Here is a 56,793-nt window from a genome sequence, read left to right on the forward strand (position 1 = left end):
CATGCGATCCTGGGACATGCACGAGGGTCTGTCGGCGTTCAATGAAAAACGAAAACCGCAGTTTCGCGGATACTAGGTCAGGAGGACAAACGATGCAGGACATTTACATCGTTGGCGTCGGGATGACGCCGTTCGGAAAGTTCCGGGACAAAACCATCAAGGACATGACCGGCGAGGCCGTCGCCGCCGCGCTTTCCGATGCCCGAGTGACGGCAGATCGCATCGACGGCGCATTCTTCTCGAACGCGGTGCAGGGCCACATGGAGGGCCAGCACATGATCCGCGGCGAAATCGCGCTGCGTGAAATGGGCATTCAGGGCATTCCGGTGGTGAATGTCGAAAACGCCTGCGCCAGCGCCTCGACCGGGTTCAAACTGGCAGTCGATTTCCTCAAGGCCGGCAATGGCGACTGCTGTCTCGCCGTGGGCGCCGAAAAGATGTATTCTGACGACCGTGCGTTGATGTTTTCGGCCTTCGACAGCGGCTGGGACGTCAGCAACAGCGAAGAGGTCGCGCAACGGCTGGCCGATCTGGGTGCAGGGGTCGAGGAACCCGAAGGATCGAAATCGCCCAAGCCCTACAGCGTGTTCATGGATGTCTACGCAGGCTTCGCCCGGCTGCACATGAAGACCTTTGGCACAACTCAGGAACAGTTCGCCGCCGTCGCCGCCAAGAACCATGCGCATTCCGTGCATAATCCACTGGCGCAATACCGAGAAGCCATGAGCGTCGATCAGGTATTGGCCGCGCCGCCGATCACCTATCCGCTGACCCTGCCGATGTGCGCCCCGATCTCGGACGGGGCCGCTGCGGCCGTTTTATGCACCGGCGAGGGGATAAAACGTCTGGGCCTAGATCCCGCGCGCGCGATCAAGGTCAAGGCCGCGATCCTGCGCTCGGGCACCGATCGTCCGCCGGAAGATTACAAGAACCACCTGACCCGGCTTGCCGCGCTTGAGGCCTATGAACAGGCCGGGATCGGCCCCGAGGATATATCGGTGGCCGAAGTGCATGACGCCACGGCCGTGGGCGAAGTGATCCAGATCGAGAACCTCGGATTTGTCGAATTCGGCGAGGGCGGTCCCGCCAGTCTGCGCGGCGAGACAAAGATCGGCGGACGCATTCCGGTGAACCCCTCGGGCGGGTTGGAATCCAAGGGCCACCCGGTCGGTGCCACAGGAATAGGGCAGGTTTTCGAACTGGTCACGCAACTGCGCGGCGAAGCTGGCGCGCGCCAGGTCGAAGGGGCAAAGAATGCCATCGCCGAAAACGGCGGGGGGTTGCACGGGGTAGAAGAAGCGGCCGCCTGCGTCATCATTCTGGGCCGTTGAAACAAGGAGACGAACCATGGAAAACGTGATCGCCGCCGCTCAGGCAATCTATACAGATGAGCAACGCATGTTGCTGGAAAACTTCCGCAAGATGGCCGAGGCAGAGTTCGCGCCGCTGGCCGAGAAATACGAGAACCTCGGCCACCCCCCCGATGCGAAAACCCTGAAGTCCCTGTTCGCCAAGGTCGAGGAATTCGGGCTGATCAGCGGCCTGATCCCCGAAGAGGAAGGCGGTGCCGGAATCGACCGCATGACCTATGGCATCCTATACGAGGAACTGGCCCGGATATGGGCCGATCTGGCAATCGCGGTGCTGATTCAGGGTCATGCCGTGTTCGCGGTCAACCTCTTGGGAAATGTGGCGCAGAAAGAGGCCTATCTGAAGCCGCTCCTGCGCAGCGAACGGATCTGTGCCACCTGTATTTCCGAACCAGAGGTCGGTTCGAACGTACGCGAGGTCAAGACACGTGCGGACCGAGAGGGCGATAAGATTTTCGTCACTGGCCAGAAGCTCTGGATTTCCAATGGGGCCCAGTCGGATTTCGCCATCGTTGTCTGCAATCTGGACGACGGTATTTCCATGGTCATCGTCGACCGCGACACCGGCAACTATGAGAGCCGCGAATTGCGCAAGATGGGACTTGTCGGTGCATCGACCTGTGAATTGTTTTTCGACCGGGCGGAAACCACCGCCGAGCATGTTCTGGGTAATGCAGGCGGCGGCCTGTTCCAGACGTTGAAACTGTTTGAGAGCGCGCGTGTGTTTGTTGGCCTGACCAGCATCGGCATTGGTCAGGCGGCATTGGAATGTGCGGTCAAATATGCCCAGGAACGCGAGCAGCATGGCAAGCCGATTGGCGGGCACCAGTTGATTCAAGGCTACCTGGCCGACATGGCCACGCACCTGGATGCCGCGCGCCTGTTGTGCCAGCGCGGGCTGCAACTTCTGGACCTGGGCGTGCGCTGTGACACCCAGACCTCGATGGCGAAATGGTATGCAACCGAAATGGCCGTCGAAATCGCCGGCAAAGCGGTGCAGATCCACGGCGGCAACGGCATCACCAAAGAGTTCGACGTTGAACGGCACTTCCGCAATGCAAAGGTCATGCCGATTCCCGATGGCACCACCGAAATCCAAAAACTGGTCATCGGGCGCAACCTGACCGGGCTTAACGCGTTCTGAAATCGTGACTCTAAGAATTGCGGCCGGGGATTCCCGGTCGCCTTATCGTAGGCCCCCGGTCCGGGGGGGGGCGGCCAACGGATCATGCCCCAACCGGCGCTGCGGGACGCGTTTGATCAATGCCTGTCCCGCGTCAGTGGCAAAAAACTCACGGTTCAGGTCGGTTTCGATATAACCGGGGCAGATGGCATTCACCCGGATGCCATGCCGCGCCCATTCAAGCGCCAGAGACCGGGTCAGTTGAATCAGCCCTTCCTTGGACGCGGCATAGGCGGACACATGGCTGGCCACCCGTGTGCCCAGAAACGAGGCGACATTGACGATACAGCCCCCGCGTCCGGCATCAATCATCGCTTTGGCGGCGATACGTGCGACATGAAATGCGCCCTTGAGATTTGTGTCTATGATCGCGTCGATTTCGGCCGGCCCGTGTTCCAATGCGGGAAGAGATGCCGTCGTTCCGGCATTGTTGATGACAGTGTCAAAGACCCGTCCCTTCAGCGCGGCTTCCACCGACTTCGGGTCCGCCACGTCCATCTCTATCACATCGGCCTGCCCCCCTTCCGCCGCTATCTTTGCGGAAAGCTCAGACAAGCGGGCGACGCGGCGGGCGGCCAATGTGACGTCGACATCCTGCCCCGCCAGCAGTTCGGCGAAATGCTCGCCCAATCCCGAAGATCTGGCGGACGACTATCAATTCATCCCGGGCCAGTACGTCACGCTGCGCCGTGCCGATGATATCGATGGTGTGCGGCGATGCTATTCGGTCAGCTCCGGCCGAGACGATGGCGAGTTGCGCGTTCTGGTCAAGCTGCTGGAAGGCGGAGCGTTTTCCTCTTTCGTTCATAGCGAACTGCCACCGGGCACCGAACTTGATGTCATGACGCCCGAAGGCACATTCGGATCAAAGATACGACAAGGCGGACCACGCACCTATCTCGCCCTGGCCCCGGGCAGTGGAACTACTCCAATCATTTCGATCATCCGCTCGGTGCTTGCCACCGAGGCCGGGGCCAACTTCATCCTTTTTTACGGCAGTCGAACGCTAAGTTCCATCATCTTCCGCGACGAATTGAACGATCTCAAGGATACCTATCCCGGACGGTTCTCTCTTTTTCATACACTGACGCGCGAAGGCACCGATTCCCCACTATTCTCGGGCCGGCTTGATGCGGAAAAGCTGCGCAAGTTCTCCGGTGCCCTGTTCGCTCCGGCAGAAATAGAAGATGCTTTTCTTTGCGGCCCCGCCGAGATGATTCAGGAACTCAAGACCGCGCTCCGCGACCTAGGCGTTGAAGAGAACCGTTTTCATGACGAGCTGTTCGCTCCCGCCGATGCTGACAATACCGCCACCGTCACGCTTGCGCCGCTTACGGCGGAAGCCGCCACTGGAAAAGGAGTTCAGGTCACGGCGATCCATGATGGCACCGCCCGCAGCTTTGTGATGACACCTGATCAGGAAAGCGTGGTCTCCGCCGCCGCAGCAGGTATCGAACTACCCTATTGCTGCAAGGGCGCAATGTGTTCCACCTGCCGCGCCAAAGTTATCGAAGGCGAGGCAGAGATGACGCTGAACTATGCTTTGGAGCCTTGGTAGTTGAAGGAGAACTTTGTCCTGACCTGCCAGGCCCGTCCGAAAACCAAAAAACTGACAGTCGATTTCGACCACGTTTGACCTGTGCCGCTTTCCGCGACACCCCACGGGCGCGCGGGGCCGGGATCCCCAAGACCTTCGCCAAGTTGAAAGTCTTGGGTCCACGAAAACCCGCGTGCCAGTGTCGGCTAAAAGGTCGGATTCAGGCAAAGCGCACAGAACCCGATCTCAGCGGTCTTTTTGGTTGACGATCAGTTCTGCATTTTCGGGTAGTTCCGAAACAATGTTCACCTCGTCAGCACGAATTCGTGCATGCAGTTTGAAGGTATCAGCGGCGGCTGCTTCTGCGGCGGAAGCGTCGGCACCGTCTTCCAGCACAAGCGAGAGGCGGATCATGTCGCGATCGTTCTCGCGCGTTACCACGGCCTGCGCGGCCTTTGCGCCCGGCGTGCCGATGACAACTTCTTCAACCACGCGCGGATAAACGAAAATCTCGCGCACTTTGACCGCTGCCCCGACCCGTCCCTGCAATGCTGAAATCCGGCTGACGGTGCCATCCGCGTTGCTTTCCAGGGCAAAGGCGCTGTCGCCGGTGCCGAACCGGATCATCGGCCAGGTGGCATCGCGCGCGGTCACGACAACCTCGCCAGGTTCGCCATGAGCGACCTGTTCGCCGCTGACCGGATCGCAGATCTGCACCACGCGGTCGGGATGAACCAGGTAGCCTTCGCCGCCATCCTCATAGGCGACAAGGCCCAGATCGGCGGTGGCATAGGCGGCCCAGGTGGACACGCCGTATTCGGCCTCGATCCGGCGGCGCTTGGCCATCCAGTCGCCCATCTCACCGCCGAGGAAGGCTGTCTTCACCTTCCATGCGTCGCGGCCATAGGTTTCGATCACCTTGTCCGCCAGCGTCAGGAAAAACGCAGTCGAAGCGCAGATCGAAGTCACGCCGGTTTCGGCGATGATCTGTGCCTGAAGCTCCGTATTGCCGACGCCTCCGGGGATCACCGTGGCGCCTGCGGCCTGTGCCGCTTCGTCGAACAAAAGCCCCGCGGGCACCAGATGATACATCCAGGTGTTCAGGATGATATCCCCCGGCCCCACGCCTGCCGCCTTGAACAGCCGGTCAAGGCCGTGGCCGCCACCGTCCGAAAGGGCCGGTTCGAAAATCGGGCCGGGGGACACGTAGATCCGCCCGACATCCTTCAGATCCGAGGCCAGGAACCCGCCAAAGGGCGGGTTCTCGCGCTGGATCTTCAGAAGCTCTTCTTTTTTCATCACTGGAAGACGCGAGAGGTCCGCCACCGATGTGACAGCTGCCGGATCGAATCCGGCAGCCGTAAATCGCGATTTCAGGCCAGGAGCTTTTTCGGCCGCAGCCGCATAGGCTTGAGCTATATCTTTGTAGATATCATCAGACATTTCCATGCCTCCTCGTCCAATCGGGCGTTAAAGCGGGCAGTCCTTACGGAAGTTCGGCGCGCGCTTCTCGCGGTGCGACAACACACCTTCCTTGACGTCCTCGCTCATGAAGCCAAGCATCTCCAGCGCGGTCGACGCATCAAAGATCGGCCCGGCCTGGCGCAGCCAGTTGTTCAGCGAATACTTGGTCCAGCGAATCGCGCTTTGCGAGCCGTTGGCCAGTTCGACGGCTGTATCCAGCGCGATCTGCTGCAGCTCGTCATCCTCGACGCACATTGATACCAGACCGATACGCTCGGCCTCTTCGCCCGACACCGGCTTGCAGGTCATCAGATAGTATTTCGCCTTGGCCATCGAGGTCAGCAGCGGCCAGATAATCGCCGCGACGTCACCGGCGGCAACACCAAGGCGGGGATGACCATCGACAATCTTGGCCTTCTTTCCGGCGATCGAGATGTCGGCCAGGATGGCAACCACAAGGCCTGCGCCGGCCGCAGGGCCATTGATCGCGGAAATGATCGGCTTGTTGCAGTTGATGATGTTATAGACGAGATCCTTGGCTTCTTTCCACGTCTTCATGATCTCGTGCGAATTGCCAATCATGTTTTCGATCAGGCTGAAATCACCCCCGGCGGAAAATGCCTTGCCCGCACCGGTCACGATGACCGAATTGATGTCTGGGTCACGGTCGATATCGATCCACATGTCCGTCATCTGAGTGTGGGTTTCGGCATCGACCGAGTTGAATGTCTCGGGCCGGTCGAACGTGATGCGCAGGACGCGATCCGCCGGGTAGTCAAATTTCAGTTTATCGTATTTTGCATAACGATCCGACATGGTTCTATTTCCTCCGTGGGGTATTGAGTCAGCCAGGCAGTCCCAGGACGGCCTTGGACAGGATGTTTCTTTGGATTTCGTTCGATCCACCGTAGATCGTGGTAGGTCTGGCCTTGTAGAAACTCGCCAGAACATCGACACTTACGTTGCCGACCTGAAGCGGCCCGATGGAGCCGCCATCGGGACCGGCTGCTTCGATCATCAGCTCGGTGATGCGCTGGAAGCATTCAGTCACCCAAATCTTCAGCATGGACACATCCGCACCGAGCGTCTCGCCACGTTTGAGCTGATCTGCAAAACGGGCATAAAGCGCGGCATGATCTTCCACATCCAGTGCCGCCTGGGCAAAGCGGTCACGGAACACCGGATCGTCAAACGCGCCACGGCCACGGGCAAAGCTTTCAAGCTGTCCCAGAGCGTTCTGGGCCAGACTTGGCGAACCGATGAAAATGCGTTCGAAGCTCAAGAGAGCCTTGGCCATCGTCCAACCCTTGTTCAGCTCGCCCACGAGGTTCTCGCGGGGCGTCCGTGCATTGTCAAAGAAGACCTCGCAAAACTCGGTCTCGCCCGACAGGGTCGTGATGGTGCGCACCTCGACTCCGGGTTGATCCATCGGAGCGAGCAGGAAACTGATGCCCTGCTGTTTCTTCGGCGCATCGGGATCGGTGCGCACCAGCATGAAAATATGCGTGGCGTCATGCGCCATCGTGGTCCAGATCTTCTGTCCGTTGATGACAAAGTCGTCGCCGTCAATCTCTGCGCGTGTGCGCAGGTTCGCCAGATCGGACCCGGCGCCGGGTTCCGAATAGCCCTGACACCAGATATCTTCGCAACTCAGGATACGCGGCAGCCAGTAATCTTTTTGTTCCTGGGTGCCGAATTTGATGATCAGCGGCCCGACCATCTGCACGCCCATGTCGCGGCCGCGATTGACGCCCCAGCGCTGCTGCTCTTCGTAAAAGATCAGCAACTTGGCGGCGTTCAGCCCCATACCGCCGAATTCAGCGGGCCAGGCTGGCGCGACCCAGCCCTTGGCGTGAAGCTTGCGGTGCCAATGTTCGATCTCGGCGAACTTCGGTCGGTGCGGCAGGTGACGCAGCTCCTCGGGATATTCCGCCTCGAAGAACTGGCGCACTTCTTTGCGGAACTCTGCATCGGTCATAGCGTTCCAGTCGGTCATTGTGCTGCCCCCTCTGCTTCGCGTGCCTCGAACCATATCCGCCTGTGATAGGCATCGTCGCCCAACCAGGCCGACAGCACCAGCGCCCGGTTCAGGTAGAGCCCGATATCGAACTCATCCGTGTACCCGACGGCCCCGTGCAGCTGGATGGCGTCGCGGGTGATTTTCTTGGCGGCGGTGACCGCGCGAGCCTTGGCCCGGCTGGCAAGCCGCGCCCGGACTTTTGGATCGGTTTCGCTGTCCATCTGCGCAAGCGCCTCCCGCACTCCGGCCTGCGCGACCTCGCACATCACGTTGAGGTCGACGGCACGGTGCTGGATGACCTGGAATGATCCGATCGGCTTGTCGAACTGCTCCCGCGTCTTGATGTAGTCGAGCGTGATCTCGAAGGCGCGCTCGCTCAGGCCGACAAGCTCGGCCGCGGCAAGCGCCGTTGCATCGGCGACAGCCTCGGCCAGTGCAGTGAGAACCGCACCGCTGCTGGCCAATTCCGCAGCCGGAGTTCCCGAAAACGAAAGCTCGCCCAGAGAGCTGCCATCGGCCTGCGTCCGCTTGTCGATGACAAGCCCCTGCGCGTCTGCCTCAGCCAGAACCAGAACCGGACCATCATCCTGTTCGGCCACGACAAGGAACCCGTGCGAACCGATCGCACCGACGACCCAGGCCTTGCTACCGGTCAGCTTTCCGTCCGCGTATCGGCAGGTCGCATCGGCAGGCGCCCCGTCGGGGCCGCGTTCCTGCCAGGCAACCGCCAATGAAATTTCGCCGCCGATGAGCTGTGCCATCTTCGGATGATCCGGACAAAGGCGGCGCAGAAGGCCGAGGCTCAGACCGATCGTCGACACGACCGGTTCCGGGGCAATCACACGGCCGACTTCCTCGGCGATGACACCCCCGGCGGCTAGGCCCATGCCAAGCCCGCCCTGATCTTCGGGCACCGCCACGCCGAAAACACCGGCCTCGGCCAGTTCCCGGACCATCTCCGGATCGAAACCGCCCCCGGCATCACGGAGTTGTCGGGCTCTGTCACTTCCGCCCGCCCGTTCAAACAACGTGCGCACGCTCTCGCGCAACAGGCGAAGGTCTTCTTGTTCGCTGGAAAGGATATCAGTTTGTGTCATTTTGTTTTCGCTGGATCATCACGGGGGTGTCGGTCGAAAAAACGACCTCGCCCTCGGGGTTTCTGGCGCTGAGCGTATAGTGCAAAACACCTCTGTCGGGCTTGCTTTTTGACGGTGTGACCGAGTTGACCGTCAGTTCGACATCAAGGGGTTCGTTCGGGTGCACAGGCCGCAGCCAGCGCAAATTATCAAAGCCCATGCCGCCGATATTGGCAACATCGACCATCATCTCGGTCATGACCGGCTTGAACACCTCAAGCATGGTCTGAAAGCCCGAGGCGATCAGGCTGCCATGTATGGCGGTTGCATAGTCTTCATCGGTGTGCAGCCGCTGCGGATCCCATTCCTTGGCAAAGGCCTTTATTGAATCCGCGCTCATCGGAGCGCTGCGAAAGCGATAGACTTGGCCCGGCGAGAAGTCTTCCAGATACCTCAAGAGGCACCCTCCTTTGCGAAACCGTCATCGTATCCGCTCGCATCCTTGGATATCCGGATGCGGTTGAATTCTTCCAGCTTCGGATAGGTTTGCTTGAACGCCACCAGGAACTCACCCATCGGCGCGTCGAAATAGAGACCACGGTCGTTCACATATTCCATGTGCCGGTGATTCTGTTGGTCGAACTCGTGAAAGAGCGCGTCGTTATAGCCGTCGAAGACCAGGGGTTTGACCCCGAATCTTTCACACAGTTCCATGTTGAATGCAGGTGTCACTTTGTAGGCCTCATTCCCCAACCACAGCTGAACATAGCCGTGGTAGATAAAGAGATCGGTCCCCATCAACTCCTGCAACTTGGGTGTATTCAGGTGGTTGCGCACATCCGCGAACCCCAGAGCGGCGGGGATACCCACAGCACGCAAACAAGCCGCCAGAAGAATTGCCTTGGGAACGCAAAACGCCGCTTCCGCCCCAGCGATACGGCTGGCACGGTAAGAGTCCTCATCCAGCGCAAAACAATAGGGATCATAGCGAATATCGTCGCGCACCGCTTCGAACAGGCGGATCGCCTTGTCTCGATTGGTTGCGTCCACAGGAAGATCACGCAAAGCCGATGTCACGAAACCCTGCACTTCCAAGCTATCGCTTTCCACAAAGCGCGATGGCATGACATAACGCTCAGCTTCAGTCGGCAGGTCATTGTCAGACTTGTTCATTGGCCCCTCCCTTTTTCTAACAATTGTTAGATTACCGATTCAAAACCTGCCCGTCAACGGGATTTACTCTGTCTTCGGTTGGTCTACGCCATAACGCGTATTGTCTTCGCCCAGAGTGGCTGCAACTCCGACCGAATTTCCCGAAGAACGGAACTCCGGCGCAATTGGCAGCGGCAAAGCAGGCGCGTCCCGGCCGGAGATTTTTACTGTCCGCCCGAACACGTCACGCGCTTTGAAATGCGGGTCATGTGCCGCCTCGGCGGGCGTTTTCACGACCGAACAGCAGCAACCTGCCGCTGCCAGCAAAGCCTCCCAATGGGTCGAGGGATGTTTCCTCAGACGACGTGCAACCTCCGCGGCACAGGCATTTGGATCGGACCAGTCATCGCGAAGGGCCACCGGCAAACCAATGACATCGCAGAACGACTGCCAGAACTTTTCTTCCAATGCGCCGACGGCGATCTGACGCCCGTCCGCAGCCGAATAAAGCCGATACCGGGCAAGGCCACCCGTCAGACGGCTGCCACCGCTTTCGATGTTCTGCCCGGCAATCACACCTTCGGCATGGGCCCAATAGGCAAAGGCGAACGCCCCCTCGGCCATTGCGATATCCAGATGCGTCCCCTGCCCGCTTGCCTGCCGTGCAATCAGGGCCAGCAGGATATTCATCACCGCAGGATAGGTTCCGCCGCCGATATCGGCGACCAGCCCGAACGGGGCCGTTGGCTGGTCATCCGGTCCACGACTGAGCGACAGGATACCCGCATCACCGACGTAGTTGAGGTCGTGGCCGGCGGCGCTGGCCTTTGGTCCGGTCTGGCCATAGCCGGTGATCGAACAATAGATGAGACCGGGATTGATCTTGCGCACCGCTTCATAACCAAGCCCCAGCCGGTCCATCACGCCGGGACGGAACTGCTCTACCAGAACATCGGCCCTCTCGATCAAGGGGCGCAGACGTTCCGCTGCGCCCCTTGACTTGAGGTCGATGGCCACCGATCGCTTGCCGTGGTTCAACACGGCAAATCCGATGCTCTCTCCGTCGATCTTGGGCTCGGTTTGGCGCGCGTCCTCGCCGACTCCGGGCCGTTCGAACTTGATCACTTCGGCGCCGGCCTCGGACAGCATGAGCGTCGCCATCGGACCGGGAAGAAGTGTGCTGAAATCCAGCACCAGGATATCCTTGAGCGGTTGAGCCATCTTCACTGCCTCAGGCGAAGCGCGCCGCGCCGTTGTTCAGAACAACCACGTCGCGTGCCGGTATAGACGCTCGAAACCGGGCCTCGCCGTCCTCTTCCCAGATTTCGAACCGCACGGTTTCGCCGGGATAGACCGGCGCCGAGAACCGAACATCCAGACCGACAAGCCGGGCAGAATCATAGTCCAGCAACGTCTTGAGAATCGCCCGGGCCGCCAGCCCATAGGTCGCCAGACCATGCAGGATCGGGCGGTCAAACCCGACAGAACGGGCAACATCCGGGTCAGCATGAAGCGGATTGAAATCACCGCTGAGACGATAAATAAGGGCTTGGCGCGGCAGGGTATCGATATCACATACATGATCAGGCGCCCGATCAGGCAGCACTGCGGGTGCCGGACCCGCCTGGTTTTCACCGCCAAACCCCCCATCACCGCGACAGAAAGCCGACATCGCCACGCGCGCCAGTTTTTCACCGCTGTCCGCGTCGATAATATCACGGCTTTGGTAAATGACGGCTCCCTTGCCCTCGCCCTTGTCGGCGATGAAGTCGATCTTACTGCGGCCGACAATCCGGCCATGTGTCGGCAGCGGCTTGTAGATGTCGAGCCACTGTTCTCCGTGCAGCACTTTTTGCCAGTTTACGCCGGTCTTGGGATCGCGCAGCCAGAAGCCGGGATACCCCAAAATGACCGCCATAGAGGGAACTGCCTTGAGCCCGTCCTCATAGACATAGGCCAGCTCCTTTCTGTCGGTCGGATCCTCGCCGAACCCAAGGCCGAGTGCATACAGGATGGTATCCCGCTCGGTCAGCGTCTGTTCGATTTCCTCAAAGTCCCAGTTCAACAGTGCATCGAAATCCAATGGCATTTACTTTCCTCCCTTAGTTGCCGTCAAAGCGTGTTTTGCGATCCAAGTATGGCCGTGACCTGACTGGACAGCACACCGCCGTTGCCATGCGCCAGCGCCAGATCGATATCCTTCAACTGAATGCCCGGCGCGTCGCCACGGATCTGACGGGCAGCCTCGATCACTGTGAAGATGCCGTACATCCCGGGGTGCACACAGGACAGGCCGCCGCCATTCGTGTTCACCGGCAAGACGCCGCCAGGCGCGATGCGTCCGCCCTCGACAAAGGCCCCTCCCTCGCCCTTGGCGCAGAACCCAAGATCTTCGAGAAACAAAATCGTGTTGATGGTGAAGGCATCATAGAGCTCGACCGCCTGGATATCCGCAGGGGTCACTCCGGCCGCCGCAAAGGCGCGCGCGCCCGAGTCACGGGCCGCGGTCACGGTGAAATCCTTCATCTGGGAAATCTGCCGGTGCGAGCTTGCCGTCGCACTGCCCAGCACATAGACAGGCACCTTGGGGAAATCCCGTGCGCGGTCCGCGCGGACCATCACGATCGCGCCACCGCCGTCGGTGACAAGACAACAGTCGCGCACGGTCAATGGATCGCCCACCATGCGCGCGCCCAACACGTCTTCTCGGGTCAGCGGGCCGCGCTCGAACGCTTCGGGGTTGTGTTGTGCCCATGCCCGCGCAGCAACGGCCACGTCGGCCAGCTGCTCTCGGGTGGTGCCATATTCATGCATGTGCCGGGCTGCGGCCATCGCATAGGCCGAGATCGGATAGCGCGGATTATATGGCGCCTCGTAGGCCGGCGGACGTGAAGCGGTCACGAGTCTGCCCGATGCGGTGCGCTGGTTGGAGCCATAAACAATCAGCGCGACATCACACAGACCGGCGTCCAGCGCCATGGTCGCGGACTTCAGGTAGTTTACGAAGGACGAACCGCCCGACATCGTGCCATCAATGAAACGGGGCTGGATGCCCAGATACTCCGCCGCCATAAGCGCCGGCATGCTGTCTTCCATCATGGTGCAGAACAGCCCGTCGACGTCGGACAGTTTCAGCCCGGCATCGCCAAGCGCCGCAAGCGCAGATTGCGCCATGACATCATAGGCCGTCAGGCCATGGGCTTCTCCGAAACCGGCATGACCGGTTCCCACGATGGCGGATTTCCCCCGAAGTTCTGTGGTCATGACTTATACCTCCGACGGCTTGAAGAGCACGGCCGGAACACCCTCGGCCTCGCCCACGAAAGCGGTTACAGCCATGTCGATGGCGACCTCACCCGGTGCAATGTCTTCGACCCGGCTCATCATTCGAACGCCCTCTTGAAGCTCGACCATGCACACGTTGTAGTCGCCACCGCGGTTTTGGCTGCGGCGCACGACGGTTGTGGTGTAGACCCGTCCCTTGCCGGTGGCCTGCTTCCACGAAATCGCGGCGCCATGACAATGTGGACACAGGACTCGCGGGAAAAAGTGATAGGCCCCGCAGTCGTCGCACTTGGGCAGCAGGATCTCTCCCTCTGCCAGCGCGCGTTGGAAAAGCTGGTCTGGTCCTTTGGCATCCTGCATAGGCGTTCTCCTTCAAGCGACCCAGTCTTTGTTCAAGCGTATTGATAATCTTTCTAACAATTGTTAGATTTAGTCAACCTTTCAGGATCAATTGAGAGAAACTCATGTCAGGTTCAGACTTAGCCCCCCTTTCCGGCAAACTCGTCGTTGCGCTGGAACAGGCAGTCGCTGCGCCTTTTTGCTCCTCGCGGCTGGCCGACGCCGGCGCGCGCGTGATCAAGATCGAACGCAAGGGCGCAGGCGATTTCGCCCGCGCCTACGATACCGCCGCCAACGGTGAAAGCGCCTATTTCACATGGCTGAACCGAGGCAAAGAATCGGTCGCCTTGGACATTAAAGCCGACGAAGACCGTGAAATCCTGCTCAGGATGCTGGAAAACGCAGATGTGTTTATTCAGAACCTGCTGCCGGGCGCGCTGGCCAAGCTGGGGCTCGATTCCGCGAGTCTGCGAGAGAGCTTCCCGCGTCTAGTGACCTGCGACATCACCGGATATGGCGAAGACGGCCCGATGCGCAACGCCAAGGCCTATGACCTTCTGGTGCAATGCGAGAGCGGTCTGGCATCAGTGACCGGTACACCCGACGGACCAGGACGGGTGGGCGTGTCGGCCTGCGATATCGCCACCGGTATGACAGCCCATGCTGGAATCTGCGAAGCACTTGTCGGGCGTGATCGCACCGGCAAGGGCAGCGGCGTTTCCGTGGCAATGTTTGATGTGATGGCCGACTGGATGTCGGTTCCACTGCTGTATCACGATTACCTTGGCAAGCCGACACCTCGTGTCGGACTGAACCACACGGTCATTTGCCCCTACGGGGCCTATGAATGCAAGGACGGTCAGCTTGTCGTCATTACCGTGCAACACAACGGCGAATGGCAACGGTTCTGTGAACACATACTGGGCGATGCGGCTTTGGCAACCGACCCCCGGTTCCATGACAACACGTCGCGAACTGAAAACAAACCCGCGCTCGAAGTTTTCATCAAGGCCGTGTTCGCCTCGCATGACCGCGCCGAGATGCTGAAGCGGCTTGACGCTGCGGGCATTGCCTCGGGCGCGGTGAACGACGTGGCGACCCTGTCCGGTCACCCCCAGCTTGACCGGTCCGTAATTCGCACGCCTTCCGGTGAAATCAACGTCCCGACCCCCCCGATCCGGCGCAGCCTCGGCGAAACGGCACTGGGCCCCTGCCCGGCCTTCGATGCGCAAGGCAAGGCCCTTCGCGCCGAGTTCGGCCGTTGTTCATAAAAAACGGTAGGCAACTAAGTGGACAATCAAATGACCGATGAGAACAATCCGGCGATCCTTCAAGACGTGAAGATCGTCGATCTGACTTCTGTAGTTTTCGGACCTTTGGCGACGCAGATGCTGGGCGATCTGGGGGCCGATGTGATCAAGGTGGAAGGCCCCGAGGGCGATCTTCTTCGCCAGGTCCAGCCATCGCGCAACAAGCTGATGGGTGCCGCTTTTCTGGGGGCCAACCGTAACAAGCGCAGTGTCGTACTGGACCTAAAAACGCAAACCGGACGCGATCAGTTGCGCAAACTGCTCATCGATGCCGATGTGATGATTTCGAGCATTCGACCTGCGGCGCTGGCCAGATTGTCTTTGGATCCCGAAACTCTACGCCAGGAAAACCCGAACCTGATCACGGTATCCGCCACCGGTTTCGGGCAGGACGGGCCCTATGCCGCCAAGCCTGCATTCGACGATTCCGTCCAGTCGGTGTCGGGATTGGCCAGCCTGGCGACCCTTCGCGACCCCGAGGCACCGCCCGCTTATGCCCCGACAATTCTCGCCGACAAGCTTGGCGGGGTCACCGCTGCCTATGCCGTGATGGGTGCACTATTCCACCGCGAACGTACTGGAGAGGCCCAGCATGTCGAGGTTCCGATGTTTGAGACGCTGGCCGCCTTCCTGTTGGCCGAACATATGGATGGTGCCACCTTTGAAGAGCTTCCGCAGGATTTCGGCTATGCCCGCATGCTGGTTCCGCACCGGCGTCCAGTTCAGACCGCTGATGGCTACATCACAATTCTGCCTTACACCAACGTACAATGGGCGCGGTTCTTCAAGACGGTTGGGCGCAATGACATGATCGACCATGTCTGGGTCACGGACATGGACGCCCGTAGCCGCAACATCGGCGCAGTATACGATATAGTGGCGCACATTGCGCTGACCCGGACCACAGATGAGTGGCTTGACCTCATGGAGCAGGCCGACATACCCGCCATGCCAGTGCGCCACCTGTCAGATTTGCCGAACGATCCCCATCTTGCCGCAACCGGGTTCTTTCAACGGATTGATCACCCGACCGAAGGTGCGATCTGGACGACACGCCCGCCGGTTCGCTTTTCGGCGACCCCTGCGCGACATGATCATCGCCCGGCCCCGCGACTTGGGGAACACAGCGACGAAATTCTGGGACCGGGCAGGGAATAGCCCCACCCGGCACCGGACGGATCAAACATCCATCGAGCGTGCGATCAGTTCCTTCATGATCTCGTTGGTGCCGCCATAGATCATCTGGACCCTGCTGTCGGCATAAAGTCGCGCGATGGGGTATTCCATCATGAAACCGTAACCGCCGTGCAGTTGCAGGCATTCATGCATGACCTCGTTCTGCGTCTGGCTGCCCCACCATTTCGCCATCGAAGCCGTGGCCGCATCAAGTTCGCCCGCTTCAAGACGCGCGAGCCCGTCATTTACGAAAGAACGTAGCAATTCGGCCTTGGTTTTGCATTCCGCCAGTTTGAAGCGTGTATTCTGGAAGTCCATGATCCGGCTTCCAAATGCCTTGCGGTCCTGAACATATTTCACCGTTTCATCGATCGCAAAATCAATAAAACCGAGCGCGGTAATGCCGATCATCAGCCGCTCCCAAGGCAGCTGCTTCATCAGCTGGTAGAACCCCTGCCCCTCTTCCGGACCAAGCAGGTTCGCCGTGGGCACGCGCACATCCTCGAAGAACAGCTCAGCAGTATCCGAACCTTTCATACCCAGTTTCTTCAGGTTCCGTCCCCGGCGAAAGCCTTCGGCGCCCTCGGTTTCCAGAACGATCAACGAAACGCCCTTGGCGCCGGCGTTGCGATCGGTCTTTGCCACGATAACAACGAGATCCGCCGTGTGCCCGTTTGTGATAAAGATCTTCGAACCGTTGATCTTGTAGTGGTTGCCATCCTTTTCCGCATAGGTTTGTACGTTCTGGAGGTCAGAGCCCGTTCCAGGCTCGGTCATGGCAATCGCCGCAACGCTGTCGCCGCTGACCAGTTTCGGCAACCACTTTTTCTTCTGTTCCTCACTGCCATATGCGTTGAGATAATGGATTACGATGGACTGAATCCCATAGCCCCAACCCGTATCACCGGTGCGCCCCTGCTCGTAGACGGTAATCGCGTCGAACCCGATGCCGCCACCGAACCCACCATATTCTTCGGCAATCGAGCCACCCATGACACCCTGCTGACCGACTGTTTTCCAGAAGTCGCGGTCAACAACTCCCTGCTCCGCCCATTTTTCAATCTTCGGAGCCATCTCTGCATCGAAAAGCCTGCGTGTACTATCGGCGAACATCTTGTGCTCATCCACTGCCCAACTCGGGGAGTTCTTGATCAGAGACATGTTTTATTCCTATCGAGTCATGCTTGCATTGAGGAAATCTAACAAGTGTTTTTTTCTCGACAATGAACCCGAGCCGTTCTGACGGAGCGTCACACGGCTTCGGACCGTGCGCATCCGGATTTTTCCAATCAACGCGCCGCCCATTCGGCTCGTACAAAAAGGCCCGACAAAACAGGCGGGCCTTTTTGTAATTTTTGCAATGGACTTACAGCTTGTCGGTCAATTCAGGCACAGCTTCGAACAGGTCGGCGACCAGACCGTAATCGGCCACCTGGAAGATCGGCGCCTCTTCGTCCTTGTTGATGGCGACGATGATCTTGGAATCCTTCATGCCGGCCAGGTGCTGGATCGCACCCGAAATGCCAACGGCGATGTAGAGATCAGGGGCGACCACCTTGCCAGTCTGTCCCACCTGCCAGTCGTTCGGGGCAAAGCCCGAGTCGACGGCGGCGCGCGACGCACCAACGGCGGCGCCCAGCTTGTCGGCCAGCTTCTCGATCAGCGCGAAATCGTCTTCCGAGCCCACGCCACGGCCACCCGACACGACCACGCCGGCCGAGGTCAGCTCGGGACGGTCGCTTTCGGCGACCTTGTCTTCGACCCATTCCGACAGGCCCGAAGCGGATGCGCCGCCCACGGTTTCCACAGTGGCCGAGCCTCCGGTGCCGGCCGCGTCGAAGCTGGCGGCGCGGAAGGACACGACCTTTTTCGCGTCGCCCGATTTCACCGTCTGGATCGCGTTACCTGCATAGATCGGGCGCTCGAACGTGTCGGCATCGACCACGCCCGAGACGTCGGTCAGCATCATCACGTCCAGCAGCGCGGCCACGCGGGGCAGCACGTTCTTGGCGTCGGTGGTGGCGGGCGCCACGATGTGATCGTAATCGCCTGCCAGCGACACGATCAGGTCGGCGGTCGATTCCGCCAGGCGATGACCCAGCGCGGGGTCTTCGGCGACCAGCACCTTGGCCACGCCGTCGATTGTCGCGGCTTCTTTCGCGGCGTCGGCGGCGGATGCGCCGGCGCACAGAACCGTCACGTCGCCCAGGGCCTTGGACGCGGTGACCGCCTTTGCGGTCGCGTCCATCGACAGTTCACCATTGTTGACTTCGGCAAGAAGAAGAACAGCCATCACACCGCTCCCTTTTCCTTGAGTTTCGCAACCAGCTCGTCGACCGAGCCAACCATTTCACCGGCGGCGCGTTCGGCCGGCTCGGACGTCTTGACCACGGTCAGGCGCGGGGTGACGTCGACGCCGTAATCGGCGGCGGTCTTTTCATCCAGCGGCTTTTTCTTGGCCTTCATGATGTTGGGCAGCGACGCATAGCGCGGTTCGTTCAGGCGCAGGTCGACGGAAACGACGGTCGGCATCTTGACCTTGATGGTCTGCAGGCCGCCATCGACCTCGCGGGTGACGACGGCGCTGTCGCCATCGATGCCCACTTCCGAGGCAAAGGTCGCCTGGCTCCAACCGAGGATCGCCGACAGCATCTGGCCGGTGGCATTCATGTCGTTGTCGATCGCCTGCTTGCCGCAGAGAACCAGACCGGGCTGTTCCTCTTCCACGACCTTGGCAAGGATCTTGGCCACTGCCAGCGGCTCGATATCCTGGTGCACGTCATCCGCTGCGACGACCAGGATGGCGCGGTCGGCGCCCATGGCCAGTGCGGTGCGCAGGGTTTCCTGCGCCTGTTTGACGCCGATGGATACCGCGACGACCTCTTCGGCTTTTCCCGCCTCTTTCAGGCGGATCGCCTCTTCAACGGCGATTTCGTCGAACGGGTTCATCGACATCTTAACGTTGGCGAGATCGACACCGCTGCCATCCGCCTTGACGCGGACCTTCACGTTGTAGTCGATCACGCGTTTCACAGGCACGAGTACCTTCATTGGCGTGGGCTCCTTGAGTTTTGCGATAAGGTTTCAACCGAGCTAACGGTCTTTGAATTCTGGAGTTCTTTTTTCCGAGAACGCTTTCATCGCCTCGGGAAAGTCATGCGCGCACAGCAAAACGCTTTGGGCATCGCGCTCGATATCCAGCGCCTCGAGATAGCTGCACTCGGCTGCGGCGCGCATCACACGCTTGGCGGTCTGAACGCCAAACATCGGGTGCGTTGCAATCTCGCGGGCAATTTCCAACGCCCGTACCTCGACCTGGTTGGCCGGCACGCATTCTTCGACAACGCGCAGGTCCCTAGCGGTGCGTCCGTCGATCTCGCGGCCCGTGAGCACCAGCATCCGCGCCACCCCCGCACCGGCACGCTGTTGAAGCAGCCAGCTTGATCCCGTGTCAGGACAGCCGCCGACGCGCGCAAAAACTTCGCACAGCCGGGCATCTTCGGCAGCAACGACAATGTCCGCCGACAAGGCCAGGCTTAAACCCGCGCCAAAAGCCACGCCGCATACCGCGGAAATCAGAGGTTTGCGAAACAGATAGGCCGCGCGTCCGCCATCGTGAACCAGCTCCACCATTTCCGATGTCGCCTTTGCGCCTTTCGCGATCTCAGACTGAAACCCGACAAGATCGCCGCCGCTGCTGAAATGATCGCCACCGGTCATAACAACGACACGGATCGTAGCGTCCCGTTCGGCTTCGCGCAGGAGCGCCACTAGTTCTTCGACGAACCCGATGCTGTAAGGGTTGCGTTTTGTCGGCTGAAGAAACCGCAGGATTCCGACAGGGCCATCCCTGTCCAGGCGAATAAGCTCAGTCATTCAAGCCTCCATCAGGTCCCGGTCCAGACGGGTGCTCGCTTTTCAGCAAAGGCCTTTGGGCCTTCAATCGCGTCGTTGCTGGCGTAAACCACCTCGTGCAGGCGCTTGCCCTCTTCCAGACCACCGGCACAGCCAAGATCCATGGTTGCGCGAACACTGCCTTTCGCGGCAACAACCGACAGCGGGGCCGCGCTGGCAATGCGTTTGGCAAGGTCGAAGGCCCGTGCGCGGACAGCATCGGGAGTGTCTTCGATATAGTTGGTGAACCCGTATTCGTGCAGGCGCTCGATCGGCATCAAGTCGCCGGTCAGAACTATTTCCATAAGGATGGGCTGCGGCAGCATGGACAATGCTGGCGATGCCCAAGGCGATCCACGACCGATCTTTACTTCGGTGATACCGACCTTGGTCCCCTTGAGACCGACCCGCAGATCGCAATTCAAAGTCAGCATCATTCCGCCCGCCATCAGCGACCCCGTCATCGCCGCGATGATCGGTTTCTTGCAGGCGCGCATTGTCTCGTGAAACGGGTCGCGCATCTTGGTCAGAATATCGACGCCCTCGTCGCGTGCGATTTTTGTGGCTTCCTTCAGATCCAGTCCGGCGCTGAACACGCCACAATCGGCCGAAGTCAGAATGGCCACACGAACGCTGTCATCCGCCTCGATCTTTTCCCAAGCATCGGTCAGCCCGTTCGTAGCCGCCACGGAAAGTGCGTTTTTGCGTTCGGGCCGGTTAATACAGACGGTTGCAATTCCGTCTTCGATCTTCACGTCAATGGGGCTCATGATACCTGCTTCGCTTTCTCGGGACAATCTAACTGCGGAAAGCTTCCCCGCGACGTGTCTGCCGCGGGGAAGCCCAGTCTTATTCGACGGTGAAAGTCGCCGAGCTGTGCTTGATGACATCCCAAACAACGTCGAGATAGTCGGCGCTCCAGTCGGTCAGCGGAACCCAGGTTTCGCCATTCCACTGTTCGACCCGGGTCTTGCCACCACCTCCGTGGTCTTTGTCGGTCACTGTAACCGGGGCCATGATGCCGTTTCCATCGAAGTTCTCGATCGATTCAAAGGCATTCTTCATGGTTTCCGGTGTGATCGGCCAACCGTTTTCGGTAATCGCAATACGCGCAGCTTCGAAACCGGCCGAGTAGATCGCCATGCCCGTATTGTAGTACACGTCGCGCACGAGGCTCTCGGGTCCGCTGCCCTTGCCATTGGCATAGTAGGTGTCCAGCATCGTCTTGACGATCGGAACTTCCTGGCCACCGGCCACGTTCGTCCCGCGCAGGATGCCTTTCGCCTCTTCCGCGCCGATATTGGCGATATCGACTTCGTTCAGCCAGTTCACCGACAGATAGCGGTCGATCGGGAAACGGTTGCGGCGCATTTCCTTCGAGGCGACCACATGTCCGCCCGCCAGTAGCCAGCTGATCACATAGTCGGGCTTGTCGCGGCGGATTTTGCTCCATGCGCCGGCTTGATCCGACCCGGGAAGCGGTACGGGATACAGCTCCAACTCGAACCCTTCCTTTTCGGAAAGCGTTTTCAGGATCTCGATCGGTTCCTGGCCAAAGGGATAATCCAGATAGATGAACCCGATCTTCGCCTTGCTCAAGTCACCGCCCATCTGACCCTTGATGAAGGCAACGTCATTTGCCGCCTGCTGCCAGTACGTCGGACCGACCGGGAAAACCCATTCGAACACTTCGCCGTCCACCGCGTCACCGCGGCCAACGAAAGACTGCATCAGTACGTTACCGTCCTTCATGGCACGCGGCAAAACCGCGTTCGTGACCGGCGTGGACAGAAAATTGAAAAGGAAAACGCCTTCGCGCTTGAGCTGCTCATAGCATTCCACGCCACGCTGCGGTTCGTTGCCGTGATCGCGAATGATGACTTCAACCGGATGCCCTTCAATACCACCGTTTTCGTTGGTGTACATCGCGAGATCCTGCGCGGCCTGGGCCACCTGCGGCGAAATGAACGTGTAGGATTTACTGAGGTCGAAGCAGAGTCCGAAGCGGATCGGCTCCTTGTCCTGCGCTGAGGCCACAGTCGCGCTTGCTGCCAGCGCAGTAGCAAGGACCACTGCCTTAATGTGCTGTTTGACTTTCATGTTTTCTCTCTCCCGTTTCTAGGGTTTAGGGCGATGATACCGTTTCGTAAGCGCCGCTGCCGCCCTGCGTAGCGTCACCCTTCCTGCTACCTGTCTTTCACTGCTCGTATTTTGAGGAACTTTCTTTCACCACGTCCCACACGACGTCCGTGTACTCAGAGATCCAGTCGGTTTGCGGCACCCAAGTCTCCCCGTCCCACATCTCGATCCGGGTCTTACCGCCGCCGCCATGATCTTCGGCCGTCACCGTAATGGGGGCCATCAGCCCGTTCGCGTCGTATCCCTCAAGAGATTCCAGTCCGGCTTTGTAGGACTCCGCGGTTATCGGAAGGCCTTCCTGTTCTGCCGCCCTGCGCGCGGCTTCGAACATGATTGAATACATCGCCAGACCGGTGTTGTAGAAAACGTCCTGCGTCTTCTCGATCGGGCCGGACCCCTCGCCCTTGTCATAAAGCTCGGACATGATTTCCTGATACAGGGCAATATCCTGACCGCCCACGACATTGGTACCGCGCTTGATACCCTTGGCGGCCTCTTCACCGATGTTGGCGATATCGACTTCGTTCAACCAGTTGACCGATATGTACTTGTCCATCGGAATGCGATTGCGCTGCATCTCCTTCGACGCAACCACATGCGCACCGCCCAACATCCAGACGATTACATGATCGGGCTTGTCGCGGCGCACCTTGGACCACACACCGGCCTGGTCACTGCCCGGAAGCGGCACGGGGTACAGCTCAAGCTCGAAACCCTCTTTTTCGGACAAGGTTTCCAGGATCTCGATCGGCTCCTGTCCGAAAGGATAATCGAAATACACAAACCCCACCTTCACGTCCGACAAGTCGCCATCATGCAATTGCTTTATGTAGGCAACATCATTGGCCGCCTGTCCCCAATAGGTCGGTCCGACCGGATAGACCCATTCGAAAACGGTGCCGTCAACGGCATCGCCTCGGCCGACAAGCGACTGCATCAGGATACGCCCGTCTTCCATGGCCCGCGGCAGGATAGCCAGAGAGACCGGAGTGGACAGGGTATCGAAGACGAATACACCCTCGCGGCTGAGCTTGGAGTAGCACTCGATTCCGCGCTGCGGTTCGTTCCCGTGGTCACGCACGTTGACTTCGACCGGTTCCCCACCGATGCCGCCCTTCATGTTGATGAGCTTGGCAAGGTCCATCGCGGCCTGCGAAACCTGCGGCGTGGCAAAGGTATAGGCCTTGCTGAGATCGTAGCAGATGCCGATCTTGAATGGCTCTGCCAGCGTCTGGGTGCCGAACATTGCTCCGCCGAACATTGATAATACGGCCAACGCTTTGGTAAGTTTCTTCATTTGTTCCTCCCTGAACAGTTTCCGAATAGTACGTTAGCTCAGCCAACGTTTGCGTCGGCTGTAGTGCTTGACGTTGTGAAAATCAGTCTCTCCGCCGCCTAGATAGAACTCCTGAATATCGGAGTTAGATTTGAGCGCCTCGGCCGTGCCGTGCATAACAACGCGGCCGTTCTCGATAAGATACCCTTGCGAAACGATCTCCAGAGCCGCCAGGGCGTTCTGTTCCACCAGCAGTACGGACAGGCCCTCATCCTTATTGATCTTTTGCAGGATGCCGAAGATTTCCTCGACCAGGAACGGAGCAAGCCCGAGACTTGGTTCATCAAGCATCAACAGCTTCGGCTGGGTCACGAGGGCCCGCCCAATGGCAAGCATCTGTTGCTCACCACCCGACAAATAGCCTGCTTGCGAATTTTTGCGTTCGGCAAGCCGCGGAAAATATCCGTAGATCTTTTCCTTTTCCGCATTCAGCGTTGATCGGGACATTCCGCGTGGCGCGGCGGCGGTCAGGTTCTCGTCGGGGGTCAGGTGTTCGAAGACCCGCCGCCCTTCGATGACATGACAGATGCCCATCTCGACGCGTTTTTGCGCGAGCGCTTCGGTAATGTCCGTTCCCTGGAACGTTATCTCACCTCGGCTGATGCGTCCGCGCTCGGCCTTCAAAAGACCGCTGATCGCTTTCAACGTGGTACTTTTCCCAGCTCCGTTCGATCCCAAGAGTGCGATCATCTCGCCCTTTGGGACTTGGACCGAAACACCTTTGATCGCCAGTATTACATTGTCGTACAGTACTTCGACGCTGTTCATGGATAGAATGTTCTGGGCTTCAACTTTTTCTTGCATCGGCATTCCCCTATTTCTTGAACTGATCGAAGGGCCAGACCATCAGATAGTCTCTGATGTTGCCGTAGAGTTTTCCCAAACCGAGTGGTTCGATCAGAAGGATAATGACGATCAGTGCGCCATAGACTGCGTTCGGGATGTGAGCGAGTGTTTCAACATCGATCTGCATGCCAAGCCCGTCACTCAGCGTGACGACGAGACCGTTCACGATACCCGGAACAAGAAGGATCAGGGCAACACCGAAATAGGAACCGATAATGCTGCCAAGGCCGCCAACAATCACCATCGCAAGAACCTGGATCGAAACGGCAACCGAGAATTGCTCGGGTGCGGCGAGAAAGAAAAAGGTGGCAACAAGCAACGCACCGCTGACGCCTGCGATGAACGAAGAAGTCGCGAATGCGAGGATTTTGTAGTAGAAACTGTTCACACCCAGGATCGCGGCCGCAAAGTCTTTTTCCCGGACAGCGACCAAGGCGCGACCGAGTCCAGTACGCTTGAGATTAAGCATGAAGATCGTCACCAACACACACCAGCCGAAGGCGACATAGTAGAAGCCAGTATCAGTGGTAATCTCTTGCCCGAGCAGCGCCAATGTCGGTGACTGGAGCGACGCGTGTGAGCCCCCCGAGATCGCCGGAGAGTGGGTCAGAACCCAGTCCATCACGAATTGCATCGCAAGAGTGGTAAGGGCGAGATACAGTCCCTTGACCCGCAAAGCGGCAAAAGCAAATAGGCTGCCGATTACCGCTGACGTCAATCCGCCGATGATAAGGGCGAATTCCCACGGCACCCCGAAACGCGCGGCATGGATCGCCGAATAGGCGCCGACGGCCATGACCGCAGCATAACCCAAGTGAAGTTGGCCTGCCCAACCTGTCACCAGATTCAATCCAAGCGCGGCGGCCGTCCAGATCAGCCAGGGAAGCATGTAGCTGTTCAGATAAAGCGACGGGATGATGAATGGCGCGGCAAGGCCAATCAAGAAGATGAATGCTGTCAGATTCCGGTCAGCAGGCACCTTGAAGATTCGGCTATCCGAAACGTAGTTGGCGTGATGGACGCCAGAAAGTCTGTAAAACATGCCTTACACCCTTTCGATGTCGTGACGACCGAACAGCCCGTGCGGACGGATCATGACGGTAAGAATGAGCACAGCAGCGACGATAAGCTCACGGCTTCCGCCTCCGACAAGCGGATCGAGGAAATCAGCGCCAACGTTTTCGACGACACCTAGGATGATGCCTGCGATCACGGCGCCAAGGATACTGTCGAGACCACCGAGAACGGCAACCGTCAGACCTTTGAGAAGCAACAGCGACAGCGCCTGATCGACACCCTGAATCTCACCCCAGATGACGCCAGCGGCGACGGCAACAACTGATGCCAATGCCCAGGACAACCCAACGCCGCGCTCAACCGAGATACCTACCGACCATGAAGCCATGTAATCATCCGCGATCGCCCGCAACTTGATCCCGGTCCGGGTTCGGAAAAACAGCATGAATGCGACAAACAAGGCGAGCGCAACACCGGCACCAACCAGATGGATGCGGCTGATGAAGATGTCGCCCAGGAACAGCGGATCATAGCTGACGCCCAGTTCCATCGAACGCGACGTCCCGCCCCAGATCGCAAGCGTTGTACCCCGAAGGAAAATGTCGAGGCCGAGTGTCAGCATCAAGATCATGACAACCGGCCGACCTGCGAGACGGCGCAAAGCAACACGCTCAATGCCGAACCCAAGGCCGAACATGACAACCGCAGCCAGAGGGATGGCCAGCCACAAGGGTAAACCCACGTCGCGTGCCAGCGCCAAGACCACATAGGCCCCGACCATGGTCAACCCGCCCTGCGCCAGATTGGGCACCGAAGATGCCTTGTAAATCAGCACAAGGCCGATGGCGAATAGCGAGTACAGCAGACCCGTCAAGGCTCCGTTGATCGCAAGCTCTGATAGAAAGACCCAGTCCATTTATACCTCCCTGATGGGAAGGCTTCTTTCGACCTTCCCTACTTCCCCGGTCTCGTAAGTCACCTGCGCGCTTACATGGACCTCTTTTGAACCGTCGTAGAGCGCCGCGATCACGTCAGCATAGCGTTCCTGAACGACCTTGCGCCGTAGTTTTCGTGTCCGTGTGATTTCACCATCGTCCGGGTCGAATTCTTTCGGCAGACTGACAAAGCGTTGCAGGCGCAATGGTTCGGTGACGGCCTTGTTGACCCGTTGGAAGGCCTCGCGAAGCAACGTCGCGACCTCTTCACGCTGAGAAAGATCGGCATATGACACGTAAGGTACGCCGTTCACTTCGGCCCAGTGCCCCACGGCCTCGAAATCCACGCAGACCATCGCCGTCAGTTCCTTCAGCCCGGCGCCGATTACGGCAGCATCCTTAATATACGGGCTGAATTTCAACCGGTTCTCGATGTAGTTTGGCACAAACCGCTCGCCTCCGGCCGTATGCATGACCTCGGAGACGCGCCCCAGAACAACCAAGTGTCCATCTTCCTCCAAATACCCGGCATCACCTGTATGCAGCCACCCGCCCTCAAGGGCTTCGGCGGTCGCTTCGGGTTTGTTGAAGTACCCTTCGAATACGCTGTCCGAGCGTACCAGGATCTCCCCGTCCTCGGCGATGGTCACCTCGACGCCGGGCGCGGGTTTGCCAACGGTATGAAGGCGCACTTCACCCGGAGACTGAATTGCATTGATCGCGCTGTTTTCGGTTTGGCCATAGAGTTGGCGCAATTTGATTCCCAAGGCTCGGTAGAAAACAAAGGTGTCTTCGCCGATCGCTTCACCGCCGGTGAACGCGTTCTTGAGGCGGTTCATTCCGAACTGGTCCTTGATCGGACCGAAAATGATTGCCTCACCCAAAAGTCGGCCCAAAGGCTCCAATATACCACCGCTTTTTCCGTTCAGCTTGCGTGTCTCAGCTGCGATGGCCCGATCCATGAAGAAATGGTACAGCCATTTCTTGAAAGGGGTCGAATTCTCGATACCCACCTGGATTGTCGTCAGCATTTGGTCCCAGCTTCTCGGCGCCGCCAGATAGAAGGTCGGAGCGATCTCGCGCATGTCGCGCACGACCGTTTCCTGGCGCTCAGGCACATTCACGGTGAAACGCCAAAGGAGTGCCGCGGCAACGGTTATGGCGAAGTCTCCCACCCAGGCCATCGGCAAGTACGCGAGGATCTCCTCATTTTCGTCGAAGGCACCCGCCGCATGTCCATTCCGAGCAGCAGCAAGAACGTTCTTCTGACTCAGTACGATGCCCTTCGGCGCGCCCGTCGTTCCGGAGGAGTGCAGAAAAATGGCCGGATCTTCCGGCTTCGCACGACTAAGCAGTTCCTCACGCAGACCCGGGGTTTCGTTCAGATCGTGCTGACCAACTTCGATCAGGTGATCCCAGGACATCAGCCCTTCAACCTCGTAGAAGCCAAGACCGCGCGCTTCATCATAAATGATGTGGTCGATGCCCTCGGCGCCCGCGTCCTTCAGTTCCAGGATCTTGTCAACCTGTTCCTGATCTTCCGCAATAGCCGCGACGATCTCGACTTCGCCAAGAAAGTGCCGTAGTTCCTCAAGAGTTGCGCCCGGATAAGCGGGCATGGCGTAGGCACCCAGCAACGAAACAGCCAGCATGCCGCCATAGAGCCGCGCACGGTTATCGCCCAGAACAAGCACTGCTTTGCCAGGCTTCACGCCGAATTTTTCAAGCCCAGCCGCACAGGCCACCACCTCTTGGGCGTATTCCGCCCAGGTGGTTTCTTTCCATATCCCACGCTCTTTTTCGCGACGGGCGATATCTTTTCCGTGGAGCGACGCGTTCTTCGCCAGAAGTGCACCAATCGTTTCGCCGCCTGAAGACCGGTTCTTCGTAAAATCAGTCATGCGACCCTCCGATATATGCCTCGATGACCCGCGGGTCCTTCACAACCTCCTTGGGGATGCCACTGGCGATCATTTCACCGTAATTCAGGGCCAGCATCCGATCACAAATGCCGGTGATGACATCCATATGGTGTTCGATCAGCAGAACGCTGACGCCGCGTTCGGCACGGGCATCCAGAATGAAACGGGACATATACCCTTTCTCTTCCTGGTTCATGCCAGCCATCGGTTCATCGAGAATCAGCATCTGTGGCTCGGCCACCAATGCCCGCGCCAGCTCGACCCGCTTTTTCAACCCGATCGGAAGACCATCGACCAACTCATGCCGGATGCTCTCGAGTTGTAGAAACTCGATCACCTCCTCGACGATTTTACGGTTCTCGATTTCTTCACGCTGTGCTGCCCACCAATATAGCGCCGTGCGCAAAACGCCTGGGCTCATGTGGATGTGCCGCCCGAGCAGGATGTTGTCCAGAACACTCATCCCGTTGAACAGGGCAAGATTTTGGAACGTCCTGGCAACCCCAAGCTTGGCAACCTTGTGAGGCGCTGTGCCCGTGATGTCTTTTCCTGCCAGCCGGACTTTGCCCTCGTTTGGCGGATAAAATCCGGTAACTGCGTTTGTTAGCGTTGTCTTGCCGCTGCCATTCGGACCGACAAGTCCAAAGATTTCCCCTTGTCGAATAACGAGGTCAACACCGGTGACAGCGACGATGCCGCCGAACCGTCGTTCAACCCCGCTGCACTCCAGTATCGCCCCATCATCGGCTCCGATTGCTGTTTTAATCTTTGTCGTCATCTAGATATCATTGTCCCCCTAAGGTTCACGGCCAACATCAGGTAATCCGGAAGTAGTCCGGCCGCCCCGTTGGCCATGGATCCCCCCACAATTGCTGCCCACCGTCGATGTTCAGAACTTCACCGGTTACGAATTTCCCTGAATTCGCTGCCATATAGACAACCCCTTCAGCGACATCCCATTCGTCCCCGGCGTGCCGCATCGGGTTGGAGTCCTGAAAGGTCGCAGAACCCTCCGGAGGGTAGTTCCCGAAACCGTTGCTTTCGCAGCAACCCGGCGCCACGCAGTTCACTCGGATACCGTGCGGGGCCCACTCCACCGCAACCGACTTGGACAGGTAAACTACCCCTGCCCGGGCCGCACAGGTATGCGCGATGCCGGGCATGCCGCGCCAGATATCGGCCACGATGTTGACGATGGAGCCCGATTGCTTGTTGGCCACCCAGTGGCGCGCCGTGGATTGCATCATCCACCACGTGCCGTTCAGGTTGGTGTCTATGACCGCATTCCAGCCCTTTGGACTAAACTCCAACGCTGCTTGCGGAAACTGACCCCCAGCATTGTTCACCAATACGTCAATCGCCCCGAACTCCTGGTTCGTCTTGGCGACAAAATCCTCGACCTGCTCAGGCTCCCGGATGGTCATAGGCACAGCAAAAACTTCGCCCCCGAAACTTTCAAGGAACTCCTTGGCCAAAGCCAGTTTCTCTTCGTTGCGTCCATTGATCGCCAGATTGGCCCCAAGCCTTGCGAACAGGGTCGCAATTGCCAGCCCCAATCCGCCTCCGGCCCCAGTCACCACAACGATCTTGCCGGTGAATAAACCGCTTGTGTAAACGGTTGCACGTTTTGACAGATCCCCCCTCGAAGACCCAAACTGCGTCTTATTCATGACGCCTCCTCCCATTCCCCACTAGGGGTATCTGCCATTAATCTAACGTATGTTAGAAAACTGGTCAAGTCACCTTTTCCCACCAGCCCCGCCTGTCATCTCCGATCAGTAAGACTTTGGAAGCCCAAGGGCTTTTTCTGCTATGAACGACAAAAGCATCTGCGGTGTCACCGGTACGATGCGGAAAAGCAGAGCCTCCCGCACTAACCGCTCCACGTGATATTCCTTGGCATATCCGAATCCGCCAAATGTAATTTGTGCGGCTTCGGTCGCCTCAACCGCGGCGTCGGCGGCCAAAAGTTTGGCGGCGTTCGCTTCGACGCCGCAGGGCTCTCCCGCATCGTAAAGGGTGGCGGCGTGCATCACCATGAGATTGGCAGATTCCACTCGCGCCCAGGCTTTGGCGAGTGGATGCTGAACACCCTGATTTTGGCCGATCGGGCGGTCAAAAATCACACGTTCGTTTGCATAATGTGCCGCTCGCGCCAGTGCGTTGCGCGCAATACCGATGCATTCACCGGCCACCAGGATGCGTTCGGGATTCAACCCGTGCAAAATTTGCCTAAAGCCTTTGCCCTCCTCCCCGATCAGGTCCTCAGCCGGAATCGGCAATCCATCGATGAAGACTTCGTTCGAATCGACAGCCTTTCGACCCATCTTTTCGATCTCTCGCACGTCAACGAAATTTCGGTCGAGATCTGTATAGAACAGGCTCAGCCCTTCGGTCGGGCTGCTCACATCCTCAAGCCGCGTTGTTCTGGCCAGAAGCAACATCTTGTCTGCCACCTGCGCGGTAGAAATCCAGACTTTTTGTCCGTGCACGACATATCTGTCCCCCCGCCGCACCGCCATGGTCTTCAGCTTTGTGGTATCCAGCCCCGTCGTCGGTTCGGTCACGGCGAAACAGGCCTTTTCATCGCCTGCTATTAGAGGGCCAAGCATACGCGCGCGCTGCTCATCGGTCCCAAACTTCACCACCGGGTTGAGCCCGAAAATGTTCATGTGGATGGCCGAGGCTCCGCTTGCGCCGGCCCCCGACTCGGCGATTGCCTGCATCATTATGGTCGCCTCGGTGATCCCCAGACCCGCGCCGCCGACAGCTTCTGGCATGGCGATACCTAGCCAGCCGCCATCGGCCATTGCCCTGTGCAGTTCATGGGGAAAACCACCGTTGCGATCCCGATCCAGCCAGTAGTCGTCGTCGAACCTTGCGCAAATCCGCAGAACCTGGTCGCGAATCTCTTGTTGGTCGGCGGTCAATCGAAATGTCATAGCGCGCGCCCTCTTTCCAATCTTACGAGCCCAGCCTCACATAGGGCAGCGATCCGCTCATCGTCAAAACCAAGATCACGCAGAATGCTTTGGCTGTCTGCGCCAGGCGGTCGTCCCAGCCAACGAAGCTGACCGGGCGTCGCGCTGAGATGAGGGACCGGACCAATGACCTGAGTCTGTTCGCCAGCGACCGACACGATATCCCCGCGATGGCGTATCTGCTCGTTCGTCGCGATTTCCTCGACACTCAACACACGCGAGGCAACGGCATCATGGCGGGCGAATACCGCCTCCACTTCCTTAGCCGTGTGCTGCATGACAAAATCATTGATCGCATCGAAGACCACAGCCATGTGCTGCGACATCTCGCCGAGTGTCGCAAACCGCGGATCATCGGCAAGGGCGTCCCCGCCGACTGCCCGCAACAGTCGTTGCGCGGTTTCCGCGCTCCCTGCTGAAACGGTCAGCCACACCCCATCGGACGTTCGGAACATCCCCCCCGGAGCAAAGTCCATCGGCTGGCGAAGCCCATTGCGCCGCGGCGAGAGGTTCGCGCCCGTCAATGCGGGAACCGGATAATCCATTAACCGAAGCAGGGCCTCGAACACTGCAAGATCGACGACCTGACCGCGTGCTATCCCCTTTTCGCGAGCAAATAGCGCGATCATGATTCCCAAAGCGCCCACTAGCCCTGTCGTGCTGTCGGCCGCCGGAAAGCCGGGGTGCATCGGCGGCCCTTCGGGAAAACCGGTCAGATGTGCCAAACCACTCATGGCCTCTGCAGCACGTCCAAACGCTGGCACGTCGCGCATCGGACCGTCCTGTCCGTAACCTGAAACCCGCAAAACAACCAAGTCCGGGTTCCAATCGTGCAAGACGTCTGGTCCAACACCAGCACGTTCTAGCACACCCGGACGGAAATTTTCGATCAGCACGTCGGCATCTTCGACCAACTTTCGCAGGATGTCCCGGCCCTCGTCGGACTTCCAGTCCAGGCCTAGTGTTTTCTTGTTACGGCCCAAAGTCTTCCACCAGACGCCCACCCCATCCTCTGCCTTGGGTCCAAGGTCGCGCATCATATCCGTCCGGTTGGGGGCTTCGATCTTGATGACATCTGCACCAAAATCCGAGAGTAAAGCTGCCGCAAGTGGTCCGGCAATTACGTGACCAAGTTCTATAATCTTCAGTTGATCAAGGGGTCCAGACATCTGCACTTTCGACTTTGCTAATTTTCTAATGGTTGTTCGATTCCTAGCAAAGGCGAAGTCGGACCTCAAGATTCAAAGGTAATCACTTCCCCAAAAACGTAACCGCCCGGTTGTTACCGCGGATCAGTTCATCGGCGTCCAGTTCCATGAAAGCAGTTCGTTGAGCGGGTTGGTCATGTGATTGTGGATGCGGTCGAGGATTTCGGCCAGCCAGGCTTGCCGATCGTGGCCGTTCATCTTGGCTGTCTCGACAAGGGACATCGCCCGGGACAGCGTTTCGCCACCGCTGTCGGAGCCTGCAGAAAGTCAGTTTTTTCGCCCGATGCTGATCGGGCGCATGACGCGCTCGGCGGTGGTGTCGTCGATGCCGACGCGGCCATCTCCAAGGAAGAGCTCGAATGACGGCCAGCAGCTGAGACCATAGCGGAAGGCCTTCGCGAGATCGTCCTTGCCGGGAATGCGTAGCAGTTGGGCCTCGGTCCATGCCTTGAAGGCCTAGACCATGGAGCGGGAGTGCGCCTGGCGTGCTGCCAGCCGCAGTTTCGCTGTCTTTCTTGCCCACCCGAACTATGGCCTGCCGTGCGTTCTTTCAGGCCTGTGGGACGAAGCGCTCGTCTTTGGCGGCACCGAAGTGGCTCCGACATTCGGCGGTTTTCTCGAAGGCGCGCTTGAGGCGACGGAACATGCCTACACCGTCCTTAAGACGGGTCGAGGGCGCTCAGAGAAACGCTTATAACTGCATCTACGTTCAGGCTGTCGCTGGGGAACCTGAAGGAGCGTTTTCTTGTTTAGGCGGCTTGATCAAGAAGAACAGCGCATACAATACCGGCACCGCGACCAGTGTCAGGATCGAGGCGAACGCGAGGCCACCCATGATTGTGACAGCCATCGATGCGAAGAAGGCGTCTGATATGAGCGGAGTCATACCGAAAATCGTTGTGCCCGCAGCCAGCACGACGGGCCTCAAACGGCTGACCGAGCCATCGATTACCGCCTGATAGTCCTCGACACCTTCGGCGCGTTGCTGATCGATTTCTTCCACCAGCACAATGGCATTCTTCATCAGCATCCCGGAAAGGGACAAGAAGCCGAGAAGGGCCGTGAACGGTAGCCCAGTGAACAGCAGATCGAGAACCATCCCCGTGACCGACATCGGAACCACGAGCCACAGGATCAGTGGCTGGCGCACTTTGTTGAACATCAGGATCGAAATTGTCAGCATTACCAGAAAACCCAAGGGAAGCTGTTTGCCGAGACTTGCCTGCGCTTCTCCCGCGCTTTCGAACTCGCCACCCCATTCCATCGTGTAGCCTTCGGGAAGCCGAATGGCTTCGATATCAGAGCGGACACTGCGAAAGGCCTCATCTGCTGTCAGGTCGCCGCCTGCACCGCCGAGGACCGTTATCGTACGCTCACGGTCGCGGCGGTGGATAAGGGCCTCGACGAGGCGGGGCTCAAAGCCGGAGACGAGGTTGGCCATCGGCACATAGCCGATTCAGTTGAAAAAATATTGTTTGCGAGTGCAGAAATGGCACTTTCCAATCCGGCGCGAGCGCCTTTCTGATCAGGCTTTTCGCATTTGCTGCGGTGCAGGAAAAATTTTTTGGCCAGTTTGCGGAGGTTTTGGGCGGTGGCGGCGAGCAGAAATTCGTCATTTGCACCGCATGGACCACGTAGTCGGAGCCGACCGAGGCCGAGAATGCGTTTAAGGTAGGCGAAGAGCATTTCGACCTTCTTCCTGAGCTTCATCGCAATCGCGTATTCAACCGTTCTAGCCAGATCCCTGGCAACTTGACGGGCATCTTCGTGTTCTTCACGGGTGATCGATCTGGCATCGGCATTGGGACAGCACTTCGGCTTGGATGGGCAAACCTGACAGTTCAGCTTCATCGCACGATACTTCGCGGTAGCCTTGCCTGTCGGGCCCCGGTTCGGATCGGAATAATTCCGGCGGAACTGCTTGAGCGCGTGACCTTCGGGGCAGATGTATTGGTCGTTCTGCGCATCCCAATCGAAGTCGACCCGTGTCCAGGTGCCATCGTTGCGACCAGATTTGTCGATCACCGGGATGTAAGGATCGATCTTGCGATCCACGAGCCAGCCGAGCATCGGGCCTGAGCCATATGCGGTGTCGGCAATCATCCAGTCAGGGACCAGGCCGAACTTGTCCTTCACCCGTGTCAGCATGGTTTTTGTCGATCCAACCTCGACTTGCCGGATGGATCGGGTGGGTTCCACATCCAAGATGACACCGTGATCCGTGTCGATGAGGTAATTGTCGGAATAACTAAAGAAAGCGGGACCTTTGCGGGCTGCTGTCCACTGACTGGCGGGATCGGAATGCGAGGTAACTTGGGCTGCACCTCGCTGGCCGCACCGAAGGCGGCCTCATCCAGCGTGTCGAGATATTCGCGCACGGCGCGGGGCGCATCAGCCGGATCGATGTGCGTCGCATCCCAGTCTTCCTTCGGCGTGGAGTTCTGTTTGTTGGCATCGGCCTCGATCAGGCTGGCGTCCACTGCCATACGCTGGCCGCTAGCAAATCCTTCTTCGATGCAACGCGCGACAGTCGTCTCGAACAGGTGGCGTAGCAGTTCGCCGTCGCGAAACCGGCCATGCCGGTTCTTGGAAAAGGTGGAATGGTCGGGGACGCGGTCGCTCAGATCGAGACGGCAGAACCAGCGATACGCGAGGTTCAAATGCACCTCTTCGCAGAGCCGCCGCTCCGAACGGATCCCGAAACAATAGCCCACCAGAAGCATGCGGATCAGAAGCTCCGGGTCGACCGAAGGACGCCCGGTGTGGCTGTAGAAGTCTGCCAGATGCGTTCGAATACTGCTCAGATCGACGAACCGATCAATCGACCGTAGCAGGTGATCCTGGGGAACGTGATCTTCCAGAGAGAACTCATAAAACAGCGCCGCTTGCGCCTCCTGCCTTGGTCCCAACATCGTTCAATCCCTCCCGATGGGAAGAATTGAATCAGCAGTGCAGCTCTCGATCAAGGAAGAGTTTTTCAGAAAATAAGGCATTTGCACCCGGCGACCAGACGGAGAGATCGCGCAAACGATCCAGCCCGTCGCGCTCGACCTCGGGACGCCGCAGATACATCGGGATTTCGGCATCGCCTTCGCGCAGGGTGCCGACCCGCAGGCCCGAGGTGCCGTATTGCACGGTGTCGGCGATCGAAGCGCGAGTCGCACCGGCCAACCGCATGCGAGCCTCGTCGACGATGGGTTCGACGAGAATTTCGCGCTGCCGCCAGTCTGTGCGCGGGTTTGTGATCGTGCCGGCCTCGTCGAAGATCGCAAGCGCGTTATCCGATAGCTGCCGAAGGACAACTGAATCGGGTCCGGAAAACCGGATGGCGACATCGGCCCCGGCAGGCGGACCGAAGACGATCTCCTCGACGCGGATAAGAGCATTGGGGAATTACGCCGGCAGTTTGCGATTGAGACGCGCCGCAACATCGGGGATGAGTGTGGCATCGGTCGCACGCACGATCAGCTGACCGTAGCTCGCATCGGCCTGCTCAGGGTTGTAGGTCAGCATGAAGCGGCTGGCCCCTCGTCCGACAAGCGTCGTCACGTCCGTCACGATCTCCTCGCCTAAGATGATCGCCTCCAGCCGAGCGATTTCTTCATTCGTGACTCGAATGTCCGTGCCTTGCGGCATCTGGAATTCGACGTAGAATATCGGGGTGTTCGACGCCGGAAAAAAGCCTGCTTGACCTGACCAAAGGCCATGACCGACCAGACCGTGATTCCGACGATCGTCAGGACGACGAGCACGCGGGCGCGCAGCGCCAGCCTGAGGAAACCGCGGTAGGCCAAATAGACGAAGCCACGATAGGGGTCTTTGGAGGTGTCTTTTGGTGCCTTCAGAAGGAGCTTCCCAAGATAGGGTGTAACGGTTACGGCGAGAATCCAGCTCATCAGCAAAGAAATCGCGATAACCGCGAAGAGCGAAAACAGAAATTCGCCGGTGGCATCTGGCGACAGTCCAATTCCAGAGAACGCCATGATCCCGATCACGGTGGCCCCAAACAGAGGAAGCGATGTCGCGGTCTCGGTATCGGCGGCGGCGTCTTCGGCGGACTTGCCCCGCGCCATGCCAATCAGCATGCCTTCGGCGATCACGATGGCGTTGTCGACCAGCATACCCATAGCGATGATCAGTGCCCCGAGACTGATCCGTTCCATCTCGATGCCGAAGACAGACATGAAAAACAGCGTGGAAAACACCGTGAGGCCCAGCGTGGCACCCACAACCAAACCCGCGCGCCAACCCATGGTCAGCATCTGCGCCCCGATGACGATGGCCACGGATGACCGAGGCCGACGAGAAAGCTCGAGACCGCTTCGTCGACGACCTTATGCTGTTTATAGATCGGTACGATCTCGACGCCGTCCGGCAATTCGGTCTTCAGCTGGTCCAGCCGTGCCTCGACCGATCTGCCGACCTCGACAACGTTGCGGTCCACGAGCGCAGAGACCCCGAGGGTGAAGGCCCGCGTGCCATTGTGACGCACGATCTGGCTCGGCCGCACTGGCTCCTCGCGGACCACGCGAGCGATGTCGTAGAGCGCAATCTGCCCGACCTCTCCGGGGGCGCCGAGCCGCAGCGCCTCAATGCCCTGGACGCTGACATAACCCGGCGGAACGGACACGCCCAGCCGAGACAGCCGTTCGCTGATCTCGCCGTTGGAGAAAATCTGGTTTTCGTCGGCGATGATACCGAGGATCTGGTCCGGTGGCAGCCCCAGTTCGGTCAGGCGCGCCGAAGGGACCGAAATGATGATCTCTTCTTCAGCCAGCCCCTGAACCTCGAACTTGGCCACCCCGTCGACGATGACCAGGCCGCGCCGCAGTTTAGTCGCGAGGTCTCGCTGTTCAAAGGCGTTCAACCCATCGGCCGTCACAGCGTAGAACATGCCGTAGACGTCGCCGAAATCGTCATTGATGATCGGAGACTGCGCACCGGAGGGGAGCACTCTTTCGATGTCGCGGATGCGGCGGCGCATTTCGTCCCAGACCTGCGGGATCTCGTCGGGCCCATAGGTCATCTCGATCTCGACCGTGATCTGGGCCATGCCCGGCATGGATTTCGATTCCACCCGGTCGAGCTGCTTCATCTGTTGGAGTGCGCTTTCCACGACATCGGTGACTTCCTCTTCCACCTCCATCGCCGTCGCGCCCGGATAGGGCACGAAAACGAGCGCCGTCTTGAGCGTGAAACTCGGGTCTTCGAGGCGACCGACCGTGTTCAGCCCCCACAAACCGCCGAGAAGGCAAAAGATAATTGCCAGCCAAACGGCGACCGGACGTCTGATGCTTGCGCGGGAAATACTCAATGTCATGGTTTCGGTGTTCCGGTCCAGGATCGTTCAGAGGCCGCGAACCGCGACTGTTTCGTTTTCCTTCGGGCGCCACCACCCGCCGGACACAACCAGTTCGTCTCCGGAGAGCCCCTCAAGCACGACGATTTCGTCGTCGTTCGGCAGCCCCAGGCGGATGGTCTTACGGGACACCCGGCCGGTCCCCTCGTCATACAGCCAGATGGACGGCTCGCTCCGGCTCGTCGTGTCGATCACCGAGACCGGGACGACTACCAACCGCGATTGCGCACCCTCCGCGGCGGCGGCTACGCGCACATTCGCCGTCATTTCGGGCAGCAATCTCGGGTCGATGGCGCCCTCTACCACGAACTCGACGTCGTAGGTTTGGGCCGTGGTGTCCGCATCGGTCACGAATGTCCGCGGATAAAGGGTTGCCTCATATTTCGGCACCGCGGGGAAAGTGGCGGCTACCCTGAATGCATCGGGCTGGGCCCGTGCCATCGCGGTGAGTTCCTCGGGCAGCGAAATCCGCACCCGCATTTCACTGATGTCCTGCAACCTGCAATCGGAGCCGCAGGGGTGACGTTCGAAAACTCCTCCAGAAAGATGCGCGCGACAATGGCGTCGAAGGGCGCGGTGACCGTGGCTTTGAGCCAAGCGTCGCTCCGCTTCACGCAGGGCGACTTCTGCCTGTGCAAGCTGCGCGCGGTTCGTTTCAAGTCGAGCGTCGGTCGCCACCCCCCTCTCGGTCAGACTCAACGCACGATCGTATTCGGATTTTGCGAGGTCGAAAGAGGCCTGTGCCCGCTCCACGGCCAATTCGAAATCGACTGGGTCGAGCGCGGCAATTAGATCGCCTTTCTCAACCCGAGTCCCGGCATCTACCGTGAGGTCGGAAAGCAGACCCGAAACCTGAAAGGCGATATCCACGGTCCGGGCGGGCTCCACGCGGCCTGCCAGGCTGCGCGCCTTATCGGGTTCTGTCGCAAAGTATAATAGAGGTTAGAGATCAGCTATCCGCTGGGCACACCTATGCTGCGAGGGCGGCGAATTGCTCGAAGCCAGTTCCTTCGGAGACGGCAATTTGACCCTTGCGGATCATGTGCGCGGTTTCGATCCCAGCCAGCGTTGCGGCTGCTGAGTGGAACGCTTTGAAGCCAAGTGTCGGGCGGGTAATCCGCTTGATAAATCTGTGATCCTGCTCGACCATATTGTTCAGATATTTGCTCTGAGTGATCCGAATCAACCACCCGCTGCCTGTAAATTTCTGGATCACGTTCACGGCATGAAGCCCCGCCAGATTGGCGCTGCTCTTGTCGATAGCAAAGCGATCAGGCGTGCCATTCGCTGAAATCGCACGTTTAAAAAAACGGCGAGCGGCAGCCTTGTCCCGCTGCGCTGAGTGCATGAAATCAAGGGTTTGGCCATCCCGATCAACGGCGCGATAAAGATAAGCCCACTGACCTTTAACCTGGACATAGGTTTCATCCATCCGCCACGCGCTGGCTGTCTGGCGCTTTTGCTTTTGTGCCTTGGCCGCGAGAGCTGTCGAAAACTTCACCACCCACCTGTTCAGTGTCGCATGGTCGACGTCGACACCACGCTCTGCCATGATCTCCTCCAAATCTCGATGAGAAACCGCGTATCTGACATAGAAGTACACCGCGTAAAGGATCGCGCTCTTGGGGTAGCGCGCCCCTTTGAAACTCATCGCCATTCTACCTGCCCGCTTTTTTGTGCAATCGCATAACGACCATCACTCCGCAACGGAACTACAGACCTTGCGACAGAACCCTTCGACGCCCTTCCAAGAGACAAGCGGCGATTTGTGTCTGATTAATTTCTTTATGCCGCCGAATGATGATGCCGAAGACTTCTCGCGCGATATAGCGTTTCAGGCTGCGAATGGCTTCCATTTTCGAGTTTCCGGCCGCAATGCGCTTGGCAACATAGTCTTGGGTCCGAGGGTCCAGCCGTAAACGTCCTATCGCGATGATGTGGATCGCGCTGTTGGCGGCGCGATCACCGCCTCTGTTCAGCCTATGTCGAACCGTTTTCCCTGATGAAGCAGGAACGGGACTAACGCCGCACAGAGCCGCAAAGCTTGCCTCGGACTTCAATCGCTCGGGATTGTCTCCGGCTGTCAACAACAGCTGTGCCGCACTGTTCAGGCCAATCGCAGTTTGCTCCAGAAGCTCGGGGGCAAGATCTTTGACGATCGCTTCGATCATATCGTCCAGATCGGCAATCTCGTCATGCAGCTCAAGATAACGCCGCGCCAGGGATTTTAGGGCTATGCGATAGGCCTCTTCTACCTCCCGATACGCCGGAGATCGGGCCGCCAGGCCGCCAGCGTGCGGATCAGCTGCATTCTTGTCATCTGGCGCAGAGGCTCGTTCAATCTGTCAGGTGCCCAGACAATCGTGGTCTGGATCATCTGTAAAGCAATGCGGCGCGCCTGAACGGCTGTCTTTCGACAAACCTTTAAAACGCGAAGACTTTCGTCCATACCGTCGCGGCTCATTGGTGTGACCGTGTGCTGTCCGGAAGAAGCAGCATGGGCTGCACTTTCCGCATCGAAGTTGTCGTTCTTACCGCGACGGCGGCGGGCATGTTGGTCAGGGGATGTGACCACTTCCAGCACTTTGACGTCCGCAGTTTGTAGATAGCGCAACAACCCTGCACCATAACTGCACGAACATTCGATGCCGACGCGTTGCAGATCACAGAATGAACGAATCCACTCCAACATCATGCGATGTCCATGCCGTATGGTTGTGAAGTTCTCGGTGCCGAGCACACGGTCGTATTGGTCGACGACGGCAGCAACATGTAAATCTTTGTGGGTATCGACGCCTCCGACGACGTGAGATGTGTCTGGTTGTTTAGCCAATTGACGATTCTTTCCTGCGGCAAGTGAACGAGCGTCGCCTCGATGAATGCAGGGACAGGACAGTCATGAGACCGGATGGTCAGGCCCTTCTCGGGTCACGGCAGCATCTCTGAGACAAGCTCGCCGCAAGGCGTTCCCGGATGATCGAGAGGTCCATGGAAAAGACACGTGTCAGGTCGGTCGTTGTTTGGGTCAAACCAAGCCGGAAAGCCATGCGGCACCACCTCATCGAACGGTCGATCAGTGTTTGAGTCAAACCATCCGAGAACTAGTTCCTATCATATGACTATCCGTATTCATGATCTCGGGCGAGCCGAGTTTGGCCACAGCCTCCTTCAATGCTTCGACGCAGAAGTCGGCATGCATCATGTTCGATTCCGATGTCCTCTCAAAACGCGAGAATTCCTACTGAAGGCCCGCTTCGGCCTGAAGTTTTTTCCGCGCACTGACGCCCGAGTCCGGAACCATGTTCCGGCGGATTTCGATACATGTTGGCGAGTGACATCAAAATATTCCGTTCTCTCAAACTTGCCCTTACGTCACTCAGCCCGTAGAAACGTCTCAATCGACACGATCCAAGTGCGGTCGCACCCTTTGCAGCGGCCCCAATAGACTCGAGGATTTCTCCCCTTGCTCGACCAGATTGCGCTACGCGCCGAACTCGCCGATCACTACGATCTCTGTCCTTCCATCGAAATTGCTGAAGCAAATGCTGACATTTTCGCCCGGATGGATCGTGTTGTGACGCCACCCGACTGGGCTATCTATGCGCCCTACGTGGCGGCGATCAACAAGCTCAAGAAAGAACGCAATGCAGTAATCCTGGCGCACAACTACATGACGCCCGAGATCTATCACGGCATCGCCGACGTAGTCGGCGACAGTCTCCAGCTCGCCATCGAGGCGACCAAGGTCGAGGCGAACGTCATTGTTCAGTGTGGCGTACATTTCATGGCCGAGACCTCGAAAATCCTGAACCCATCCAAGACAGTGCTGATGCCCGATATGGCGGCAGGCTGCTCGCTGGCTGAGAGTATTGCCGCCGAAGGCATAGCTGAGATGCGCGCCAAGTATCCCGGCGCGCCGGTCGTTTCCTATGTGAACACCACAGCAGAGGTGAAGGCGGCGTCCGACATCTGCTGCACATCGTCCAACGCTGCGCAGATCGTACGCGGGCTGGATAGCGACACAGTCATTATGACACCGGACAAGTATTTGGCGCAGAACATCGCCAATCTGGTGCCGGAGAAAAACATCGTGTGGTGGGACGGTGCTTGCATAGTGCACGAACAATACAGCGCGCAGGACCTGCGGGACTTCCGTGAATGGAACCCCAGCACAAGAATCATCGCGCATCCCGAATGTCCACCCGACGTGGTGGCCGAAGCTGATTTTTCCGGCTCGACCAGCGCGATTATCGATTATGTCACGCGGCAGCGCCCGGATAAGGCGATGCTGGTGACAGAATGCTCGATGGCCTCCAACATTTCGGACGCGCTGCCGGAAGTGGATTTCGTCGGGCCGTGCAACATGTGCCCCTATATGAAGAAGATTACGCTGGAAAAGGTACTGTGGTCGCTCCACACGATGGAAGGCGCGGTCGAGGTCGACCCCCAGGTCGCCGACAAGGCTCGCGTCGCCGTTCAGCGCATGATTGACCTTTCTGCCAAGATGGCCGGCTAGGGCAATGACGACAATCGACACGGACCGCGTGATTATCGTGGGCGCAGGGCTGGCGGCGCAATATGCCGTGCTGAAACTGGCCCCGCGTCCGGTGCTGATGATCTCGCCCGAAGCACTAGGGACCGGTGCGTCCTCAGCCTGGGCCCAGGGTGGTGTGGCGGCAGCGATGGACCCGGCGGACAGCGCCAATGCCCATGCCCGCGATACCGTCACCGCCGGGGCGGGCACGGTAGATCTGGACGTGGCCATATCTGTCACCGCCGAGGCGCGCGAACATATCCTTGACCTGACCAGGCTAGGAACGCCCTTCGATCGTAATACTGACGGATCTTATGTGCTGTCGCGTGAGGCGGCGCACAGCTTTGCCCGCGTCGCCCGGGTGCAAGGCGATCAGGCCGGGGCAGAGATCATGCGCGCCCTGACGGCGCAGGTGCGCGAGGCAGATCATATTCAGGTGCTCGAAGGCGTGATGGCCACGGGACTTGAGGTTTCGGGCGGCCATGTCACCGGCGTGGCCGTTGCCCGCTGCGATCAGGGGCAAAGTGCCAGCATCACCCTGTGCGGCACCGCAGTTCTTCTGGCCGGGGGCGGATCGGGCGGGCTTTATGCGCTGACGACCAACCCGCCGCGCATCCGGGGTCAGGTGATCGGCATGGCCGCCCGCGCCGGCGCGCAGATCGCCGACGCAGAATTCGTGCAATTCCACCCGACGGCCATGGCCTGCGGCATCGACCCCGCCCCCCTGGCGACCGAGGCGCTGCGCGGCGAAGGGGCCGTGCTGGTCAACCGTCAGGGCGACCGCTTCATGCTGGACGCGCACCCGGATGCCGAACTGGCCCCGCGCGACATCGTGGCCCGCGCTGTCTATGCCCAGACGCAGGCAGGGCTGGCCCCGGCACTGGACACCCGCGCGGCATTGGGTGCAAGGATCCTGAGTGATTTCCCCGCCGTCGCTGCCGCCTGCCAGCAGACGGGGCTGGACCCGTTGACACAGGTGATCCCTGTGGCCGCCGCCGCGCATTACCTCATGGGCGGCGTGGCGACGGATGCCGACGGCGCCAGCACGCTGCGCGGCCTCTGGGCCTGTGGCGAGGTCGCCTCAACCGGATTGCATGGCGCAAACCGTCTCGCTTCGAACGGGCTACTCGAAGCGTTGGTCTATGGCCGACGCTGCGCGCTGGCAATAGACGCCGCCCTGCCCGCTCCCAAGGATGCCGCGACGGTCACTTTGCCCGATCTTCCCCCGGCGGAGACACCCAATCCTGCGCTTGTCACCCGGCTGCGGCAGGTCATGACCGATGGCGCAGGGGTGATCCGCACGGCAGAGGGGCTGACCCGCACTCTGGCCGAAATCTCCCGGATCGAAGCCGCGCAACCCGGTTGCGAGACGCTGAAGAACATGACCGCCACCGCTACCTTGATCACCGCCGCCGCACTGATGCGCCGCGAAAGCCGCGGCGCGCATTTCCGGTCGGACTTTCCCGAAGCGGACGGCGCAACCGGCATACGGTCGCTGATGACCCTGAACGACGCGCTGGCGATCCGCGCGACCACGACCCGAAAGGAACTGGCATGAGCCATACACCACTGCCCGACCTGATCCTTGAACCGCTCGTCCGCGCCGCGCTGATGGAGGATCTGGGCACCTATGGCGACATCACCACCCGCACGGTCATTCCCGCCGGCACCACCTACTCTGCGCGGCTGAATGCGCGCGAGCTGGGCGTCGTGTCGGGCCTTCAGATCGCCGCGATGGCATTCCGACTGGTGGATCCGGCACTGAAGATCACCGCACATAAGGCCGACGGCGACGTGATCGCGCCGGGCGACCTGCTGATGGAGATCACGGGCGACGCGGCCTCGATCCTGTCGGGCGAACGGGTCGCGCTGAACTTTGCTGGGCGCATGTCCGGGATCGCCACGCTGACCGCCGCCTTCGTGGCCGAGACACGCGACACCGACACCCGCGTGACCTGCACCCGCAAGACCACGCCGGGGCTGCGGATCGTCGAAAAACAGGCCGTGCTGCACGGCGGCGGATTCAACCACCGCTTCAGTCTGTCCGACGCCATCCTGATCAAGGACAACCACATCGCCGCCGCCGGAGGTATCCGGCCGGTGCTACAATCGGTCAAGGCGCAGGCTTCGCACATGATCCGCTGCGAGATAGAGGTTGATCGCCTTGACCAACTCTCCGAGGTTCTGGACGAAGGTGGGGCGGATGTCGTGCTGCTGGACAACATGGACACGCATACTCTCGTGAAAGCTGTGGAAATGTCCGCAGGGCGCATGGTGTTGGAGGCTTCGGGCAACATGAAGCTGGACCGCATAGCCGAAGTCGCTGCAACAGGTGTCGACTATATCTCCTCGGGTGCGCTGACCCATTCGGCGCAGGTCCTAGATCTCGCACTAGACTTCTGAACCGGCAATCCACTGCGCACAGATATGACCTATTCACACCTAAATATGCAGAAACATTGTGCTGCGTCTAAAGAATGATGCCGATCGGGTGTCCCCTGGCAAGCCTGTCTCCGAAGGAATGACATGATCCAATCCGCCTCACAACTCAGCCTCTCCTCGTCGGCGACAACGTCGGTATGGCGCAGCACGGTCTCCCCTCAACCCTCGACGTGGCAATGAAGACTTCGATGCTACAGCAGATCAGATCAGAATCCAGTCCATCCTCATCACTCCCTCGATCATCAGGTTTCGTTCTATGATCAAGAATGGAAAGTATTTTCACCCATTGCCAGAGCGCAATATGGGCCTCAAAGAGCTGTTCAGGCATTTCTGCGACACGGGAACCGGGCGCCCTGCGAATGCTAGCGGTTCGGCCGAAAGCGCCTGGACACCAGACCTCCTACTTGAAGCAATATCAACGTCTTCTGCTGATGCGGAAAGCCCAGAGCTCAGGACTGTACAACACTGGTTTCACGACAATGATCGCAGCATCAGCACAGCAAATATTCATCTTCTCTCACGAATATTCGGATGTGACGACCCAGTCCTAACAGTAGATGTGCGTCGTGCGCTGCTAGCAGCGCAACACCGGCTCAAAACGAAACGACGCGCGAGCTGCCGAACCACTGCAACAACCAAGGAAAGGCAGGAAAGCGCGCCGCAGTGCAACTTCCTTATGCCCAGGCTGATGGATTCGCTGTTTGCTCGCCAGCATCCCCTGACGCTCCCTGTCGTTGTTTGGACAGGGTGTGCGGCTCTTGCCATCGTAACCTTCATTTTTGGCGTAGATAGCGTGACCTACGAAGCGCGCGAAGGATTGAACAAGCAAGTTGGTTTCTTGTGGGCGCCAAGTTGGACCATTTTGCCAATCGTGATCTTGCCTCTGTTCTTATACATTGTCACCGGTGTGGTGAATGCTTGGCATCAAAGGCACCAGCCAAGGCTTTCCCAAGTCGCAAACGACGATCATCCCGACCAGCAATGGCCGCGCAAACTTCTAGCATTCAAGCACACATTCTGGAGCATCTTCGTTCTGAGCTACGGCCTTCTGTTCTTATTGCAGTGGACAGGGATCCATCTTCGCGCCCTCCTGAGCGGTGAGGCTTCAGGTTACATGATTGATTGGAACATTATCTCGCTCATGCGCCCCGATGTCGTGTCGAATTCTGCAGAGATCTTTGTTTCGCTACTCGCCTATGCCTTCTTTTCCACCTTGATGTGGCTCTTATTCGGGGGTCTCGTGTTCCTCATCGTTGTGACCAGCGCGTTCCACGACATCTGTTCATCCAAAGAACTTTCTGCCAGTGCGGCAGGACGAGATGCGGCGAACGCCTCGGCTGTTGAGTTGATCAAATCGGTCTATCGTTGCGTCGTGCTGTCGATCTTATTTGCAACCCTTATCAAGCTTCAATCGACCTACCTGATGTCGAGTGGCGAAACGATTTACCACTGGCTCGCTAACGATACCGCCTTTTTCCTCGGGCTCAGTGAGCAGGCGCCCTACCGCCTGAACACGCGTGGCATTCCACAGTTCACAACGGCCTTGCTATTGCTCGTGAGTTGCGCAGTATTTTTCGTCTGCTCGCGCCATGTCGCCCTTTCGCTTCAAGGGACTGCCTCACCGGCAGTGGCGAGACCTTGGTATAGAAAACTGCGCCAAATCCATCTTCCCGACGGCCCGAACATCCCTTGGGGCGCCATGATCGCTGTGATAGTGCTCATGTCTTTGGCACTGCTCTCGATCGGGCTCGTCAACGGCTTTTCCTGTCTTGTCGGTCTCAGTACCTTCGTGGCGGCGATGAGCCTTTATGATCCCGCCTTTGAGCCCATGAGACCAAAGTTGCATGAACGAAGCACCCTATCACCATGAGCCGGACAGGGCCGCGGCCAGTTGCGCGGCATACTGGCTTCACACCCAAGATGATGTTCGCCTACGCGTGGCGGCCTGGAAGGCACCGGCAGCTGAGCAGGGTACTATCCTCGTGTTTCCAGGGCGAACAGAGTATGCGGAAAAGTATCATCACACGGTCACGAGACTGATATCCGCGGGGTTTTCCTGTCTGGTCATTGACTGGAGAGGACAGGGCCTTTCGGACAGGCTCACGAAAGACAGCATGGTTAGCCATGTGAACCGGTTCTCTGATTACCAAATGGATGTCGCGGCGATGATCGCGGCGGCGAAGCGGCTGGATCTACCAAGACCCTGGTATCTATTGGCGCACTCGATGGGTGGCACCATTGGGCTCCGCGCCCTAGAGAAGGGTCTGCCTGTCAAGGCTTGCGCTTTCACTGCCCCCATGTGGGGTATTGAAATGTCCCCCCTCGAACGCATCGCCGCCTGGCCGCTGATGGGTGCCGCACGGGCGCTTGGACTTTCACAAGTATATGCGCCCGGCAACGCTCCACAGAAGGGCCAGTGCTATGTGCACAGCGTCCGTTTCGAGGACAACAGACTCACCCAAGACCGCGATCGGTTTCAGGCGCTGGTCCGCGAGGCGTATTCACTCCCCAACCATCAAACTGGCGCCCCGAGCGCGGGGTGGGTTTTTGAGGCTATGAATGAATGTCGCCGTTTGTCACGAATGCCCTCACCAGATTGCCCAGCCTATACGATCAGCGGAACCGAAGACGTCGTTGTCGACAACATGGCAATCAAAACCCGCATGGCAGATTGGCTCAAAGGGCAGCTACGAATCCTTGAGGGAGCCAAGCACGACCTGCTTTCCGAGCGTGATGACCTGTGCGGGGATATCTTAGGCGAGTTCATGACGTTCTTCTCGCAAAACCGATAGATTTCTCAAAACTTCTTTTTTAGCGAAAACAAGAAGTTGCGCACTTCCAGTTCGTACTGGTTCGTATCAGTTCGTTCCAGTTCGTGCATTCTCAAACCTGCCCACGCACTGATCGCGCATCATTTCGTGAGCGGCTCAGACTGAACGCCTGCTTGCTTCCCAATCCACCCAATCACTCCGTCGGGGTGATGCCCGCTGCGCCGTGCAGCGGACCTATCCGTGCACTCAACAGAAGGAACGAGGGAAATGCACATTTCGAATACGGCCAAAAGTATGACGCTAGGGCTCGCTATCGCCGGTTTGTCCGCCACAGCGAGCTTGGCTGCCGGGTCAGACACTGGCGTTGAAGCGGGCTTCTATTCGCTCGGCCAGGATCTCAACACGATCATTGGCGGCGCTGGCGGCTACGTGATCATGATCCTCTCTGTGATCATCGGGGCAATCGTTCTCGCTGTCACGGGTCGCTGGGCCCAAGTCGGCGTTGCGGTCGGTGTTGCCGTCTTCCTCGGATACGGCGTTCAGACCCTCACGAGCCTCGGCTCGGTGACAGCAAGCACGGATGTGCTTGAGGTGATCGAGACGAGCTCGGACGTTTCCGACCTTTGAGCATCAGTGCTTCCCTGCGCCCCCGTGCGCAGGGAGTTTTGTAGGAAGTGGTTTGGTTCTATGACCGATGTTGTGAAAGTGGAGCAGCGTCTACAAGACGCTCCACAGTTTTTCGTGCTGCCTGCGGATGAAGCAGTCGCAGCGATCGCCCCTTTCCTGATCGGGATACTTGCGAAGAAGCTATTCCTCGGAGTTGGGCTTGCTGTGATCTCATATTTTATCTGGAAACGGGTGAAAGGTGAGCGTGGCCTGCCCGGCCTGGTCGCAGCCATCTACTGGATTCTGCCCAGAGAGGTGACCCCTTACCGGTCCTTTCCCGACAGTGCTGTCAGCACCTGGAGGGCATGATGACGCCGCAAAATCTCAGCCGGGCTTTGAAACGGACGCGGCGTGGTTCTGCCGTCCTTGGCGTTGTCACCATCATGCTTCTGGTAAGCACCACCGCGCTCTCTATTCGGGTGTTTTCCCAATCGAACCAAGTCGTGCTTGTCCCGACCACCGTCAAAGACGGGATGGTCGCACGCGGCGCGGTCGATAAGGGTTACATCGAAGCGCTTGCGCTCGATGCTGTCTATGCGATGTATAATACCTCGCCCAACACGATCCGTTTCGGGCGCAGCGTTCTGGAACGTTTGAGCGGGCCAGCGGAACGTCCAAAGATCCTGCAAACCTATGATCGGATCTCGAGCGATATCGCCGCGCGCAAAATCTCCACGATCTTCTTTCCTAGGGTCATAGAGCACAACTTCGCCGCCTATGAGGTCGTCGTGGACGGCGTTCTCGCGACCTATCTCGAAACCACCCAGATCTCCCGTGAGGATCGCCGACTGTTGGTTCGGTTCAAACCTCAAGCGGGCTCAGTGCGCCTGTCGTTCTTGGGTATCATCAATGAGGAAGTCCAATGACGCGCCTGTTTTCAGGGGTGATCGCCCTTGCGATCGCTCTCGCCGCCTCCAATGTCAGCGCCGGCGAAGAACACCATAGGGTCCGCGAGAACGGGCTGGTGCGCTTCAAGGCCTCTGTCTCCGGTATTACGCGTGTGAGCGTTTTGGGAGATCGGATTGCCTCGATCGTGAATGACGATCAAGCCTCGCTCTACCAAGTGAAGAACGACAAGAACACTGGCGACATCTTCCTGCGCTATGTCGGGCCTGAAGAGATGCCTGCAAAAGAAGGCGGCTATCTGGTGACCGAAGGCAATCGGACGCTGGCCTTCGAGATCCTTCCAATCAAGGCGAGCACACAAACCGTTCTGATCACGCTCGAGGGCGTCGACTCGACCAGTAATACCGTCTCCAGAGACGGCGGGTTCGCAGAGAGCGGGCTCGGTGCGGGCGATGGTCTGATCGCTCAGCTGACCGAGGCAACGCGAAGCACGATCCAGAAAGGCATTCACAAGCCATATCCCACGCGGGGCAAGAATGGCGCGCTGATCTCGCGCCATCGCGTTGGGGATCTGATCGGAGAGGTTCGCGTGGCCGCGGCGGGCAAGGACGCCCGGCAGGTCCGCGAGCAAGAGTTCTACAAGGCGAACGTTCTGGCAGTCTGGGTCCAGAAGGCAAGTCTCGCATCCGGTGAGCGCTCCTGGGTCGTGGTCGTGAGGAAGAAGTAATGGCGCAGGCAGATCGCAAGAAATCCCAGCTTATTGCGCTCAGCGCTCTCGGGGGCGTGGTCGTGCTCCTCTTCGTGCTCATGGCAATGTTTATGGGGCCACCTGCCGCACCGCAATTGCCCGGAACAAAGCAGGCGACGGTTGATGAGACCGTTATTCGCGACAGAAACTCCGGCTCTTCACCAGAGATGACATGGGTGACGCAGGGGCGCGTCCAAATGGAGCGCCTGTCCAAGGAGCTTGAAGAGCAACGCAAGCTCTTGGAGGAAACCCGTCGCGTCGCAGAGCGCCGGGCAAACGACATCCAGACGGAATACGATGATCTCCTGGTTCAACAGGCCCAGAAGATCGAAGAATTGGAGCAAGCGCTCTCAGAAGCGCGCAGCGCGCCGCAAAGCCCCGGCCAGCCGTTACCGACCGGAAGAGAGCAGCTGGAAACGATCACGACGAACAAGGCCGGGACGGACTTCATAAGCAAGCGCCCTGCCGGCACGCGGGCCCGAGTATCGAACTCGAACGGGACTGCGGCGGCGAGCCAAGCGGTCGCGGCGGGCAATTTTGGACAGACCTTCACGCTTGTGAGCGCCGAAGGCGACCGTGAGGGAAAGCGCGATGTGCGCAAGCTCACGAACTACCTGCCAGCTGGGAGCTATGCGCCCGCGATTGTGCTCTCCGGGGCGGATGCTGCCACCAATGTGTCCAACCGTGAGAACCCGATTCCGGTTCTGTTCCGGCTCACTGGCCCGGCGATCACCGCTGCCGTTGGTGGCCGTGCACCTGCTCGCGTGAACCTGAAGGGATGCACCGTGCAAGGCTCAGCAACCGGGGATCTCTCGGCCGAGCGCGTGAAGGTGCGGCTGATCACGATGACCTGCATCAACAAGCGCGGAGACGTGCTGGAGACCAAGGTCTCCGGCTACATGGTTGGATCTGGCAAGGAAGGTGTGCGTGGCCATGTGACCAGCCGCGAAGGTGGCTTGACGCGCAGTGCCATGATGGCCGGTCTCATCTCTGGGTTGGGCTCAGGGTTCAACGATGCTGCGAATGCACAGCTGGGTGTGGAAACCGCGAACACGCAACAGATCCTGAAGGGCGCGGCGGTTGGCAGCCTTGGCAGCGGGCTTGAGAGCGCCGCTTCCGCGCTCTCGGAATATTACATCGACCGCGCGGAGCAGTATCAGCCCGTAGTTTCGCTCTATGGCGGGACCGAGGTCGAGCTTGTTTTTCTTGAAGGTGTGGAGCTTGGCCAATGATCAAGAACGTTATGCTTGAACCGCGTGTGATCAGCAAACTGCTGGCTCTTGCGCTTCTCTCTGGATGTGGTCTCGGCAGCAATACCGAGAAAGACTTCCTGTGCAGCGCGCAATCGGGCAAGCCTTGCACAACCATCTCCGCCAGCGATGGCACAGGGTCTAACGGCGTCGTCTCTCTCGCTGAGCGCCCCGAGGACTCCGCCGTCAAATCTTTGTCCCAAAACCCTCTTTGGGCTGGAAAAGGCGGCACGCTCGGCCTGCCTGATGGCGGCAATCCTTATAATGCGAGCGCCTATCGCAGCCCCGAAATCGTCGGGACGCTGTGGATTGCACCGCTCCTCGATGAGGGCGGCATCCTGCATGAAGCGCGGTTTGTCCATTTCGTGATCCAAAAAGGCGCGTGGAAGAGCTGATGGCCAATCGGACACGCGAAGACATGACCGCACGGATGAAGGAGATCCGCGAAGCCCGCAGGCAAGCGGGTTTTGCGGAGGTGAACGTGTGGGTGCCGCGAGACAAGGTCGAGAAGCTGCGCGGCTTTGCATGGACCCTGGTTGACGCGGCGGGGCGCAGCTTTCCGCACCGCTCGCCGCGTCGTCGAGGGAAGTACGGGAAGGGGGAGACATGAGTTTTCTGAAGGATGCCCTTGCGGGGCTATTCGGTGAGATCCCCTGGAGCGAAGAGGAACCGGAACTGATGGGCGGGGATGTCCTCTCGGACATCTTGCCTTGGCGGACTTACGATCCGGAGAAAGCGCTCTATTACTTCGATCACGGTGTCGGCTTCTTCCTCGAGGTCGGCGCCACGATCGGCGATCACGAGCTGGCCGACAATATCGGCGGGGTCGTGTCCTCGAGCCTGCCCAGTGATGCCACTCTGCAAGTCCTGAACTGGACCTCCCCGACAATCGAGCCGATCACCAATGCCTGGCGCGTTGCCCGGCGCGATGTCTCGCCACTGGTGGACGAGATGACCTCTCAACGTGCGGCCTGTCTGAAGTCCCTCTCCTATGGTCAGGATGATGGTGGCGCACGAGCGATCCCCTTTGATCGCCGTCTGTTTCTGGCCGGTTGGATCAATACGGAAAACGCCGGACTGGACGACGAGCACCGGATCGGCGCGCTTCGAACGGGCTTGCGCAACGTCTATGAGACAGCAAGCTGGGCCGTGAATGTGGAGCCTGCGCGCCTTCTGGGCCTGTTGCGGGAGTTGTTTCACGCGGCACGCCCAAGCGCGGAGACAGATCGCGATCTCGGCGATGCCTATGACGAGGCGATGCCCCTGAACTATCAGGTGCCGGGATCTACGCTACGCGTCAGCCATGATGCGCTGTTGTTCTCGGGATCCCCAAACATGGCGGCAACCGTTGCCTCGGTGAATGCCTACCCGTCAGAGTGGCTCTTTCGAGCCGGATATGTGCTGAACGGAGACCCGGCGCGGCTGATGGATCGCCCGCACGGACCGGTTCTGACATCTTTCGTGTTGCGCCCAATGAGCGCGCAGAAGGCGGGCGCCTTCCTTTTGAGTAAACGCGGAAAAAATGAACACGCGGCCAATACGTCCTTTGGGAAGTTCATTCCGCAGTTTGCGCAGAAAAAGGAAGAGTTCGATTCACTGGCCGCAGAAGTGACAGCCGGAGAGCGCCTGTTCCAGACGCTCTACACCGTGACAGCCTACAGCAAGGGCGGCGCCAGCGAAGCCAGAATGGCGGCGCGAGAGGTGGAAGCGATCTACCGCCGTCAGCGTGTGCGATTGAACACCGACACCTATCTCCAGCTGCCGTTGTTCCTCGCAAGCCTGCCCTTCGGGTGCTCAGATCGTATGCTGGTCGATTTTGGACGTCAGATGCGGATGCGATTGCTCAAAGGCACCGCAGCCATGGCATTCTTGCCGGTGCATGGCGAATGGAGCGGCAACAACAGAGGCCGCGGTATGTTGCTGCAAGGCCGGCAGGGCCAGGTCTTCCAATGGGACAACTTCTCCTCATCGGGCAACTACAATGTCGCGGTGGTCGGCAAGTCCGGCGCAGGCAAGTCGGTATTGATGCAAGAGCTTGCCAGCTCAATCTATGCGGCCGGTGGTCGTGTTCTCGTGATCGACGATGGCTATTCGTTCAAAGCCACGGCAGACATTCTTGAAGGCAAGCATATCGCTTTCGACGGCGCCACAAAGAACCGTCTCAATCCTTTCTCCCTACTCGATGCAGATGCAATGGGCAGCGAAGAGTATCGCTCAGACGCGATCGAGCTCGTCACCCGCGTTGTCGCCTCGATGGCGGATCTTGGCGCGCATAAATCCAGCAGGGTCGAAGGCGTCGAGGAGGACTATATCCGCTCCGCGATCGCGCGGGTCTGGGATGAGAAAGGCTCTCACGGCGAAATCACCGATGTGCGTGATCTGTTGAGCCAAGCCGCCAAGGATGAGCCGCGCCTTCCCGACGTTGTCAGGAAGCTCGATGTCTACTCGAAGGGGGGTGCCTATGCCTCCTATTTCGAGGGTGAGGCCAATATCGCGCTTGATGCGCCGTTCACGGTGGTTGAGCTGAGTGACATCAAGGGGCAATCGGCGCTCGAGGCGACGATCCTGCAAATCATCATGTTTCTGGGCACCGAGTTGATGTTCAAGACGGATCGATCGACGCCGGTTGCCATCATCATCGATGAGGCATGGGATCTGCTGCGCGGTGAAGGGACCGCAAGCTTTATCGAAGGCGTTGTGCGCCGGGCTCGGAAATACACCGGCGCGCTGATCACGGGCACGCAGTCGATGGCGGACTATAGAGCCAACCCTGCCGCCCAAGTCTGCCTCGAGAACTCCGATTTCCGGGTGTTTATGGCTCAAAAGCCGGAAAGTGTCGATGCGCTCGGGTCGGTCAACGAAGGCGTCAAGAGCCTCCTCAAATCCCTGACCTCTGTCCCCGGTAAGTTCTCCGAACTGGCGATCCAAATGCCGGAAGGGTTCGTTTATGGCCGCCTTCTCCTCGACCCATTCTCGCTGGCCGTCTTCTCCTCGAAAGGCGCCACCGTTCAGAAGCGCAACAAGTATCGCGCCGAGGGCATGTCGACCGTTGAGGCGATCAAGACGCTTGTCGAGCGGGGAGAGGTCTCATGAGGCTGAAACCGATCCTCTTCGTCGGGGCCGCGGTGGTGGGCGTTCAACTCGCTCTCCTTGGCGGCTTTGCCTTGGGACAGCTGCGCCCGCAACTGCCCGGGATCGTCGCCTTTGACCCCGAGCGCAGCCTGACGCTCTTCGTCATTTGGTCTTCAGACAGGGTGCAGGAGGGCGCGTTTGAAGAGGCGGTGGTGGTGTTTGAGCGCCGCACCCGCTCTGCGCTTGCCAATTACAGCGCGACGACCGGGGCCATGGTCGTGCGAAGGGACGCTGTCCTGAGCGAAGTGGAAACCCCGCTCACGGACATTACCGAAGATATCATGCGGGAGGTGCTCGATGACGAGGCGTTCTAAAGCGATCTTCATCATCCCTGCGCTCTGTGTCGTACTCCTGGGATACTACGCGTTGGCGTTTGGCAGGCTCGCCGTGAATGCCACTGAGAGCCTTCAGGGCAACGCTTTTGCGATGGTGACCTGGCCCAAGCACATCAAGCCGGGCCGGATCGTTGCGGTGAGGATGCCGGATGTGCTTCGACCGGCCTTCGACGGCGGTGAACTCTACCTCACCAAGCGTGTCGTTGGTGTGGCCGGCGATCCCGTCACACGCGATGGGACCAGGTTGTGTATCAACACCTCATGCGTCGAAGGTCATATCAAAGCTGGCAAGCTCGTCTCTCCGCTCTGGGGCGCTGACCGGGTCCCTGAAAACGAGATCGCGGTCTTCGGGGACAGTCCGGACAGTCTCGATAGCCGATATGAGGTGATCGGAGGGATCTCGCGCGACGATGTTGTCGCGGCGGGTTTCGCGATTCCGTTTCCCCATTGGACGCGATTGAAGGAGTGGCTGCAATGAAACGCTGGCTCCTCCTTCAGATCTATCTTCTGGGCTACTCTGGCTGGCATTTGCCGCGCGCGCTGCGCAAAGGCTTGGCGCGCACGGCTCTGCACCGTGCCTGGCTGTGCGGTCACCTTGGGTGCTTCTGCGAACAGGGTGTCCGCTACGGTCCGGCCAATCCCTACGCACGCCGGTTTCACGATCTGAGCGCGGCCTGTGTGGCCCTGTTTCTGGCAAGCCAACCGCTCCTTGCAAAAGACTTGGGCGTGCACGGCCCGCTCTTTGAGATCGCAGAACCCTCGATCCTCGAGACGATCAAAACCCGCCTGCGCGAGATGGAACGCAGCGGCGCCATGGATAAAATGCGCCAGGAGATGCAGGACACCACGCGCGCCTATGTCAACCGGCCGCGCCCGGTGCTCGGTCTTGGCAAGGCAGAGGTGGCCGCGAGCTGGGAGGTTGATCTTTCGATTACCCTCGAGCGCGATCTGGCGGACCACAATGGCGTGGTCTTCGCGCGTGCTGGCACCGTGGTGAACCCTCTCGGGTTTTCCCGTTTCAACAAGCGGATCGTGATCTTCGATGGGGATGATCCGGCGCAAGTCAGATTTGCGCTTTCGGAAGGCGATGAGCTGAACACGCTCCTTGTTCTGACCAATGGCGATCCTCTGGACCTCATGCGCAAGCATGGGCGGCGGTTCTATTTCGATCAAAATGCTGTGCTCGTGGACCGTTTTGGCGTTCAGAACACCCCCGCAGTCGTTCGTAGAGCCGATCCCGTGATGATTGTCGAAGAAGTACCGGTGGAGGCCTCCGATGACCCAGATCGATGATCGAACCACGTTCTTCGGGGTGTCCCGCGCATTGGTGCTCGCCATGATGTTCTCGCTCTTTGCCAGCGAAGCGGCGGCAATCTGCAACAAACGGTTTTTGAACCCCATCACCGAGGTTTGCTGGGATTGCATCTTCCCGATTTCGATCGGTGGCTTGAGCATCGGGGGCGACCGGCCAGACACGCCCAATCAAACGCTGCCGGTATGTCTATGCCCCGGCATCCCGCCCCGGCCCGGCCTTGCAATCGGGCTTTGGGAACCGGCACGGTTGGTGGATGTCGCCAATGAGCCCGGTTGTTTTGTGAACATGGGGTTCGACATCGATCTCGGGTTGCTGTCCCTCGGCAAGAGTTCCGATGTCACCCAGAACGGCGGTGCGACGGGATCGAAGTGGCAATCTCACTACTATTTCTACCCGTTGATTTCCTGGCTCGGCGTTATCGTCGATGGCCTCTGTATGCAGAGCGCACAGTTCGATGTCGCCTATATCTCGGAGATCGATCCGCTTTGGCAGGATGCGGAGTTGAACAACCTCATCAACCCCGAAGCTGCACTCTTCGCAAACCCCATTGCCCAAGCGGCCTGCGCGGCTGATTGCGTTAGAGCCTCTGCCGGCGGCCTGCCGATGGACTCACTCTTCTGGTGTGCAGGCTGCGGAGGCTCGATCTATCCGATCCAAGGCGATGTCGGCGCCCATGTCGGCGGCGTCATGGCGAGCCAGGTCGTTGCCACCAAAATGGTGGCCCGCATGCACCGCCTGCTTTTGGCACGGCGCACGGCGTCCTCGTCTGCCCTGTGCCAACCAACGTCACAGCCGATCATCAACAAGAGCCAATACCGGATGCAGATCACGCGGCCACGGCCAAAGACCAGCGGACGCTATGGCTGCGGACCGGTCGGGTTCTCACCTCAATTTGTGGAACGGTTTCGGGAGTTCCCTTTCCGGGGGGAGTCCTTCGGCTGGCTTATGTGGAGGAAACGAAATTGCTGCGCTTTGTAACCCTGACAGCCGCACTCACCCTTTCGTCAACGATGGCTTCCGCGCAGGAAGACGTCGCCCGCGAAGAGAAAGACCCTGTCGTCGAGTACGCACCAGGCTCGACGGGGCCGATCACAGCCCCTCTCGCGACCATCGACCGGGAGGCGGAGGAACTCGGCCGCAGGCTCGAGACAACACTGGAGCCGCAAGGCCCGCAGGAAGGTGCCTTTTCCGGGATCGATTTCGAT

57 protein-coding genes and 4 pseudogenes (2 of these 61 cut by a window edge) are annotated in these 56,793 nt (G+C 59.0%); 25 read left to right on the plus strand and 36 right to left on the minus strand.

The features are described 5' to 3' along the window. The 3 genes in view from R1W01_RS16290 to R1W01_RS16300 are tightly spaced (at most 16 nt apart) and all read left to right on the plus strand, a layout consistent with a single transcriptional unit that may run on beyond the window. Positions 1-76, plus strand: partial view of an enoyl-CoA hydratase/isomerase family protein gene (locus tag R1W01_RS16290; RefSeq protein ID WP_317275322.1) — the end only. It extends 782 nt beyond the left edge of the window; 76 of the gene's 858 nt are visible here — the last part of the coding sequence; its start codon lies off the left edge, out of view; it ends in the stop codon at positions 74-76. A gap of 16 nt (positions 77-92) precedes the next feature. Next, on the plus strand, positions 93-1,331 hold the full coding sequence (locus tag R1W01_RS16295) for a thiolase family protein (protein WP_152467122.1): 1,239 nt from the start codon (positions 93-95) through the stop codon (positions 1,329-1,331). 16 nt (positions 1,332-1,347) lie between these two features. Further along, positions 1,348-2,514, plus strand: a complete 1,167-nt coding sequence (locus R1W01_RS16300) for an acyl-CoA dehydrogenase family protein (RefSeq protein ID WP_136340189.1) — start codon at positions 1,348-1,350, stop codon at positions 2,512-2,514. Positions 2,515-2,556: 42 nt separating this feature from the next. On the opposite strand, the gene R1W01_RS16305 is transcribed toward R1W01_RS16300, so the two are convergent. Then, on the minus strand, positions 2,557-3,183 hold the full coding sequence (locus R1W01_RS16305; RefSeq protein ID WP_197918530.1) for an SDR family NAD(P)-dependent oxidoreductase: 627 nt from the start codon (positions 3,181-3,183) through the stop codon (positions 2,557-2,559). Here R1W01_RS16305 and R1W01_RS16310 point away from each other — a divergent pair. Continuing rightward, a complete protein-coding gene (locus tag R1W01_RS16310; RefSeq protein WP_243614201.1) occupies positions 3,134-4,111 on the plus strand; it encodes an FAD-binding oxidoreductase in 978 nt (325 codons plus the stop codon). The two genes, R1W01_RS16305 and R1W01_RS16310, sit on opposite strands and share 50 nt — an antisense overlap. A gap of 225 nt (positions 4,112-4,336) precedes the next feature. On the opposite strand, the gene R1W01_RS16315 is transcribed toward R1W01_RS16310, so the two are convergent. The 10 genes from R1W01_RS16315 to R1W01_RS16360 form a co-directional block, all read right to left on the minus strand. Next, positions 4,337-5,533, minus strand: a complete 1,197-nt coding sequence (locus R1W01_RS16315; RefSeq protein WP_232237126.1) for a phenylacetate--CoA ligase family protein — start codon at positions 5,531-5,533, stop codon at positions 4,337-4,339. Between the two features lie 27 nt (positions 5,534-5,560). Further along, positions 5,561-6,370, minus strand: a complete 810-nt coding sequence (locus R1W01_RS16320; protein ID WP_028095226.1) for an enoyl-CoA hydratase/isomerase family protein — start codon at positions 6,368-6,370, stop codon at positions 5,561-5,563. Between the two features lie 28 nt (positions 6,371-6,398). Further along, on the minus strand, positions 6,399-7,550 hold the full coding sequence (locus R1W01_RS16325) for an acyl-CoA dehydrogenase family protein (protein ID WP_136340186.1): 1,152 nt from the start codon (positions 7,548-7,550) through the stop codon (positions 6,399-6,401). After that, positions 7,547-8,671 carry an acyl-CoA dehydrogenase family protein gene (locus tag R1W01_RS16330; protein WP_243614202.1) on the minus strand — a complete coding sequence of 375 codons (1,125 nt, stop codon included), beginning with the start codon at positions 8,669-8,671 and terminating at the stop codon, positions 7,547-7,549. The genes R1W01_RS16325 and R1W01_RS16330 overlap by 4 nt, the downstream gene beginning before the upstream one ends. Continuing rightward, the gene (locus tag R1W01_RS16335; protein WP_136340184.1) at positions 8,658-9,107 is read right to left on the minus strand and encodes a MaoC family dehydratase; all 450 of its coding nucleotides are present in this window, start codon (positions 9,105-9,107) and stop codon (positions 8,658-8,660) included. The genes R1W01_RS16330 and R1W01_RS16335 overlap by 14 nt, the downstream gene beginning before the upstream one ends. Beyond that, positions 9,104-9,823 (minus strand): transglutaminase-like domain-containing protein, encoded by a 720-nt coding sequence (locus tag R1W01_RS16340; RefSeq protein WP_243614203.1) that lies wholly within the window; start codon positions 9,821-9,823, stop codon positions 9,104-9,106. The genes R1W01_RS16335 and R1W01_RS16340 overlap by 4 nt, the downstream gene beginning before the upstream one ends. A gap of 63 nt (positions 9,824-9,886) precedes the next feature. Further along, on the minus strand, positions 9,887-11,023 hold the full coding sequence (locus tag R1W01_RS16345) for a CaiB/BaiF CoA transferase family protein (protein ID WP_243614204.1): 1,137 nt from the start codon (positions 11,021-11,023) through the stop codon (positions 9,887-9,889). 10 nt (positions 11,024-11,033) lie between these two features. Beyond that, entirely contained in the window at positions 11,034-11,891 is an 858-nt protein-coding gene (locus R1W01_RS16350; protein ID WP_243614205.1) for a MaoC/PaaZ C-terminal domain-containing protein, read from the minus strand. Positions 11,892-11,914: 23 nt separating this feature from the next. Continuing rightward, positions 11,915-13,066: a thiolase gene (locus tag R1W01_RS16355; RefSeq protein WP_243614206.1), complete on the minus strand. Its 1,152-nt coding sequence runs from the start codon at positions 13,064-13,066 to the stop codon at positions 11,915-11,917. 3 nt (positions 13,067-13,069) lie between these two features. Continuing rightward, positions 13,070-13,447, minus strand: coding sequence for a Zn-ribbon domain-containing OB-fold protein (locus R1W01_RS16360; protein ID WP_152467115.1), 378 nt, complete (start codon positions 13,445-13,447; stop codon positions 13,070-13,072). 104 nt (positions 13,448-13,551) lie between these two features. On the opposite strand from R1W01_RS16360, the gene R1W01_RS16365 reads away from it, so the two are divergent. Beyond that, positions 13,552-14,697 carry a CaiB/BaiF CoA transferase family protein gene (locus R1W01_RS16365; protein WP_243614207.1) on the plus strand — a complete coding sequence of 382 codons (1,146 nt, stop codon included), beginning with the start codon at positions 13,552-13,554 and terminating at the stop codon, positions 14,695-14,697. Between the two features lie 30 nt (positions 14,698-14,727). Then, entirely contained in the window at positions 14,728-15,894 is a 1,167-nt protein-coding gene (locus R1W01_RS16370) for a CaiB/BaiF CoA transferase family protein (RefSeq protein WP_243614208.1), read from the plus strand. Positions 15,895-15,915: 21 nt separating this feature from the next. Here R1W01_RS16370 and R1W01_RS16375 read toward each other — a convergent pair whose 3' ends face one another. The 16 genes and pseudogenes from R1W01_RS16375 to R1W01_RS16450 all read right to left on the minus strand — a co-directional run. After that, complete coding sequence (locus tag R1W01_RS16375) at positions 15,916-17,073, minus strand: acyl-CoA dehydrogenase family protein (protein WP_243614209.1); 1,158 nt, start codon at positions 17,071-17,073, stop codon at positions 15,916-15,918. A gap of 205 nt (positions 17,074-17,278) precedes the next feature. Beyond that, complete coding sequence (locus R1W01_RS16380) at positions 17,279-18,205, minus strand: electron transfer flavoprotein subunit alpha/FixB family protein (protein WP_243614210.1); 927 nt, start codon at positions 18,203-18,205, stop codon at positions 17,279-17,281. Further along, the gene (locus R1W01_RS16385; RefSeq protein WP_090029138.1) at positions 18,205-18,963 is read right to left on the minus strand and encodes an electron transfer flavoprotein subunit beta/FixA family protein; all 759 of its coding nucleotides are present in this window, start codon (positions 18,961-18,963) and stop codon (positions 18,205-18,207) included. The genes R1W01_RS16380 and R1W01_RS16385 overlap by 1 nt, the downstream gene beginning before the upstream one ends. Positions 18,964-19,005: 42 nt before the next feature. Then, positions 19,006-19,788, minus strand: a complete 783-nt coding sequence (locus R1W01_RS16390; RefSeq protein ID WP_136340178.1) for an enoyl-CoA hydratase/isomerase family protein — start codon at positions 19,786-19,788, stop codon at positions 19,006-19,008. Positions 19,789-19,799: 11 nt separating this feature from the next. Then, positions 19,800-20,576, minus strand: a complete 777-nt coding sequence (locus R1W01_RS16395; protein ID WP_152467190.1) for an enoyl-CoA hydratase/isomerase family protein — start codon at positions 20,574-20,576, stop codon at positions 19,800-19,802. Between the two features lie 79 nt (positions 20,577-20,655). Beyond that, the gene (locus R1W01_RS16400) at positions 20,656-21,906 is read right to left on the minus strand and encodes an ABC transporter substrate-binding protein (protein WP_152467189.1); all 1,251 of its coding nucleotides are present in this window, start codon (positions 21,904-21,906) and stop codon (positions 20,656-20,658) included. Positions 21,907-22,003: 97 nt separating this feature from the next. Next, positions 22,004-23,242, minus strand: coding sequence for an ABC transporter substrate-binding protein (locus R1W01_RS16405; RefSeq protein WP_411028170.1), 1,239 nt, complete (start codon positions 23,240-23,242; stop codon positions 22,004-22,006). A 33-nt stretch (positions 23,243-23,275) separates the two neighbouring features. Next, complete coding sequence (locus R1W01_RS16410; RefSeq protein WP_243614229.1) at positions 23,276-24,085, minus strand: ABC transporter ATP-binding protein; 810 nt, start codon at positions 24,083-24,085, stop codon at positions 23,276-23,278. 10 nt (positions 24,086-24,095) lie between these two features. After that, positions 24,096-25,169 carry a branched-chain amino acid ABC transporter permease gene (locus R1W01_RS16415; protein WP_243614211.1) on the minus strand — a complete coding sequence of 358 codons (1,074 nt, stop codon included), beginning with the start codon at positions 25,167-25,169 and terminating at the stop codon, positions 24,096-24,098. A 3-nt stretch (positions 25,170-25,172) separates the two neighbouring features. Beyond that, positions 25,173-26,060 carry a branched-chain amino acid ABC transporter permease gene (locus tag R1W01_RS16420; protein WP_067919594.1) on the minus strand — a complete coding sequence of 296 codons (888 nt, stop codon included), beginning with the start codon at positions 26,058-26,060 and terminating at the stop codon, positions 25,173-25,175. Further along, positions 26,061-27,980: an AMP-dependent synthetase/ligase gene (locus tag R1W01_RS16425; protein ID WP_243614212.1), complete on the minus strand. Its 1,920-nt coding sequence runs from the start codon at positions 27,978-27,980 to the stop codon at positions 26,061-26,063. Beyond that, a complete protein-coding gene (locus R1W01_RS16430) occupies positions 27,973-28,779 on the minus strand; it encodes an ABC transporter ATP-binding protein (protein WP_243614213.1) in 807 nt (268 codons plus the stop codon). Before R1W01_RS16430 ends, R1W01_RS16425 begins: the two co-directional genes overlap by 8 nt. Positions 28,780-28,816: 37 nt before the next feature. Beyond that, the gene (locus tag R1W01_RS16435) at positions 28,817-29,671 is read right to left on the minus strand and encodes an SDR family oxidoreductase (RefSeq protein ID WP_243614214.1); all 855 of its coding nucleotides are present in this window, start codon (positions 29,669-29,671) and stop codon (positions 28,817-28,819) included. Between the two features lie 105 nt (positions 29,672-29,776). After that, on the minus strand, positions 29,777-30,943 hold the full coding sequence (locus R1W01_RS16440) for an acyl-CoA dehydrogenase family protein (protein ID WP_243614215.1): 1,167 nt from the start codon (positions 30,941-30,943) through the stop codon (positions 29,777-29,779). Further along, positions 30,940-32,151 (minus strand): CaiB/BaiF CoA transferase family protein, encoded by a 1,212-nt coding sequence (locus R1W01_RS16445; RefSeq protein WP_243614216.1) that lies wholly within the window; start codon positions 32,149-32,151, stop codon positions 30,940-30,942. Before R1W01_RS16445 ends, R1W01_RS16440 begins: the two co-directional genes overlap by 4 nt. Before the next feature lie 123 nt (positions 32,152-32,274). Next, positions 32,275-32,697 (minus strand): annotated as a pseudogene (locus R1W01_RS16450) (IS66 family transposase); the annotation flags it as partial. Between R1W01_RS16450 and R1W01_RS16455 the strand changes: the two are divergent. Then, the gene (locus R1W01_RS16455) at positions 32,654-32,887 is read left to right on the plus strand and encodes a hypothetical protein (RefSeq protein WP_317275323.1); all 234 of its coding nucleotides are present in this window, start codon (positions 32,654-32,656) and stop codon (positions 32,885-32,887) included. The pseudogene R1W01_RS16450 and the gene R1W01_RS16455 sit on opposite strands and share 44 nt — an antisense overlap. A 12-nt stretch (positions 32,888-32,899) precedes the next feature. On the opposite strand, the pseudogene R1W01_RS16460 reads toward R1W01_RS16455, so the two are convergent. The 9 genes and pseudogenes from R1W01_RS16460 to R1W01_RS16500 all read right to left on the minus strand — a co-directional run. Continuing rightward, positions 32,900-33,640 (minus strand): annotated as a pseudogene (locus R1W01_RS16460) (efflux RND transporter permease subunit); the annotation flags it as partial. Between the two features lie 113 nt (positions 33,641-33,753). Further along, positions 33,754-35,102, minus strand: a pseudogene (locus tag R1W01_RS16465) (IS1182 family transposase); the annotation flags it as partial. A 31-nt stretch (positions 35,103-35,133) separates the two neighbouring features. Then, a complete protein-coding gene (locus R1W01_RS16470; RefSeq protein WP_243614217.1) occupies positions 35,134-35,367 on the minus strand; it encodes a hypothetical protein in 234 nt (77 codons plus the stop codon). Positions 35,368-35,583: 216 nt separating this feature from the next. Further along, positions 35,584-35,748: a hypothetical protein gene (locus R1W01_RS16475; protein ID WP_243614218.1), complete on the minus strand. Its 165-nt coding sequence runs from the start codon at positions 35,746-35,748 to the stop codon at positions 35,584-35,586. Positions 35,749-35,759: 11 nt separating this feature from the next. Then, on the minus strand, positions 35,760-36,476 hold the full coding sequence (locus R1W01_RS16480) for an efflux RND transporter permease subunit (protein WP_317275324.1): 717 nt from the start codon (positions 36,474-36,476) through the stop codon (positions 35,760-35,762). Continuing rightward, the gene (locus R1W01_RS16485) at positions 36,446-37,510 is read right to left on the minus strand and encodes an efflux RND transporter permease subunit (RefSeq protein ID WP_279391827.1); all 1,065 of its coding nucleotides are present in this window, start codon (positions 37,508-37,510) and stop codon (positions 36,446-36,448) included. Before R1W01_RS16485 ends, R1W01_RS16480 begins: the two co-directional genes overlap by 31 nt. A 27-nt stretch (positions 37,511-37,537) precedes the next feature. Further along, positions 37,538-38,449 carry an efflux RND transporter periplasmic adaptor subunit gene (locus R1W01_RS16490; protein WP_279391830.1) on the minus strand — a complete coding sequence of 304 codons (912 nt, stop codon included), beginning with the start codon at positions 38,447-38,449 and terminating at the stop codon, positions 37,538-37,540. A 70-nt stretch (positions 38,450-38,519) separates the two neighbouring features. Then, positions 38,520-39,206 (minus strand): IS6 family transposase, encoded by a 687-nt coding sequence (locus R1W01_RS16495; protein WP_243614220.1) that lies wholly within the window; start codon positions 39,204-39,206, stop codon positions 38,520-38,522. A gap of 55 nt (positions 39,207-39,261) precedes the next feature. Next, positions 39,262-40,382: pseudogene (locus R1W01_RS16500) on the minus strand (IS110 family transposase). Between the two features lie 630 nt (positions 40,383-41,012). Between R1W01_RS16500 and nadA the strand changes: the two are divergent. The 18 genes from nadA to trbC form a co-directional block, all read left to right on the plus strand. Next, positions 41,013-42,065: a quinolinate synthase NadA gene (gene nadA, locus R1W01_RS16505; RefSeq protein ID WP_243614221.1), complete on the plus strand. Its 1,053-nt coding sequence runs from the start codon at positions 41,013-41,015 to the stop codon at positions 42,063-42,065. A gap of 4 nt (positions 42,066-42,069) precedes the next feature. Beyond that, positions 42,070-43,641 carry an L-aspartate oxidase gene (locus R1W01_RS16510; RefSeq protein ID WP_317275325.1) on the plus strand — a complete coding sequence of 524 codons (1,572 nt, stop codon included), beginning with the start codon at positions 42,070-42,072 and terminating at the stop codon, positions 43,639-43,641. Next, entirely contained in the window at positions 43,638-44,486 is an 849-nt protein-coding gene (gene nadC, locus R1W01_RS16515; RefSeq protein ID WP_243614223.1) for a carboxylating nicotinate-nucleotide diphosphorylase, read from the plus strand. Before R1W01_RS16510 ends, nadC begins: the two co-directional genes overlap by 4 nt. Positions 44,487-44,781: 295 nt before the next feature. After that, complete coding sequence (locus R1W01_RS16520; RefSeq protein ID WP_243614224.1) at positions 44,782-46,395, plus strand: hypothetical protein; 1,614 nt, start codon at positions 44,782-44,784, stop codon at positions 46,393-46,395. Then, positions 46,370-47,317: an alpha/beta fold hydrolase gene (locus tag R1W01_RS16525; protein ID WP_243614225.1), complete on the plus strand. Its 948-nt coding sequence runs from the start codon at positions 46,370-46,372 to the stop codon at positions 47,315-47,317. The genes R1W01_RS16520 and R1W01_RS16525 overlap by 26 nt, the downstream gene beginning before the upstream one ends. Before the next feature lie 273 nt (positions 47,318-47,590). Next, the gene (locus R1W01_RS16530) at positions 47,591-47,923 is read left to right on the plus strand and encodes a hypothetical protein (RefSeq protein WP_317275326.1); all 333 of its coding nucleotides are present in this window, start codon (positions 47,591-47,593) and stop codon (positions 47,921-47,923) included. A gap of 60 nt (positions 47,924-47,983) precedes the next feature. Then, positions 47,984-48,271 (plus strand): type IV conjugative transfer system protein TraL, encoded by a 288-nt coding sequence (traL, locus tag R1W01_RS16535; protein ID WP_317275327.1) that lies wholly within the window; start codon positions 47,984-47,986, stop codon positions 48,269-48,271. Further along, positions 48,271-48,828 (plus strand): TraE/TraK family type IV conjugative transfer system protein, encoded by a 558-nt coding sequence (locus R1W01_RS16540; protein ID WP_317275328.1) that lies wholly within the window; start codon positions 48,271-48,273, stop codon positions 48,826-48,828. Before traL ends, R1W01_RS16540 begins: the two co-directional genes overlap by 1 nt. Then, a complete protein-coding gene (locus R1W01_RS16545; protein ID WP_317275329.1) occupies positions 48,825-49,535 on the plus strand; it encodes a type-F conjugative transfer system secretin TraK in 711 nt (236 codons plus the stop codon). The genes R1W01_RS16540 and R1W01_RS16545 overlap by 4 nt, the downstream gene beginning before the upstream one ends. After that, positions 49,535-50,788 carry a TraB/VirB10 family protein gene (locus R1W01_RS16550; protein WP_317275330.1) on the plus strand — a complete coding sequence of 418 codons (1,254 nt, stop codon included), beginning with the start codon at positions 49,535-49,537 and terminating at the stop codon, positions 50,786-50,788. The genes R1W01_RS16545 and R1W01_RS16550 overlap by 1 nt, the downstream gene beginning before the upstream one ends. Beyond that, complete coding sequence (locus tag R1W01_RS16555; RefSeq protein ID WP_317275331.1) at positions 50,785-51,201, plus strand: TraV family lipoprotein; 417 nt, start codon at positions 50,785-50,787, stop codon at positions 51,199-51,201. Before R1W01_RS16550 ends, R1W01_RS16555 begins: the two co-directional genes overlap by 4 nt. After that, complete coding sequence (locus R1W01_RS16560; protein WP_317275332.1) at positions 51,201-51,416, plus strand: hypothetical protein; 216 nt, start codon at positions 51,201-51,203, stop codon at positions 51,414-51,416. Before R1W01_RS16555 ends, R1W01_RS16560 begins: the two co-directional genes overlap by 1 nt. After that, complete coding sequence (locus tag R1W01_RS16565) at positions 51,413-53,899, plus strand: TraC family protein (RefSeq protein WP_317275333.1); 2,487 nt, start codon at positions 51,413-51,415, stop codon at positions 53,897-53,899. The genes R1W01_RS16560 and R1W01_RS16565 overlap by 4 nt, the downstream gene beginning before the upstream one ends. Next, a complete protein-coding gene (locus R1W01_RS16570) occupies positions 53,896-54,252 on the plus strand; it encodes a hypothetical protein (RefSeq protein WP_317275334.1) in 357 nt (118 codons plus the stop codon). The genes R1W01_RS16565 and R1W01_RS16570 overlap by 4 nt, the downstream gene beginning before the upstream one ends. Beyond that, positions 54,236-54,751 (plus strand): S26 family signal peptidase, encoded by a 516-nt coding sequence (locus R1W01_RS16575; RefSeq protein WP_317275335.1) that lies wholly within the window; start codon positions 54,236-54,238, stop codon positions 54,749-54,751. Before R1W01_RS16570 ends, R1W01_RS16575 begins: the two co-directional genes overlap by 17 nt. Next, a complete protein-coding gene (traW, locus tag R1W01_RS16580; RefSeq protein WP_317275336.1) occupies positions 54,748-55,566 on the plus strand; it encodes a type-F conjugative transfer system protein TraW in 819 nt (272 codons plus the stop codon). The genes R1W01_RS16575 and traW overlap by 4 nt, the downstream gene beginning before the upstream one ends. Next, positions 55,550-56,566, plus strand: a complete 1,017-nt coding sequence (gene traU, locus R1W01_RS16585) for a conjugal transfer pilus assembly protein TraU (protein WP_317275337.1) — start codon at positions 55,550-55,552, stop codon at positions 56,564-56,566. Before traW ends, traU begins: the two co-directional genes overlap by 17 nt. After that, positions 56,551-56,793: the 5' end (the start) of a type-F conjugative transfer system pilin assembly protein TrbC gene (gene trbC, locus R1W01_RS16590; protein ID WP_317275338.1), read on the plus strand. The gene runs 516 nt beyond the window's last position; the window shows 243 of its 759 coding nt (coding positions 1-243); the start codon lies at positions 56,551-56,553; its stop codon lies off the right edge, out of view. The genes traU and trbC overlap by 16 nt, the downstream gene beginning before the upstream one ends.

The sequence above is a fragment of the Shimia sp. FJ5 genome, from assembly GCF_032918335.1.
GTDB lineage: Bacteria > Pseudomonadota > Alphaproteobacteria > Rhodobacterales > Rhodobacteraceae > Shimia > Shimia aestuarii_A.

Bases quoted from the DNA above. Each gene is read 5' to 3' on its own strand.
- R1W01_RS16295 (WP_152467122.1), top strand. From the start codon at position 93: ATGCAGGACATTTACATCGTTGGCGTCGGGATGACGCCGTTCGGAAAG.
- R1W01_RS16300 (WP_136340189.1), top strand. From the start codon at position 1,348: ATGGAAAACGTGATCGCCGCCGCTCAGGCAATCTATACAGATGAGCAA.
- R1W01_RS16315 (WP_232237126.1), bottom strand. From the start codon at position 5,533: ATGTCTGATGATATCTACAAAGATATAGCTCAAGCCTATGCGGCTGCG.
- R1W01_RS16320 (WP_028095226.1), bottom strand. From the start codon at position 6,370: ATGTCGGATCGTTATGCAAAATACGATAAACTGAAATTTGACTACCCG.
- R1W01_RS16325 (WP_136340186.1), bottom strand. From the start codon at position 7,550: ATGACCGACTGGAACGCTATGACCGATGCAGAGTTCCGCAAAGAAGTG.
- R1W01_RS16330 (WP_243614202.1), bottom strand. From the start codon at position 8,671: ATGACACAAACTGATATCCTTTCCAGCGAACAAGAAGACCTTCGCCTG.
- R1W01_RS16340 (WP_243614203.1), bottom strand. From the start codon at position 9,823: ATGAACAAGTCTGACAATGACCTGCCGACTGAAGCTGAGCGTTATGTC.
- R1W01_RS16345 (WP_243614204.1), bottom strand. From the start codon at position 11,023: ATGGCTCAACCGCTCAAGGATATCCTGGTGCTGGATTTCAGCACACTT.
- R1W01_RS16350 (WP_243614205.1), bottom strand. From the start codon at position 11,891: ATGCCATTGGATTTCGATGCACTGTTGAACTGGGACTTTGAGGAAATC.
- R1W01_RS16355 (WP_243614206.1), bottom strand. From the start codon at position 13,066: ATGACCACAGAACTTCGGGGGAAATCCGCCATCGTGGGAACCGGTCAT.
- R1W01_RS16360 (WP_152467115.1), bottom strand. From the start codon at position 13,447: ATGCAGGATGCCAAAGGACCAGACCAGCTTTTCCAACGCGCGCTGGCA.
- R1W01_RS16365 (WP_243614207.1), top strand. From the start codon at position 13,552: ATGTCAGGTTCAGACTTAGCCCCCCTTTCCGGCAAACTCGTCGTTGCG.
- R1W01_RS16370 (WP_243614208.1), top strand. From the start codon at position 14,728: ATGACCGATGAGAACAATCCGGCGATCCTTCAAGACGTGAAGATCGTC.
- R1W01_RS16375 (WP_243614209.1), bottom strand. From the start codon at position 17,073: ATGTCTCTGATCAAGAACTCCCCGAGTTGGGCAGTGGATGAGCACAAG.
- R1W01_RS16380 (WP_243614210.1), bottom strand. From the start codon at position 18,205: ATGGCTGTTCTTCTTCTTGCCGAAGTCAACAATGGTGAACTGTCGATG.
- R1W01_RS16385 (WP_090029138.1), bottom strand. From the start codon at position 18,963: ATGAAGGTACTCGTGCCTGTGAAACGCGTGATCGACTACAACGTGAAG.
- R1W01_RS16390 (WP_136340178.1), bottom strand. From the start codon at position 19,788: ATGACTGAGCTTATTCGCCTGGACAGGGATGGCCCTGTCGGAATCCTG.
- R1W01_RS16395 (WP_152467190.1), bottom strand. From the start codon at position 20,576: ATGAGCCCCATTGACGTGAAGATCGAAGACGGAATTGCAACCGTCTGT.
- R1W01_RS16400 (WP_152467189.1), bottom strand. From the start codon at position 21,906: ATGAAAGTCAAACAGCACATTAAGGCAGTGGTCCTTGCTACTGCGCTG.
- R1W01_RS16405 (WP_411028170.1), bottom strand. From the start codon at position 23,242: ATGAAGAAACTTACCAAAGCGTTGGCCGTATTATCAATGTTCGGCGGA.
- R1W01_RS16410 (WP_243614229.1), bottom strand. From the start codon at position 24,085: ATGCAAGAAAAAGTTGAAGCCCAGAACATTCTATCCATGAACAGCGTC.
- R1W01_RS16415 (WP_243614211.1), bottom strand. From the start codon at position 25,169: ATGTTTTACAGACTTTCTGGCGTCCATCACGCCAACTACGTTTCGGAT.
- R1W01_RS16420 (WP_067919594.1), bottom strand. From the start codon at position 26,060: ATGGACTGGGTCTTTCTATCAGAGCTTGCGATCAACGGAGCCTTGACG.
- R1W01_RS16425 (WP_243614212.1), bottom strand. From the start codon at position 27,980: ATGACTGATTTTACGAAGAACCGGTCTTCAGGCGGCGAAACGATTGGT.
- R1W01_RS16430 (WP_243614213.1), bottom strand. From the start codon at position 28,779: ATGACGACAAAGATTAAAACAGCAATCGGAGCCGATGATGGGGCGATA.
- R1W01_RS16435 (WP_243614214.1), bottom strand. From the start codon at position 29,671: ATGAATAAGACGCAGTTTGGGTCTTCGAGGGGGGATCTGTCAAAACGT.
- R1W01_RS16440 (WP_243614215.1), bottom strand. From the start codon at position 30,943: ATGACATTTCGATTGACCGCCGACCAACAAGAGATTCGCGACCAGGTT.
- R1W01_RS16445 (WP_243614216.1), bottom strand. From the start codon at position 32,151: ATGTCTGGACCCCTTGATCAACTGAAGATTATAGAACTTGGTCACGTA.
- R1W01_RS16455 (WP_317275323.1), top strand. From the start codon at position 32,654: ATGGAGCGGGAGTGCGCCTGGCGTGCTGCCAGCCGCAGTTTCGCTGTC.
- R1W01_RS16470 (WP_243614217.1), bottom strand. From the start codon at position 35,367: ATGCGGTTGGCCGGTGCGACTCGCGCTTCGATCGCCGACACCGTGCAA.
- R1W01_RS16485 (WP_279391827.1), bottom strand. From the start codon at position 37,510: ATGACATTGAGTATTTCCCGCGCAAGCATCAGACGTCCGGTCGCCGTT.
- R1W01_RS16495 (WP_243614220.1), bottom strand. From the start codon at position 39,206: ATGGCGATGAGTTTCAAAGGGGCGCGCTACCCCAAGAGCGCGATCCTT.
- R1W01_RS16510 (WP_317275325.1), top strand. From the start codon at position 42,070: ATGACGACAATCGACACGGACCGCGTGATTATCGTGGGCGCAGGGCTG.
- nadC (WP_243614223.1), top strand. From the start codon at position 43,638: ATGAGCCATACACCACTGCCCGACCTGATCCTTGAACCGCTCGTCCGC.
- R1W01_RS16520 (WP_243614224.1), top strand. From the start codon at position 44,782: ATGATCAAGAATGGAAAGTATTTTCACCCATTGCCAGAGCGCAATATG.
- R1W01_RS16525 (WP_243614225.1), top strand. From the start codon at position 46,370: ATGAACGAAGCACCCTATCACCATGAGCCGGACAGGGCCGCGGCCAGT.
- R1W01_RS16530 (WP_317275326.1), top strand. From the start codon at position 47,591: ATGACGCTAGGGCTCGCTATCGCCGGTTTGTCCGCCACAGCGAGCTTG.
- traL (WP_317275327.1), top strand. From the start codon at position 47,984: ATGACCGATGTTGTGAAAGTGGAGCAGCGTCTACAAGACGCTCCACAG.
- R1W01_RS16540 (WP_317275328.1), top strand. From the start codon at position 48,271: ATGACGCCGCAAAATCTCAGCCGGGCTTTGAAACGGACGCGGCGTGGT.
- R1W01_RS16545 (WP_317275329.1), top strand. From the start codon at position 48,825: ATGACGCGCCTGTTTTCAGGGGTGATCGCCCTTGCGATCGCTCTCGCC.
- R1W01_RS16550 (WP_317275330.1), top strand. From the start codon at position 49,535: ATGGCGCAGGCAGATCGCAAGAAATCCCAGCTTATTGCGCTCAGCGCT.
- R1W01_RS16555 (WP_317275331.1), top strand. From the start codon at position 50,785: ATGATCAAGAACGTTATGCTTGAACCGCGTGTGATCAGCAAACTGCTG.
- R1W01_RS16560 (WP_317275332.1), top strand. From the start codon at position 51,201: ATGGCCAATCGGACACGCGAAGACATGACCGCACGGATGAAGGAGATC.
- R1W01_RS16565 (WP_317275333.1), top strand. From the start codon at position 51,413: ATGAGTTTTCTGAAGGATGCCCTTGCGGGGCTATTCGGTGAGATCCCC.
- R1W01_RS16570 (WP_317275334.1), top strand. From the start codon at position 53,896: ATGAGGCTGAAACCGATCCTCTTCGTCGGGGCCGCGGTGGTGGGCGTT.
- R1W01_RS16575 (WP_317275335.1), top strand. From the start codon at position 54,236: ATGACGAGGCGTTCTAAAGCGATCTTCATCATCCCTGCGCTCTGTGTC.
- traW (WP_317275336.1), top strand. From the start codon at position 54,748: ATGAAACGCTGGCTCCTCCTTCAGATCTATCTTCTGGGCTACTCTGGC.
- traU (WP_317275337.1), top strand. From the start codon at position 55,550: ATGACCCAGATCGATGATCGAACCACGTTCTTCGGGGTGTCCCGCGCA.